Source organism: Dactylosporangium sp. NPDC050588 (genome assembly GCF_040654975.1).
Lineage (GTDB): Bacteria > Actinomycetota > Actinomycetes > Mycobacteriales > Micromonosporaceae > Dactylosporangium > Dactylosporangium maewongense.
The window spans coordinates 1-54,107 of sequence record NZ_JBFAJA010000093.1 but is presented as its reverse complement, the minus strand read 5'-3'; the positions used below and the strand labels follow the sequence as shown (position 1 = coordinate 54,107).

Below are 54,107 nucleotides of genomic sequence, written 5' to 3'. Positions count from 1 at the left end.
TTTTTTTTTTTTGTTTTTTTTGATTTGCTGGTGTTGTGGGTTTGGGGGGGGGGGGGGGGGGGGCGGCTGGGGGGGGGGGGGGGGGCCCGCCCCCCCCCCCCCCCACCTTGGTCACTTGACGAGGAGCTCGGCGATCTGGACGGCGTTCAGCGCCGCGCCCTTGCGCAGGTTGTCGTTGGAGACGAACAGCGCCAGGCCGTGCTCGACGGTCTCGTCGACCCGGATCCGGCCGACGAAGCTGGGGTCGGCGCCGGCGGCCTGCAGCGGCGTCGGCACGTCGGTCAGGACCACGCCGGGCGCGGCCGAGAGCAGCTCGATCGCCCGCTCGACCGAGACGGCCCGCTCGAACCGGGCGTTGAGCTGCAGCGAGTGGCCGGTGAACACGGGCACGCGCACGCACGTGCCGGACACCTTCAGGCCGGGGATCTCGAGGATCTTGCGGCTCTCGTTGCGGAGCTTCTGCTCCTCGTCGGTCTCGAACGAGCCGTCGTCGACGATCGAGCCCGCGAGCGGCAGCACGTTGTAGGCGATCGGCCGGGAGAACTGCTTCGGCGCCGGGAACTCGACGGCCGAGCCGTCGAACGCGAGCGCGGCGGCGCCGTCGGCGACCTTGCGGACCTGCTCGTCAAGCTCGGCGACGCCGCTGAGCCCGGCGCCGGACACCGCCTGGTAGGTGGCGGCGACGAGCGCGACCAGGCCGGCCTCCTCGTGCAGGGGGCGCAGCACCGGCATCGCGGCCATGGTGGTGCAGTTGGGGTTGGCGATGATGCCCTTCGGGCGGTTCGCGATCGCGTGCGGGTTGACCTCCGCGACGACCAGCGGCACGTCCGGGTCCATCCGCCAGGCGGAGGAGTTGTCGACGACGACGGCACCGGCGGCGGCCACCTTCGGCGCCAGCTCCTTCGACGTGCCCTTGCCCGCGGAGAACAGCACGATGTCCAGGCCGGAGTAGTCGGCGGTCGCCGCGTCCTCCACCGTGATCTGCTGGTCCTGCCAGTCGATCGGCCGGCCCGCGGAGCGGGCGGACGCGAACAGGCGCAACTGGTCTACCGGAAACTGACGCTCGGCCAGGATGTGGCGCATGACGCTGCCGACCTGACCCGTGGCTCCGACGATGCCGATCCTCATGGGCGTCGAGGCTACCGCGTCGCCGGGCCGGGTTCGATGCGATTTGGCGCACTGTCGGGGCCCTTACCAGCGGTTTTCCCGGTTTCTTGCGGCTTGCCGACAGCTGCGGCGAACGGCTTGCTGCAAGGGGCGGCAAATTTGCTGGAAATTAGTCCGTGTCGGGCAGGCCGATCGAGAACGCCTCTTCCAGGTCGTGCTGCGAATACGCGCGGAACGCGATGTGCGTGTCGGTGTCGATCACGCCCGCCACCTTCGAGATGCCGCCGGCGATGACCTCGGCGATCTCCTCGTACTGCCGCACCCGGACCATCGCGATCAGGTCGACGTTGCCGGCGACCGAGTACACCTCGCTGACCCCGGGAAGGTTGGCGATGTTCTCGGCCACCTCGGGGATCGAGTCGGTCGCGCAGTCGATGAGGACGATCGCGGTGATCACCTGCGGTGCTCCTTCCAGCATGTGGACATCGTCATGCTAATCCGCCGCGACGGTGAGCTCCCGGCCGACCCGGACCGCGTCGCGCAGCGTTTCGCCCGCGCGGACCTCCCCGCCCGGCCACACCACCCCGCGGACCACCTGACCGGCGACGACGGCCCCCGCGCCGATCACCGCCTGCTCCACGCTCCCGGTCACCACGGCGCCCTCACCGATCAGGGTTTCATGGTGCACGGCGTGCAGATTCGCCGTCACGTAGTCCCGGGGCGTGCCCGTGTCCAGGTACGTCCCGCGGTACTCGACGACCTCCAGCCGCCCTTCCCGCTCCGCGGGCCGCCACGTGGTCCTCACCAGGTCCGACGGCACCGCCTCCAGCCGCTCCACCAGGTCCCACGGCAGCAGCGAGAACCCGGCGAACCGGTGCCTGCCGAACTCCTTCGGCGGTCCGGGCACGCCGAGCATCCGTACCGTCGAACCGTCCCAGCCTTCGAGCAGCTCCGCGATGTCGGCGGCCGGGCCGTCCGGACCACCCGCGCCGCCCGGCGCCAGGTACGCGTCGGCGTTGCCCACCAGGACGCCGCGGCCGCCGATCCAGTCCTTCAGCAGCGCGACGCCGCCCGCGGTACCGAACGGATCACCAGGCTCGACGGAGAGGTGCGCCCGGTCGCCGACGTGCGCGACGACCTGGTCCCCGAGATAGCAGGCGTTGACCGCCAGGTCGGCGGGGCCGACGATCCCGAGCGCGGCGACCCTGGCCATGGCCCGGTCGAGCAGCGCCACGTTGCCGACGGGACACAGGGCCTTCGGCAGGTGCTCGGTCAGCGGCCGCAGCCGGCGGCCCTCACCCGCGGCGAGGATCACCGCACAGATGCCGGTCACTTCGTCAGCACCTCGGGGTAGTCCTTGTACGGCCCGATCCCGTAGTGCGCGAGCAGCTGCGACGTCGACACGGTCAGCGGCGGCAGCGTGTCGAGCCGGTGCCAGGCGGCCTCGATGACCTCCGCGGCGTCGACGACCAGCTCGGCGGACGGCTCGACCTCCACCTCGAACACCATGTCGATCCACTGCCCGCGGGTGTGCACGAGGGCGTTCGGGTTCGCCGGCCGGAAGCGCTCCAGGGGCAGCTTGATCCCGGTCTCCTCGGCGAGCTCGCGCGCGGCGGTCTGCACGGGCCGCTCACCGCGGTCCATCAGCCCCGCCGGCAGCGACCAGCCCGCGCCCGGCGGCTGCCGCAGCAGCAGGATCCGGCTCGCCTCGGGGTCGCGCACCAGGATGACGGCGCCGACCGTGTACGTCGGCTGGAACGTCCGCACGATCCTGCGTTTCCAGCGGGACGGGAGACGGTAGAACGTCCGGTACGCCACCATGCGCAGTTGTTGTTTTACCGCCATCTCCGAAAGGCTAGCGGCCTACCGGGGCGAGTGGTCGACCAGGGCGATCAACTCCTCGACCACCTCGTCCGCGGTGCGGCTGTGGTCGGCGACGGCGACGAGCAGCGTCTCCAGGTCCGGGTACCCGAGCCGGGCCGACAGCCGCACCAGCGGCAGGTCGCTGGCCAGGCCGCGGCCCTGCCGGCGCAGCGCCAGACCGATCGCGAGCCGGCCGAGCCGCACCTTGTTGGCGACGGTGATCGCGGGCGCCTCGTGCGCCTCGAACCACCGGCTGATGTGCAGCCGGGCGTGGGGCGTCTTCACGAACTCCAGCCACTCCGGCGACGGCCCGCGCGCGGGGGCGTCGGCGTCGAAGTCGAACTCGTCGCGCTGCCCGGTCCGCGTGATGATCTCGACCGTGTCACCGTCGGCGAGCGGCGACGACACCGCGATCAGCCGGCCGTTGACCTTCGCGCCGATACATCGGTTGCCGACGTCCGCGCCGAGGATGTACGCGAGGTCGACCGGCGTGGCGTCCTGCGGCAGCAGCACCGGCCGGCCGCCGCCCTCGGCGAGCACCAGGATCTGGTCCTCGGCCAGGTCGCACCGCAGCGACGCGATGAACTGCGACGGGTCCGACGCCGCCGCCTCCCAGTCCAGCAGCCGCCGCAGCCAGTTCAGCTGCTCCGCCTTCGACGCGGGGCCGAAGCGGGCCGCCACGTGCGGATACCGGAAGTTGGCGACGATGCCGTACTCGGCGGCCTGGTGCATCTCCTCGGTGCGGATCAGCACCTCCAGGGACTGCCCCTCCGGGCCTAGCACCGTCGTGTGCAGCGACTTGTAGTTGTTGCCCTTCGGCGTGGCGATGAAGTCCTTGAACCGCCCCGGCACCGGCCGCCACTTGCCGTGCACCGCGCCGAGCGCGGCGTAGCAGTCCGTCTCGGGCCCGTCGACGATGATGACGACCCGCGGCATGTCGTGCGGGTCCTCGTAGTTGCCGTCGACGGTGTCCTTCCAGATCGAGTACAGGTGCCTCGGCCGCGGCGACACCTGCGCGTCGATGCCGAACTTCCGCAGGTCCGTGTTGACGGCCGCGATGACCCGTTCGAGGTAGCCGTCCCAGCCCTTGCGCTGCCGCACGTACTCGTCGATCAGCGCGTACCCGCCGGGGCTGACCGCCCGCAGCACCCAGTCCTCGAGCTCCCGCTTCAGCGCCTGGATGCCGAGCCGCTCGCACAGCGGGATCAGCACCTCCCGCGTCGCGGTCGCGATCCGCACCTGCGACTTGATCGACCGCGCGTCCAGCGTGCGCATGTTATGCAGCCGGTCCGCCAGCTTGATGACGAGCACCCGCACGTCCCGCCCGGCGGCGACGATCATCTTGCGGATCGTCTCGGCCTCGGCGTCCGCGCCGTAGAACATCTTGTCGAACTTCGTCACGCCGTCGACGAGCAGCGCCACCTCGCCGCCGAAGTCCCGCTCCAGCGCGCCCAGCGTGTAGTCCGTGTCCTCGACCGTGTCGTGCAGCAGCGACGCCACCAGCGTCGTCGTGTCCATCCCCAGGTCGGCGAGGATCTCCGTCACCTCGAGCGGGTGCGAGATGAACGGCTCGCCGCTCTTGCGCATCTGCCCGCGGTGCATCTGCTCGGCCGTCGCGTACGCCCGCCGCAGCAACGCCACGTCGCCCGTCGGGTGGATCGTCCGGTGCGACCGCAGCACGTTGGACATGGGGTCCTCGGCCGACTGCCACGGCAGCATCGCCCGCAGCCGCGACCCGATGATCGCCGAGTACGTCGACGTCGGGTCCCCGGGCACCGCCCCACCGACCAGCGCCGAATACGACGGCGGCGGCGGCACCGCCGGCGAGTCCTCGGTGGGCGGCGCGGTGAGCCTGGCCCGCGGCGCCGCGAACCGGTCGTCCACGGGCACCGCCCGCTTCACCGCCGCGTCCCTGCCACCCTTCCGGCCCGCCTTGTCCTTGGCCTTCCCGGCGGTCGTGTCGTCGCGTGTACCGGCGGCCGCGTCCGTCTGCCCGGCGGCACCGTTCGCTTCCGCGCCGGTGCTCCTGCCCGCGACGTCCCGCTCACTCCCGGCGCCCGCTGCCGTGTCCGACCCCGCCCGCTCACCGGCGGACCGTTCGTTGCGCGCCCGCCCACCGGCGGCACTCCCGGGATTACCCCGCGGCGCGGGCGGCCGCTCGTTGGCCGGCCAGTCCCTGCGCCCGTCACTCTGATCCTGCGCCGCCCGCTGCGGCCGCTGTCCCTGCCCCGCCCACTGTGTGGGTGTCTGCTGCTCGTCCCGTACGCCAGGGTTGTCGCGCCCGGATCCGCCCGCCGCTTCTTGCCCGGTCCATTGCGCAGGTGTCTGCTGTTCGCCAGGGTTGTCGAGCCTGGATTCGCCTGCCGTGCTCTGCCCGGGTGTCTGCTGCTCGCCCCATACGCCAACGCCACCGTCGTGCCCGGAGCCACCCGCTCCGTCCTGCCCCGCGTCCGTGGCGCCCTGCCCCCCGGCCGCTCCTTGCCAGCTCGTCCCATCCACCGGCACCCGCTGCCCGGGCGCCGCTTCGCTCACGGCCTCGCCCGGGGGCGCCACCACCGCAGCCTGACTCTCCACAGTCCCCACGTCCCGGCCTACCCGCGCGCCACGCTGCCAGGCCGCGTCCCGAGACCCCTCGCCCCGCGACCCCCAGCTCCGCCCCGCACCGTCCTGGGCGCCGACGTCCTGGGCCACCGAATCCTGGGCCTGCCCGGCCTCCGGCTCCTGCCCTTGCGTCGCACCGTCCCGGTGGCTCGCGTCCTGGCCGCCTTCACCTGGCGCCACCCGGCCGCGTCCCGCCTCGTCCTGCGGACCCTTGCTCTGGGCTTCCCGGTCCTGGGAGGCGCTGCCCTGCGCTGCCTTGTCGCGCGGATGCCCATCCTGCGAGGCGCTGCCTTGCGGCTGCCCGTCGTGCGAGACCCGATCCTGCGAGGCGCTGTCCTGCGACGCGCTGCCCTGCGGTGCCTTGTCGTGCGGGTGCCCGTCGTGCGAGGCGCTGCCCTTTGAAGCGCTGCCCTGCGAGGCGGTGCCGTGTGGTTGCCCGTGCTGAGCGGCCCGGTCCTGCGAGGCGCTGCCCTGCGGAGCGGTGTTCTGCGAGGCGCTGCCCTGCGGCTGCCCGTCGTGCGAAACCCGATCCTGCGAGGCGCTGTCCTGTGACGTGCTGCCCTGCGGTGCCTTGTCGTGCGAGTGCCCGTCGTGCGAGGCGCTGCCCTTTGAAGCGCTGCCCTGTGAAGCGGTGCCGTGTGGTTGCCCGTGCTGAAGGGCCCGGTCCTGCGAGGCGTCCTGAGGAGCGCTGTCCTGTGGGTGCCCGTCGTGCGAGACCCGATCCTGCGAGGCGTTGTCCTGTGACGTGCTGCCCTGCGGTGCCTTGTCGTGCGGGTGCCCGTCGTGCGAGGCGCTGCCCTTTGAAGCGCTGCCCTGCGAGGCGGTGCCGTGTGGTTGCCCGTGCTGAGCGGCCCGGTCCTGCGAGGCGCTGCCCTGCTGAGCGGCGTTCTGCGAGGCGGTGTCGTGCGGGGGCCTGTCGTGGGGGGCCCGGTCGTGCGACGTGCTGTCCTGTGGCGTGCTGTCTCGCGGCGTCCGGTCCTGTGGCGCCTTGTCCTGTGAGGCAGTGCCTTGCGGCGCCGTGGCCTCTGGGTGCTTGTCCTGCGGCGCGGTGTCCTGGGGGGACCTGGCCGGGGAGGGCGAGTCCCGGGGGTCGGCGGGGGTCCTGTCGACATACGTCCGCTCCACCCGCTGCCGATCCTGCCGCACCCTGTCCCTGGTGTTGCGCTCCGGGTGGCGGCCGGCCGGGTGGGCAGGGCGGCGCCGCTGCGGGGCCTCGGGCACGTTGATCGACGCGGTCGGCAGCCCACGCGGGCCGAGCAGCACCTCGCCCACCGCGTCCAGGAGCTGCTGGGCTTCCGCGGCGCCGGGTGTCGGCGGCGATGTCCCGCCGGTCGTGAACCCCGTCGCCAGCGGGTGCGCAAAACCCGTCGGCTCGTTGGGCTTGCCCCCGGGCGTCAGTGGGTCCAACATGAACTCGCTGTGCGCGGACGAGGACCCGGAGTTGGCTCCGCCGGCGCCGGTGACCGTGGAGGGGCCAGCATCCAGGGGCGCACCGGACTGATGCAGACCGGGCTCCATGCGGCACCTCCTCACCGACGGGCCGGGCGGGCCTGGGTTTGGGTAGGTTCCAGCCTAGTTTCCCTCGTGGCATCCGATCGGTCATTTGAGTATGTGCGATCGTCCGATGTGCTTAGCCTTCCAGGTCGATCCGGACCGTCGCGGCGGCCTCCGCGCGGGCGAGGAAGGGGCGCCACCGACCGGCCCCCGTGGCCGGAGATGACCAACCCATATCGGCCTTGACCAGGCGTGTCTCCTGCCGCTCGAGCCAGGCGAGGATCCGCTCGGTCTCCTCCGGCGACGCGCGTGGCGTCGGCCCGTGACCCGGCTGGACCGTCTCGGCTGTGGCGAGAACCACATCCAGCGTCGGCTGTGGATGCACCCGCGGGGGTGACACGCCGGCCGCGGCGAGTCGGCCGTGTCGCACCACGGCGAGCTCCCAGCCGCCCTTGGCGGAGGGCCGGGCGGCGATCAGCTCGGGCAGGCTGGTCAGCGAGGCGAGCCGCTGCATGCGGATCGCGGCGCGCAGGAACGTGATCAGCCGGGTGCGGATCGTGGCCGCGTCCTCGAAGCGCTCGGCGGTGGCGAGCGCCTCGATGCGGGCCATGAGCCCGCGGACGACGGGGCCCGGGTCGCCGGTCGTGGCGGTGCGGAACGGCTCGGCGGCCGCGGTCTCGTAGTCGCCGGGGGAGATGCGGTGCTCGCACGGCGCCGGGCAGCGGCCGAGCTCGGCGAGCGCGCACGCGGGCGTCTTCGTGCGCAGCGACAGCTTGTGGGTGCATTGGCGCAGCGGCAGCGCGTCATAGATGCCGGCGGCGGCGAGCTCGGCGCCGCGGCGGGACGCGAACGGCCCCAGGTATGCCGCGCCGTCGGGCTGCACGTCGCGCACGATCGACAGCCGGGGATAGGCCTCGGCGGTGAGCTTGAGCCACATCACCCGCTCGGGGAATTTGGAGCGGCGGTTGTACGGCGGCTTGTGCGCGGCGATCAGCCGCAGCTCTCTGACCTCGGCCTCCAGGGAGTGGGCGCAGACGATCGCCTCGACCCGCTGCGCCGCGTTGATCATCTCGTCGATGCGGGCGCGCTTCTCGGCGGCGGTGAAGTAGCTGCGGACCCGGGTCGCGATCGACGAGCTGGTGCCGATGTAGAGCGGGCGGTCCTTGTGCCCGCGGAACACATAGACCCCCGGCGCGTCGGGCAGGCCCTCGGCGAGGTGGCGCTTGCGCCGCTGGGACGGGCTGACCGCCTTCACGAACTCGATCGTGTCGCCGATGGTGTGCACCTTGTGGCTGCCCAGCCTGGCGATCAGCCCGTGCAGGACGTCGACGGTGGCGCGGGCGTCGTCGAGGGCGCGGTGGACCGGCTGGGTGCTCGCGTGGAAGTGCCGGGCGAGGGTGGACAGCTTGTTGTTGGGCACCTCGTCGGCGACCAGGGCCCGCCGGGCGATCGCGGCGGTGTCCAGCACGATCGGCTTCGGCCACGCGTAGCCGTGCTTGGCGCACGCCGCCTTGAGGAACCCGGTGTCATAGGGGGCGTTGTGCGCCACCATCACGGCGCCCGCGGCGAACTCCAAGAACGCCGGCAGCACCGTGTCGATCTTCGGCGCCTCGACCAGCATCGCCTCGGTGATGCCGGTCAGGACGGTGATGAACGCCGGCAGCCGCTCCTCGGGATTGACCAGCGTGGCGAACTCGCCCAGGACCTCCCCGCCGCGGACCTTGACCGCGCCGATCTCGGTGATGCCGCCGCCGTCGGGTGCGCCGCCGGTCGTCTCCAGGTCGACGACCACGAACGTCGACGCGAACAGCGTCGCCGCACGCGGGTCGTCGAACAGGGCATCGAGCGTTTCCTGGTGGTAGTCGGCCACGCGCGCACACTACGACCAGGGTGTGACAAAAAATCGCTCAGTGCGGCGGGAAGCGCAGCTCGAACCGGACGTCCGGCGAGCCGAGGGCCGCGTTAGTCCTGGCCACGGTCGCTCCGTGGGACCGCAGGATCTCCGCCACGGCCCGCGGGACCAGCTCGTCGGCCTCTCGCGTGCCGTCGAGGTCGGCCTGCCACTCCGGGGCGATCGAACCGCCCGCGTGGCTGATCTCCACCGTCGGGACCGGGGTGCCCAGCACCCGCACCGCGACCCGTCCGCCGGGCGGCGCGACCTTCAACGCCGAGAACACCACATAGTCCAGCGCGCGCGACAGTCGGCCGGGATCCGCCTGTACCGACGCCGCATCGGTCACTCCGAGGGTGATGGCCATGTTTCTGGCGTCCGCGATGGGGCGCAACTCGCGGATGCGGGCCTCGGTCAGGTAGGTGAGGTCGACCGACCTGGACTCGGGCGGGCCGTCGAGCGCGGCGGCGTCGACCAGGCGTCGCAGCTCGAGCAGCTCCGTGACCTGCCTGGCGAGCGCCCGCAACGCCCGCATCTGGTCCAGGTTCAGCCGGTGCGGCGCGTGGTCGACCACGCACAGGGTGCCCAGCGCCGCGCCTTCGCTGGTCAGCAGGGGGGCGCCGGCGTAGAAGCGGATGCCGTCCGCGGCTCTGACGAACGGGTTGTCGGCGAACCGCGCGTCCGCGGTGGCGTCCGGGACGACCATCAGGTCGCGGCCCATGATCGCGTGGGCGCAGAACGCCACCTCGCGGGGCGTCTCGGTGATGCCGTCGAGGCCGGTCTTCGCCTTGAACCACTGTCGCTGGGTGTCGACCAGGGTGACCAGGGAGATCGGGGCGCCGCAGACCTCCGACGCGATCCTGACGATGTCGTCGAAGTCCGTCTCCGGCGGGGTGTCGAGGACCGCCAGTCCCCGCAGGGTCGAGATCCGTTCCGCTTCGTTGTCGGGTACCGGCGGCTGCATGTCCGTGCCTCCTCGCTGGCGTACCCAATCGGGTGAAATAAGGATATGTCAGCTTTTAGCCTTTCGAGGGAAGCCGCCGGTCCTGGAGACCATCCGGGGCGAATCTGGTCGACAATGCGACACTGGAGTGATGCCCGCGCACGATGCTCCCGACGACCTCGACGACGAGGCCGCGGTGACGTCTGCGCCGGAGGACGTCGACCTGCCGGACTCCGACGGCGGTGCCGAGCCCGCGCTGCCCGAGATCATCCGCCAGCGGGTCATCTCCCTCGCGGCCGGCGCCATGACCGGCCTGCCCCTCGACGAGCTGCCGATGCCGCTGCGGCGGGTCGCGAAGTTCGCCCCCAACCGGCGCGCCCGCCTCGGCGGACCCGTCATCGCGATGCAGCTGTCCGGCGACCCGCTGCTGCGCCAGCGCCTCGCGACCAGGGTCGTCAACGACGCCGGTGACCTGGGCGCCTCGATCCTGGAAGGGGTCGCGCCGCCGGCCGCCGACCCCGTCGAGGTCGCCGCGCTGGCCTACCTCGCCCGCCCCGACGGCTGGCGTGACCTGGTCGAGCGGGCCACCGACACGGTCCGCACCGAGGCCGAGGACGCCGCCGCGTCCGAGCGCATCCGCGACGTCGAGCAGCGCCTCGCCCGCGCCGAGCACGACCGCGCCGTCGCCCGGGTCGAGGCCGACAAGCTCCGCGACGAGCTGGCCCGTCTCCGCGACGAGACCGCCGGCCTGCGCGAGGAGGTGCGCTCGCTGGGCAAGGCGCTGCGGGAGAGCCAGGCCAAGGAGCGCAAGGCGACCGACATGCTCGCCAGCGAGAAGGGCCGCGCCGCCCGGGCGACCGCCGACCACGACGCCGAGCTGCGCCGCGTGCGCGCCAAGCTCGCCGAGGCGGAGACCGTGGCCGGCGCCCAGCGGCAGAGCGCCAAGGACGCCCGCGCCGTCGACGACGCCCGCCTCTGGCTGCTGCTGGAGACGATCGGGCAGGCCGCCGTGGGGCTGCGCCGCGAGCTGGCCCTCGACCCCACCGACCGGCTGCCGGCCGACTTCGTCGCCGAGCACGACGCCGACCGCCCGGACAACGCGCCCGGCGCCGGAGCGGCCCGGGCGCTCGACGCCGACGACCCTGCCCGCCTCGACCAGCTGCTGAGCCTGCCGAAGGCGCACATGATCGTCGACGGGTACAACGTCACGAAGAAGGGCTATGGGGAGCTCTCCCTCGAACAGCAGCGCAACCGCCTGGTCGCCGGGGTCGGTGGTCTCGTCGCCCAGACCAGGGCGGAGGTCACCGTCGTCTTCGACGGCGCCGAGCGGGTCGTCGGGCTGCCGCCGGCGCCGCGCGGCGTGCGGGTGCTGTTCTCCAAGAAGGGCGAGACCGCCGACGAGCTGATCCGGCGCCTGGTCAGGGCCGAGCCGGCCGGCCGTCCGGTCGTGGTGATCTCCTCCGACAAGGAGGTCATCGACGGTGTACGCCGTCACGGTGCGTACCCACTGGGGAACGACACCCTCCTCCGCCGGCTATCCCGCTCCTGACCTGCGGAAACGCATTTTTGTCATACCCCCCGCTTACCGTGGAGCTACAGACGGTCAACGGAGGAGGAGCGATGCTCGTCGACTGCGAGACCTGTTCAGTGCGCGGCACCGCCTGCGGGGGTTGCGTGGTGACCCTGCTGCTCGACACGCCACCCGCCCTGCACCAGCTCGGCGAGGCCGAGGTCCGCGCCATCGAGGTGTTCGAGCGGGCCGGGTTCGAGGTCACCGTGCTCGACCCCACCCACGTCGAGCCGGCCGCACCGCGCCGGTCGAGACGGCACCGCGCCGCATAAGCTTGCGGAGTTTCCGACCAGGAGGTGCGGCGTGACCCCTCGGGCTTGGGCGGCGATCACCCTCGCGGCGCTGATCGTCGCGGTCGTGGTGGTCGCGGCGCTGCGGGTGCCCTGGTCGGCGCCGCCCGCGCCGCGAGCCGACCAGCTCGCCGCGCTCGACACGCTGCCCGCCGACACCGTCGCCAAGGGGCAGGCGTTCCACGCGGCGCTGCGCCCCGGGATGTATCTGTCCATCGGCCTCGGCCTGCTCGTCGCGCTCCTGCTCGGCCTGACCCCGGCCGGCGCGTGGATCGTCGAGCAGGTGTCCCGGCCGTTCAATGGCCACTGGCTCGCCCGGGCGCTGCTCGGCGGGCTCGCCGTCGTCTTCGTCGGTGAGGTGGCGGCGCTGCCCCTCGCCGCCTGGCGCCAGTCCATCCTCAGGCGCTATGGGCTGTCCACGCAGGACTGGTCCGCCTGGACGGTCGACATGCTCAAGGGCTATGCCGTCGGTGCGGTGATCGGCGCGGTCGTGCTCGTCGGCTTCTTCACCATCACGCACTTCGTGCCCCGCTGGTGGTGGGCGTGGGGAGCGGTCGGCGCCGCCCTGCTCACGGTGCTGCTGTCGTTCATCTTCCCGGTGCTGGTCGAGCCGGTCTTCAACAAGTTCACCCCCATGCCCGAGGGGGAGCAGCGGACCCGGCTCATGGCGCTCGCCGAGCGCGACGGCGTCCCCGTCCGCGACGTGCTGATCGCCGACGCGTCCCGCCGCACCCGGGCCGTCAACGCGTATGTGTCCGGTCTCGGCCCGACCCGCCGCATCGTCGTCTACGACACCCTGCTGGAGAAGGCGCCGCCGGAGGAGGTCGAGTCGGTCGTCGCGCACGAGCTCGGCCACGCCAAGGACGGCGACGTGCTCACCGGCACGCTGCTCGGCGCGTTCGGCGCGGCCGCCGCCGTCTGCGCGCTGTACCTGCTGGGCTCGTGGGGCGCCCTGCTGCGCCGCGCGGGCGTGGACTCGATCGGCGAGCCGCGCGCGGTCGCCCTGCTGATCGCCGTCGCGACCGTGGCGGGCCTGCTCGCCGGCCCGGCCCAGGCGTTCGTGTCGCGCCGCGTCGAGGCCCGCGCCGACCGGCACGCCCTGCAGCTCACCGCCGACCCGGCCGGCTTCGAGGCCATGCAGGGCCGGCTCTCCCTGGTCAACCTCGGCGACCCCGACCCCAACCCCGTCGAGCAGTTCCTGTTCGGCTCCCACCCGACCGCCGTGGAGCGCATGGCCGAGGCCCGCGCCTGGGCCCGAGGCGAGCGATGACCACTCCGCTCACCACCCTCGAAGTCCTGCCGGCCGCTGGCGGTGTTCGGCCCTTCGCCGCGGTGGGGCGCCGGGCGCATTTCCGTCTGGGTCGTGGTGGCTCGCTTGGCCGAGCTGCGCGTCTGGGTTTGAGGCGTCCGATGGTCGTTCCGCTCGTCGCCCACGACGTCCTGCCGGTCGCCGGTGGTGTCCGGCCCTTCGCCGGTGGTGTCCGGCCCTTCGCCGCGGTGGGGTGTCGTGAGCAGTCCTGTCCAGGTCGTGGTGCGGTGCATGGCCGCGCTGCGCGTCCGGGCATGAGGGAAGCGATGACCAGCCAGCGCTCCACGTGTGACGTTCTGCCGGGTGCCGGCGGGGCTCTGCGCTTCACGATGGCGGGGTGTCGTGCGGAATTCCGTCCAGGCCGCGGCACGGGGCGTGTGACGACCAGCCTGCTTGCCGGCCGTGACGTTGTGTCGGGGGTCCGGCGGTTCGGCGGGGTGGAGTGTCGTGCGCGGCTTCGGCCGGGGCGCTGTGCTGTGGGCGGTCGGGGCGTGCGGCGTGCGATGACCGTCTCGCTCGCCGGTCGTGACGACCTGCCGGGTCGTGGCAGCGGTCGGCGGTCCGGTGCGGCGGGGTGCGGAGCGTCGGAGCGACCATGCTGCTCGTGACCCAGGACGTTCCGGTGGGCCGTGGCGGAGTTCGGCGGCACAGCCTGGTGATGCCAGAGGTGACTCCGTGCGCCCGGCAACGGCCGGGTGGCCGGCGAAGGAGTGGGGCGGCGATGACCAAGGTGCTGACCGGCCGCGACCTGCTGCGCTGCGGCAGGGTTCGGCCGTCGGCCCTGGTGAAGCCGTCGGGCCTGGTGAAGCCGTCGGGCTCGGTGAAGCCGTCGGGTCCGGTGGAGTTGCCGTCGGGCCTGGTGAAGCCGTCGGGCTCGGTGAAGCCGTCGGGTCCGGTGGAGTTGCCGTCGGGCTCGGTGGAGTTGCCGTCGGGCTCGGTGGAGTTGCCGTCGGGCTCGGTGGCGTGGGGGAGTGTCCCGGCCGTTCCCGGGTGGTTGGCGGAGGGGCGGAGCTGCGATGCGCGCTCTGCCCGTCACCGCCGTGCACCGCGGCGTGCCGGCGGGGTCGGCGGCGGGGCCCGGAGGACCTGGTCGTCGCGCATGACGTGTGGTCGCACGGGGGTGTGGTGCGGCCGGGTGGTTGCTGGAAGGGTGGGGGCGCGATGACCACGCTGCTCGTGACGAATGACTTTCCGCCGCGGCCGGGTGGGATCCAGCAGTTCGTGCACAACCTTGCCGTGCGTCAGCCCGCGGGGTCGGTCGTCGTGTACTGCTCGACGTTCCGGGGGGCGGAGAAGTTCGACGCGGAGCAGCCGTTCGAGGTGGTGCGGGAGCGGACCGGCATGCTGCTGCCGACGGCCGGGGTCGCGCGGCGGGCCGCTGAGCTGGCGCGGGCGCACGGGTGCGACAGCGTGTGGTTCGGGGCGGCGGCGCCGCTCGGGCTGCTGGCCGGCGGGCTGCGGCGGCGGGCCGGGGTGGAGCGGGTCGTCGCGCTCACCCACGGGCACGAGGTCGGCTGGGCGGCGCTGCCCGGCGCGCGGAGCCTGCTGCGGCGCATCGGGCGGGGCGCGGACGTCGTCACGTACCTCGGCGAGTACACCCGCACCCGGCTCGCCAAGGCGCTGGACGGGCTCACGTCGTTGCAGCGGCTGGCGCCGGGTGTCGACGTCGACGCGTACTCGCCACAGGTCGACCGGCAGCTGATCCGCGCCCGTCACGGCCTCGCCGACCGGCCGGTGGTCGTGTGCGTGTCCCGGCTCGTGCCGCGCAAAGGGCAGGACGTGCTGATCCGGGCGCTGCCGCTCATCCGCCGCGCCGTTCCCGATGCTGCGCTGCTGGTGGTCAGCGGTGGGCCGTACCGGCCTGCGCTGGAGCGGCTCGCGCGTGAGGCGGGGGTCGAGCGGGACGTCGTGTTCACCGGGTCCGTGTCGTGGGCGGAGCTGCCGGCGTACTACGCCGCCGGTGACGTGTTCGCCATGCCGTGCCGGACCCGGCGCCGTGGCCTCGACGTCGAAGGGCTCGGCATCGTGTACCTCGAAGCCTCCGCCACCGGCCTGCCGGTCGTCGCGGGTGACTCCGGCGGCGCGCCCGACGCCGTCCGCGAGGGCGAGACCGGCTTCGTCGTCCCCGGCCGCGACGTCGCCGCCGTCGCCGACCGCGTCACGACCCTGCTGCGCGACCCGGCCCTCGCCGCGAAGATGGGCGCCGCGGGCCGCGCCTGGGTCGAGTCGGACTGGCGCTGGGAGACCCAGGCGGACCGGCTCCGCACCATGCTCACCACACCCGCGCCCGACTTACCCTGACCCGCTCCACAGCCGACGGCGATGACCACCGCCGGCGACAACCGGGGGAAGGACGGTGATGAACGAGGCACACGACAGCTCCTGCCAGGGCGACGGCGGGTAGACGGGATGCCGGCGGGGCCAAGGCGAGGCCCGGGTGCGGTGCGGTCCGGCGTGCGCCCGGCGGTGCCGTCATGCCGCCGCACGATCTGGCAACGGCCGTGCACCTGGTCGGATGAGATGCACCGCGAGACGGCCAAGCGGGCGTCGGTGACAGGCCGGCCGAGCGGCCGCGGTGCGTCGTGGGGCAACTGAGCGGGGCGCGGTGCGCTGCGGGGGCATTGAGCAGGCGTGATGTCGGCTGGGTGTGCTGCTGCCGTGCCGTTGGGTCGGCAGGCGCGACGAGTTGGTCGGGCGGAGGCAAGACGCCGCGGTCTGGACGGATCGCTCGGGTTCCGCGGGCATGAGGGCGGCCCGGTGCTGGTGGCGTGGTCGCGACGGCGGTGCGGTTGCAGGCGCAGTGGGTGGCTGCGCGTCGAACCGGGGCTCGATGGCGGTTCGCGGCCGAAGTCGAACGCCGTCGTGCGTCCGGATGGTGCGCGGCCCGAAGGTTGTAGGTCCTGCGGGCGCTGGGCTGTGGTGTCCGACCTGGTGTCGCCGTTTCGGGGGACCGGGCCTGGGCGATGGGCGGGGTGCTGGGCCGTGGTGTCCGGCCCGTGGCGGTCGTCCGCGGAGTGTGCTCGGGCGTGGGGTCGGCGATGCGACGGTGAGCGCCGTGACGTGGTCTGGTGAGGTGCTGGGCCTGTGGTGTTCGACCTGGTGTCGCCGTTTCGGGGGACCGGGCCTGGGCGATGGGCGGGGTGCTGGGCCGTGGTGTCCGGCCCGTGGCGGTCGTCCGCGGAGTGTGCTCAGGCGTGGCGTCGGCGATGCAAAGGTGAGCGCCGCGACGGGGTCTGGCGAGGTGCTGGGCTGTGGTGTCCGGCCGCGGCGGTCGAGTGCGGAGGTCGCTCAAGAGGGCGGCGGTCGGTCATTGAAGTCAACGCCGTAGAGCCGGCCGGGGTGCTGGATTGTGGTGTCCGGCCCGTGGCGGTTGTCTGCGGAGCCGGCGGTGGTGGTCCGTGAACGACGGTGAACGCCGTGGTGCGGTGGGGTGGTGGTGATGGCCGCGTGGGCGTCAGCTCGGAAAAGCGAGCGCGGGGTGGGCCGAAGGTGCGTGATGGTGGTCAATGGCGAAGTGGGGCCATCGGGGTTGAGAAACGACAGGCTGGCCGTTCTGGGGGTTGGGGGCAGATCGGCCAGCGCCTATCGAAAAGTCGAAATCCGGGGAAGTGGGTCAGAACTTCGGGGCGTCGGGGGCTTCGAGGAGGCCGAGCCGTAGGGCGGTCATGAGGGCCTGGGCGCGGTTGGCGGCGCCGAGCTTCTCGTACAGCTTCGATATGTGCGTCTTCGCGGTGGACTCGGAGACGAACAATTGCTTGGCGATGCCGGCGACGCTCATGCCGTCGGCGAGCAGGCGCAGCACCTGGCCCTCGCGGGGGGACAGCTGCGGGCCGCTGGGGGCCAGGCGCCGCTTCATCGCCTCGGCGAGGTCGGCGGCGGTGAACGCGGAAGGCGCCGACGCGGCGTGACGGGCCGCGGCGACCACCTCGTCGGCGGGGGCGGTCTTCGGCACGAACGCGGAGGCGCCGGCCTCGAGCGCGCCGAAGAGCTGGTCGTCGCCGGCGTACATGGTCAGGACCACGATGCCCATGGTGTTGCTGGTCTTGCGCAGGGCGCGGGTCGCCTCCAGGCCGCTGCCGTCGGGGAGGCGCAGGTCCATGATGACCACGTCGGGCTGCAGGGCGCCGGCCTGGCGGATCGCCTCGGCGGCCGTCGCGGCCTCGCCCACCACCTCGAACTGCCGGTCACGCTCGAAGGCGTGCCGCAGTCCTCGGCGGATGAGATCGTGGTCGTCGACGAGCAGAACTTTGGTACGTGTCGTCGGCGTCGCGGTAGTCGACATTCCCGGTGCTCTCTCCCTCTGGTGCCTTCACGCTACCGCGCACGCGGTGCGGTTCCGAGCACAACCGCCACTGTTGTCCCATTCGGCACGCGCGGTGTGATCTCCAACCGGCCTCGGATACGTTCCGCTCTCTCGGCCATGATCGCAAGACCATAGCGTCCGTCTGGGCGGTTCTCACCGATGCCGCTTCCATCGTCGGAGATTTCTACCTGTGCGAACGGTGGATCGACCGCGCACGTTACCCAAAGATTCTCCGCCCCGGCGTGTTTCCGCGCGTTCGTGATGGCTTCCTGGGCAATGCGCAGCAGTTCCGCCTCGACCGCGGCGGGCAGCCGGGCGGTGGTTTCGTCGAGCGAGAGGTGCACGCGGAGCCCGGCGGAGGCGCCGACGGTGCGGGCGTAGTCGGCGATCGCCGCGGTGAGGCCGCCGTACCGGTCGACCTCGCTGCGCAGCTCGAACAGCGACAGCCGCAGCTCGGTGATGACGCGGGTGACCTCGGCGCGCAGGATGCGCAGCTCCTCCTCGGCGGCGGCGGCGTCGGGCAGCGCGGCGACCGCGTTGTCGATGCCGTAGCCGACCATGACGAGCTCCTGGGCGACACCGTCGTGGATCTCGCGGGCGAGCCGCTGCCGCTCCTCGGTGGTGGCGAGGGACCGGACCTCGTCGAAGAGCAGCGCCGCCTCGAGGCGCAGCGCGGCCGCACCGGTCAGGCCGGTCACGCGGGCGAGGATCGCCGGCGGGTACGCCCCGGCGGTGTCACTCTCCAGGATGATGAGCCCGACGGTGCGGACGCCGGCGACGAGCGGCACGACCATCGAGGAGATGTCGCGGCTGGGCGCGACCGAGCGGGCCTGCGAGCGGCCAGACACGACCGGCTGCTGGGTCGCCCACGCGTCGGCGACGGAGCTCTCGGTGTCCAGCGCGGTCTCCCAGTCGAGGCGCTCCACGCCGGCCTGGGCGAGCACGACGAGCCGGCCGCCGCCGCTGCCGGACAGGACGGCGCCGCGGGACGACGGGACCATCGCCCGGACCTCGTCGAGGAGGTGCTCGGCGAGGCCGCCGGGGTCGAGGGTCGCGCCGGGCAGCTGCCGGGCGACGCTGCGCAGCTGGGTGAGCAGGCGGGTCGCCTCCACGTACGGCTGCGGCGTCTCGTCGGTGCGCCGGGCGAGGAACGCCCGCTGCAGGACCCCCGCCTGATACGCGCTGACCCCGGCGACGACCACCCAGGTCAGGCAGGCGGCGAGGTGCCGGCGGTCGTCGAGCACCCCGTCGACGGCGCCACCGGCCACGAGGAGCGCCACCGCGGCCGCGAGGTACCCGCCGGCGACGACCATCCCCGAGGCGAGGGCCGTGCCGACGACCGGCACCGGCAGGTACACGAGGAAGTCGGTGTCCACTCCGGAGGCGGCGAGCGCGACGACGAGCACCTCGGCGGCGCGCCCGAAGTGCGCGATCCGGTGCGCCGGCGGCGCGACCGTGGCGATCGCGACCGCGATCAGCAGCAGCGCGAGCCAGAGCAGCTCCTCGGCACGCGTGCCGTCGATGAACAGCAGCGCCGCGACGAGCGCGAGCATCAGGACACGAACCGCGATCACGGCGCCTCTGGGACGGTCGCCCAGCACCGTCAGCTCGGTCAACGAATGGTCCTCCCTACCGTAGGTGAATGCATCAGCGCTCGTAGATGGCGGCGATCTCGCCGGCGTACTCCTTCAGGACGACGTTCCGCTTCACCTTCAACGACGGAGTGAGCGTGCCGGTCGCCTCGGTGAAGTCCTGCGGCAGGATCCGGAACACCTTGATCGCCTCGGCCTTCGACACGGCGGCGTTGGCGTCGTCGATCGCGGTCTGGATCTCGGCGCGCAGCTCGGGGTCGTCGGCGAGCGCGGCCGCGTCGGCGCCGGCGGGCTTGCCGTGCGCGGAGGCCCAGGCCGGCAGCGCGTCGGGGTCGATGGTGACGAGGGCGGCGATGAACGGCTGCCGGTCGCCGACGACCATGCACTGGCTGACGAGCGGGTGCGCGCGGACCCGGTCCTCCAGGACGGCCGGGGCGACGTTCTTGCCGCCGGCGGTGACGATGAGCTCCTTCTTGCGGCCGGTGATGCGCAGGTACCCGTCGTCGTCGAGCTCGCCGATGTCGCCGGTGTGGAACCAGCCGTCCGCGTCGATCGCCTCCGCCGTCGCGGCGGGGTTGTTCCAGTACCCCTTGAAGACGATGTCGCCCTGGACGAGGATCTCGCCGTCGTCGTCGATGCGGATCGTGACGCCGGGCAGCGGGCGCCCGACGGTGCCCATGCGCGCGCCGGTGTCGCGGTTGGCGTTGGTGGCAGGGGAGGTCTCGGTCAGCCCGTACCCCTCGAAGATGGTGACGCCGATGCCGCGGTAGAAGTGCGCGAGCCGCTCGCCGAGGGGCGCGCCGCCGGAGATCGCCCGCGAGCACTGCCCGCCGAGCGCGGCCCGCAGCTTCCCGTACACGAGACGGTCGAACAACGCGTGCTGCGCGCGCAACAGCGGACCGGGCCGCTCCGCGGAGCTGAACGCGATCGCCACCCGCTCCGCCCGGTCGAAGATGGCACCCTTGCCATCGGCGTGGGCGCGCTGCTTCGCCGTGTTGTACACCTTCTCGAACACGCGCGGCACCGACAGCACGAACGTCGGCCGGAAGCTCTGCAGGGTCGCCGCCAGGTTCTTCGTGTCGGCGGTGTGGCCCATCGTGGCCCTGGCCTGCACGACGCCGATCTGGATCAGCCGGGCGAACGAGTGCGCCAGGGGCAGGAACAGCAGCGTCCGGGCGCCCTGGTGGAACAGCGACTGCAGCTCGGGGATCGCGTTGACGATGTCCGACAGCATGTTGCGGTGGGTGATCATGCAGCCCTTGGGCCGGCCGGTGGTCCCGCTGGTGTAGATGATCGTGGCGAGGTCGTCGGCCCTGGTGCCGGCCCGCCGCCGCTCGACGTCCTCGCGGGGCACGGCCGCGCCGTCGGCGCCGAGGACGTCGATCGCGCCGGGCGTGCCGGGCGCGCCGTCGATCTGCCACACGTGCTCGACCGCCGGCAGCCGGTCGCGGATCGCGGCGACCGTGTCGCGGTGCGTGTCGGTCTCGACGAAGCAGGCGACGGCGCCGGAGTCCTCGAGGATCCAGGCGACCTGCTCCGCGCTGGACGTCTCGTAGATCGGCACGGTGACCGCGCCGACCGACCAGATCGCGTAGTCGATGAGGGTCCACTCGTAGCGCGTCTTGCTCATCAGCGCGACCCGCTCACCGGGCTCGACGCCGGCGGCGAGCAGCCCCCGGGCGAGCGTCAGCACCTGGTCGTGGAACTGCGCGCAGGTGACATCCTGCCACCCGTCAGCTTGCTGGCGCTGGAACTGCACCGCGTCCGGCGCGGTGACCGCGTTGTCCCACACGGGGTCGGTCAGCGTGGCGTGGTCGCCGACAGTGACCGCTGAGGGCACGGTGAACTCGCGCACGTTCCGACTCCTTCGTTTCAACCCGTATTCGGGAACCTACCCTGCCGACGGATCGCCAGGCGCACCGCAGAGGTAGCCTGCCACGCATGGCCGACACTTCGACGCAGTCGATCGTCATTGACGCGCCCCCGGAGCGCATCGCCGAGGTCATCGCCGACTTCGCCCGATATCCCGAGTGGGTCGCCGCGGTGAAGTCGGTCGAGGTGGTCGAGGAGTACGAGGACGGCTACGCCAGTCAGGTGCGCTTCGCGCTGGACTCCGGCCCGGTGTCGGACGAGTACACGCTGCAGTACGAGTATGCCGAGGACCTGACCCGGATAGAGTGGAGCCTGGTCGCGCCGTCGAAGATGCAGAAGCAGCAGGACGGCTCCTACGACATCACCGCCAACGGCGACGGCACCTCCACGGTCACGTACTCCCTCGCCGTGGAGCTCGCGATCGGCATGCTCGGCATGTTCAAGCGCAAGGCCGAGAAGATGATCATGGACACGGCACTCAAGGAGCTCAAGCGGCGGGTCGAGGGGGCGGCATGACCCGGGATCCGCGCGAGGAGGCCGAACGCCTCGTCGCGACCGCCCTCGCCGCGCTGTCGGTCGCCGCGAACAGCACCGCCGGCTTCGCCACCGGCTCCGCCGAGTGCTGCGTCTGCCCCGTCTGCAAGGCGATCGCCGCCGCTCGTGACCCGGATCCGGAGTTCGCCGAGCGGCTCGCCAGCGGTGTCGGCGACCTGGCCGTCGGCCTGGCCGGCGTCCTGCGCACCTTCGGCAGCCGCGACGCGGGGTTCGGCCCTGGCGGCCGCGGCGCCACGTCCGGCCCCGGCGGTGACGACGCGGGGTCCAGCCCCGGCGACCGTGGAGACGATGCCGACGGGTCGGCGGGCCACACCGGTACATCAGCCGGAAACGCACCAGGAGACGTGTGGCGGGACGCCACAGCGGAGACACCGAAGTCGCCGAAACCGATGGCCAAGAAGGCCGTCAAGCCCAAGATTGATCCCGAGGCATAGCGCCTGTGCGAGAGGAGACAGACGCGGTGGGATTGACCATCGGAGTCGACATCGGCGGAACCAAGGTCCTCGGCGGAGTCGTCGACTCGGCGGGTGACGTCCTCGCGCAGACCCGGCGCGACACGCCGGCGCAGGACTCGTCGCAGACGGCCGACCGGATCATCGAGGTGATCCAGGAGCTGGCCGCCGCGCACCCCGTCGACGCCGTCGGCATCGGCGCGGCCGGCTGGATCGACGCGACCCGCTCGACCGTCCAGTTCGCCCCCAACCTCGCCTGGCGCAACGAGCCGCTGCGCGAGAAGATCACCGCCGCGGTCGGCCTGCCCGTCGTCGTGGAGAACGACGGCAACGCCGCCACCTGGGCGGAGTTCCAGTTCGGCGCCGGCCACGACGCCGACAGCTCGATGGTCCTCTTCACCGTCGGCACCGGTATCGGCGGCGGCATCGTCATCAACGGCGGCCTCATCCGCGGCACCAACGGCATCGCCGCCGAGCTCGGCCACATGACGATGGTCCCCGGCGGCCACCCCTGCGGCTGCGGGCGCAACGGCTGCCTCGAGCAGTACGCCAGCGGCAACGCCCTCGTCCGCTTCGCCAAGGCCGACGCCCGCGAACGCCCGGAGCTCGCCGAACAGCTCCTCGCCCTGGTCGGCGGCGACGTCGACGCCATCCGGGGCCACTTCGTGACGCAGGCCGCCCGCCTCGGCGACACCGTCGCGACCGGCGCCTTCGAGCAGATCGGCCGCTGGCTCGGCGTCGCCCTCGCCGACATCGTGCAGATCCTCGACCCGCAGGTCATCGTCGTCGGCGGCGGTGTCATCGACGCCGGCGACCTGCTCATGAAGCCCGCCCGGGCCAGCTACGAGGAGCAGCTCGCCCAGCGCGGCCGGCTCCCCGTCGCCGAGGTCCGCCCCGCCCTCATGGGCAACCTCGCGGGAGTGGTCGGAGCCGCCGACCTGGCGCGCGTATGAGCAAACTCAGGGTCCTCTCCTACAACCTGCACAGCCTGCGGGACGACCGCCGCGCCCTCTCGCAGGTCGTGCGGGAGATCGCGCCCGACGTGGCGATCCTGCAGGAGGCGCCCCGCCGCTTCCGGTGGCGGCAGAAGTCGGCGGCCCTCGCCCGCGACTTCGAGCTCGTCATCGGCGGCGGCGGCCTGCCGTCCCTGGGCAACCTCGTCCTGCTCAACCTGCGCGTCCGCCCGATCGACGCCTTCGACATCCGCTACCCGCTGACCCCCGGCCGGCACATGCGCGGCGCCGCGTTCGTCCGCTGCCGCGTCGGGCGGTCGGCGTTCGCGGTCGCCGGCTCCCACCTGTCCACCGACGCCACCGAACGCCCCGGCCAGGCCACGCTGCTCAAACAGCACCTGTCCGAGCTGGCCGAGCCGGTCGTCTTCGCCGCCGACCTCAACGAGAACTCCGGCGGCGCCGCCTGGCGCACCCTCGCCGACGGCCTCGTCGACAGCGCCGGCGCCGACGCCCGCTACACGTACCCGTGCTCCGCCCCACGCGAACGCCTCGACGTCGTCTTCGTCGACCCCCGCATCACCGTCCTGTCCTACGAGGTCGTCGACACCCCCGCCGCCCGCCAGGCCAGCGACCACTTCCCGGTCGTCGTCGAGCTCGACCTGCCCGAGTAGCCCGCCCCTTCCCGCCTTTCCGCCGCGACCTGCGGCCGCGACAACCCGCCGCGCCGTTTCATGATCCGGAAGACTTCTTGTCGCTATGACGGCAATAACTCTTCCGGATCATGGGGGACGGGTTCGGGGGTGTGACGTGCGGGACTGGACAAACCAGCGCCGAGCGGACGAGGATCTGCCCGCGACAAGGCGTGCGCGGCGACCGGGGCGCACGGTGCAGTGGGACGCGGTGCAGTGGGGAGACGACGCGGGTGACGAGCTTCGACGAACTGGCCGGCGGCGCGACCCACTGGCGCGACGGCGAACCCGTCTACGACCGCGGCGACACCGTCTGCGTCATCGGCGCCGGCGGCACCGGCCTCACCGCGATCAAGAACCTCCGCGAGGCGGGCTTCGGCGTCGACTGCTACGAGCGCGAGACCGGCGTCGGCGGCGGGTGGAACTGGCGGCACGACCGCAGCCCCGTGTACTCCAGCACGCACCTGATCTCGTCGAAGCCGTTCACGCAGTTCCCCGACTTCCCGATGCCCGACGACTGGCCCGACTACCCGCACCACTCGCAGCTGCTCGCCTACTTCGAGCGGTACGCCGACCACTTCTCGCTGCGGGAGCACATCTGGTTCGGCACCGAGGTCGCCCGGGTCGAACCCGCCGACGACCCGGCCGGCGGCCCGCCGCGGTGGGACGTCACCGTGCGCGGCTCGCGGGGCGGGGCGCCGCGCACCATGCGCTACGCCGCCGTCGTGGTCGCCAACGGGCACAACTGGTCGCCGAAGATGCCCGAGTATGAGGGGCTCGAGGACTTCCGCGGCAAGGTCATCCACGCCAGTCAGTACAAGGACGCCTCCCAGCTGCGCGGGCGCAAGGTGCTGGTCGTCGGCGCCGGCAACACCGGCTGCGACATCGCGGTCGAGGCGGCCCAGCAGGCGGCGAAGTGCTGGCACTCGACCCGCCGCGGCTACTGGTACGCGCCGAAGTACGCCCTCGGCAAACCCGCCGACCAGGTCAACGACCGGATCCTCGCGATGCGGCTGCCGTTCCGGCTGCGCCAGTGGCTGCTGCAACGCACGATCAACATGACCGTCGGCGACCTGACCCGCTTCGGCCTGCCGAAACCCGACCACGGCCTGCTCGAGATGCACCCGCTCGTCAACAGCCAGCTGCCGTACTACCTCGGACACGGCGGGATCACGCCGCTGTCCGACGTCAAGCGCTTCGACCGCACGGACGTCGTCCTCACCGACGGCCGCACGATCGACCCCGACCTGGTGGTCTTCGCCACGGGGTACCGGCCGAGCTTCGACTTCCTCGCCCCGGAGCTGCTCTCGACGGACTCGGCCGGCCGCCCGCGACTGGCGCTGCAGATGCTGTCGCGCACCCACCCGACCCTCGCCGTCGCCGGCCTGCTGCAGCCCGACTCGGGGGTGTTCACGCTGTCGCACTGGCAGGCGGTGTTCATCGCCCAGTGGCTGCGCGTCCTCGACGCGTCGCCGACCCGCGCGCAGGCCCTGTGGGCGAAGCTGCGCCAGGACGGCGACCGGCGCTTCACCGCCGGCAAGGTCACCGACTCGACCCGGCACTGGTTCGAGGTGAGCCACTTCGTGTACCTGCAGGAGCTGGAGAAGTCCCTGCACGAGCTGGAGGCGGTCCGTTGACCACCCGTGCCCCGTCCGCCACGACCCGCGTCATGCGCTCCGACGAGTGGTCGTCGCCGCCGAAGCCGGTGCGGCGCGAGGTGCTCACCGAGCAGCCCACCTCGTCTTCGTCTTTGGCTTCCTCTTCGTCTTTGGCTTCGGCTTCCGATGACCGCCCGCCGGTGCTGTTCGTTCCCGGGTACGGCCACGGCGCCTGGGCCTTCGCCCAGCACTGGCTGGAGCACACCGCCGGCCGGGGCTTCCCCGCCGCCGCGATGAGCCTGCGCGGCCACGGCGGCAGCGGCCCCGACCCCGACGCCCGCCTGCGCGACTACGTCCACGACGTCACCCAGGTCGCCGCCGGCCTGCCGAAGCAGGCGATCCTCGTCGGTCACGGCACCGGCGCCCTCGTCGTGGCGATGGCGCTCGCCCGGTACCCGGCCCGCGCCGGCGTCCTCGTCGCCCCCGTCTTCGGCGGCCTGGCCACCGCGCTCGGCCTGCTGCGCCGCAACCCCGCCGGCACGCTCCCCGGCCTCTTCGGCGGCCACGTCAGCCTGCGCTCCACGCAGCTGTTCAGCCGCTCGCTGCCGGCCTCGGCGGCCCAGTCGTTCGCCGCCCGCCTCCAGCGCGTCCCCGCCGGCGCGCAGCGTCAGCTCATCCGCCGCCAGGAGCCCGAACCCCCGGTCGGCGCCCCGCCGGTCCTCGTCGCCGGCAGCCCCGACGACCGCGTGGTCTCCGCGTCGGCGCTGGAGTGGGTCGCCCGCAGGTACGGCGGCTCCCCGCTCCTCTTCCCAGGCATGGGCCACGACCTGATGCTCGACGCCCGCTGGCAGGAACCCATCGACGCCATCCTCGACTGGCTGGAGAAACCCGCCTGACCGCTTCACGCTTCACGCTGTATCGGCGTGCGCGCGGAGCGTGACTTCCGCAAGGTCGATTAGATCGATTGATGTACGGTGTGGAAGTAGGCCCGTCACCGGCACCGAGCCCGTCCTCGCCGCGACGTGCCGCGCCCTGCGACGTGCAACTCCCGAGGCCCGCCGCATTCCCGGCCGACGAAGCGCCCGCACGCCGCGCCCGCGCCCGCACGCCGCGCCCGCGCCCGCACGCCGCGCCCGCACGCCGCGCCCGCGCCCGCACGCCGCGCCGCTGCGGCAAGCCACCGGGCGGCGGCAGCAGGGCCCGCCGCAGCGCGCCGTTGCCGGCGGTGGTCAGACTCGGCCTCCCGTTGTAAAGGCGGCCTGACGCGGGCGCTGTTGTCGGGGCGTGGACGAGGGCCTGACGCGGGCGCTGTTGTCGGGGCGTGGGCGAGGGCCTGGCGCGGCGTGTCGTAGTCGGCAGTGGGTCGACGCGGGGCGTTGTCGTCTGGGTCGTCGTCGCTGGGGTGCAGGCGAGGGCTTGGCGCGGCGTGCCGACGGCGGGCCGGATGCGGGGGCCGTGGTGGAGGCCTTCGTCGCAGCAGGCCGGTGGCGGTGCGCGCGTTCAGGGTCGGCGCCGACCCCGCCACGGCACCGGGTTCAGGGTTGGCGCCGACCCCCGCCACGGCACCGGCCTGGGCGGGATCACCGCGGTTGCCGGGATGCGGACGAAGGGCGGGCGCGGCGGCGCCGCTGCCGGTGGTGGCCAGACGCAGCCTCCCGTTGTTGGGGGCGGCCAGACGCGGCGCTGTCGTCAGGGGTCGCCCTCCGCTGCCCCGGTCGAGCCCACCCCTCGGATCGCGGCGCCCATCCGCGCCGCCACCGACGTCCCGGAGCGATCCGCCAGTCGTCGCCGGGGCGCAGACGAGGGCCTGGCGCGGCGTGCTGCTGTCGGCGGTGGGCCGGACGCGGACCCGTGGTCGGGAGCGTCGTCCTGGTCGTTGGCGAAGGGCGGGCGCGGGGGTGCCGGTTCCAGGGGTGGGTCAGACTCGGGCGCCGTTGTCGGGGTCGTCGTCCTCGTCGTCGCCGGGGCGTAGGCGCAGGATCAGGGTGACGAAGCCGCTCAGCAGCAGGGCGAAGCCCAGGAACAGGGTGGACTGGGGGCCGAAGACCGGCAGGAGGTCGGGCCAGATCAGCAGGACCAGGCCGCCGATCAGGGCCAGGACCGCCAGGACGGTCGACGGGGCGATCCGTGGCAGCGGGGGAGGGGGAGGCGGGGTGTAGCCGGCGTCGTCCTCGTCGTCGGGCAGGTCGGCGCCGAAGGAGTCGAGGCTGTCCAGGAGGGAGCGGTCGACGGCGTCGGAGGCGCGGCGCAGCGGGGTGCGGGGGGCCGGCTCGGTGTCCATGTCGGCGGCGGCGGAGCCCGACGAGTCGAGGTCCTCGGCGGCGGGCCAGGGGGCGCTGGTCGGATCGACGGTGGTGTGGAAGCCGGCGATGATGCTGGCGAACGTCTCGTCGTCCGACTTGCGGCTCGTCTTGGCCTCCGAGGATGACTGGGATGACGGGGATGACTGGGGTGACTGGGGTGAGGGCGCCGTGGCGGGCTGGGGGGTCTCGGCGGGTGGGGTGTGCTGCTCGGGCACGGCGGTAAGCTGGGTGAAATAGTCGCGCGCCGTGGCGAGGTGGTCACGATCAGCGTAGAGCCGGTCGGTGGGTCTGGCGGGCAGGGTCGTGGTGCGCGTCACCGGGTGCAGGTCGGTGGCGGGCTGCAGATAGGCGGCGATGCCGCCGGCCGCCAGCACGTCCAGCAGATGCTCGCCGACCCGCGGGTCGACGTCTCCGACCACCGCGTATTCCTGCGCTACCAGGCCGTTGTCGCGCCGGCCGCGCCGCGCCCCACCCCCTGGCACCGCCTGCCCCTCCCCGCGGCCGACACCGCGACGACCGGGTCCGCCGCGAAAAAACCGCTGACCGAAATCCTGACACGTGCACGGGCGGTTCCGGGAGTGCGTTGTGGTGTGCCGAACTGGTTCGTAGGCTCTTTGCGACGGTCATCACCGATTGTCTGGCAGATCTTGGAAGGTTGAGCGGTGCTCTACTGGTTCCTCAAGTACATCGTCCTCGGGCCTGTGCTGAAGCTCATCTTCCGTCCCAGGGTGGAGGGGCTGGAGCACGTCCCCGCTGAGGGGCCCGTGATCATCGCCAGCAACCACCTGTCGTTCGCGGACTCGATCTTCATGCCGCTGAGCGTCAAACGGCGGGTCACGTTTCCGGCCAAAGCCGAGTATTTCACCGGCAAAGGCATCAAGGGCCGCCTGATCAAGCTGTTCTTCGCCGGCACTGGGCAGGTGCCGATCGACCGTTCCGGCGGGAAGGCGGCGCGGGCCGCGCTGGAGGTCGGCCTCAAGATCCTGCGGGAGGGCGGCATCTTCGGCATCTACCCGGAGGGCACCCGCTCGCCGGACGGCCGGCTCTACCGGGGCAAGACCGGGGTGGCCCGGCTGGCGCTGGAGTCCGGTGCCGTGGTCGTGCCGGTGGCGATGATGAACATGGACAAGGTTCAGCCGATCGGGCAGATCCTGCCGAACCTGAAGCGCGTGCACATCCGCTTCGGGCCGGCGCTGGACTTCTCCCGGTACGCGGGGATGGCCGGCGACCGGTTCATCGAGCGCGCCGTCACCGACGAGATCATGTATGAGCTGATGACCCTCTCCGGTCGCGAGTACATCGACATGTACGCGCAGAAGGTCAAGAGCACCCCGGAGCCGCAGAAGCAGCCCGTGGCGGCGTAAGGCCAGAGGCCGCCTACAACGGCGTAGGCGGCAGCTCGGCGAGCGTCAGCAGCATCGGCGCGCCGGCCTGGGTGGCGAAGGCGACCAGCTCGCTGCGCCACGGCTCGAGGCGCTCGGCGGCGGCCGGCCCGAGCCGCCCGAGCGCCTGCACGGCCCAGGTGAGCGACAGCATGCGGGCGGAGGCGTTGGGGATCTCGCCGTACAGCTCCGCGGCGGCGAGGTGCATGTCGGCGGCCCGGGCGAAGTCCCCGTCGACGAACGCGATCGCCCCGGTGATCGTCCGCAGCGCCGCCTCGACCCACGGCGTGCGGTGCGGCACGTCGGCGAGCATGTCGCGGATCGCCATCATCGCGACCCGGCCGGCGAGGACGGCGGCGTGGGCGGTCGCGTCGATCCACTCACCGCTGGCGATCGCCCGCACCTCCCGCCAGGTCTTGGCGAGCTCGACGATCAGCGCCTCGGCGTCCCGTGAGTGGCCCTGCAGCGCCCGGCAGAGGGCGCCGTGGCCGAGGACGGTCCACTGCAGGCGGTAGAAGCCGCTGCGCCGGCCTGCGGCGACGAGGTCCTCGATCTCGTCGGCGTTGATGAACGGCTCGCCGCGCAGGATCTTCATCCACGCGTGCGCGCCGCGGACCTGCAGGTCCCATTCGGAGGCGGGGGCGCGTTCGGCGACGCCGATGAGGGTGGCCCAGTCGCCGGTGAAGTACGCGACCTGCGCGACGTTGGAGTAGCCGGTGGCGAGGGTGTGGCTGCCCGGCACGGTGTTGCGGGTGCTCTCGTACATCGCCGCGGACGCGGTCCAGTCGCCGTCCTCCAGCAGCGCCCACGCGACGTTGCGCATCGCCCGGTGCTCCGACAGCAGCCGCCGCTCCCGGCACACCTCGAGCGCGGCCTGCAGCTCGACCAGGCCGGACCGGTCGCCGGCCTGGAAGAGCGCGGTGCCGATGGTGATCCGGGCGCTGGTCGCGACCTCGATGAGGCCGAGCCGGTCGGCGATCTCCGCGGCGGCGCTGGCCGCGGCGACGGCGGGCTCGACCTCGAAGTTGGACATGTGCAGGCGGCCGAGCTCGGCGTACGCGTCGGCCTTCTCCGGCGCGTCCGGCAGCTCGTCGAACAGCTCCACGGCCCGGTCCAGGCACGACAGGGCACCGAGCCGGTCGGCGCGCAGCCACGCGGCCTGCCCGCGGATCGTCCAGGCCCGGGCGGCGCTGGCCTGCTCACCGGCCGCGTAGAGCCGCTCGGCGAGGCTCGCCAGCTGGTCCGTGCCCGCCATGGCCACGCCGGCGCTTCCGGTGCCGCCGGATCCGCCCGTACGGGCCGCGCCCGCCGGACCGGAGCCGGCGGCGCCGAGGAAGGACTCCGGATCGGCGTAGAAGGCGATCTCCGTGGCCAGGAGCTCGATCCGCAGCCGCTCGCCCTGGTCGGTGCTGTCGTCGCAGAGGGCGAGGGCCTTGCCGGTGTGGGCGGCGGCGGCTTCGAGGGCGTGCAGCGCGTACGCGCGGCGGGCCGCCCGGTGCAGCGCGTCCCGCGCCGGCACGCTGTACCGGGGCGCGTCGAGGCCGAGCGAACCGGCGATCTCGTAGGCGGTGTACCGGTGGTTGGCGACGACCTCGGCGAGGTCGGTGTCGCGGTCGGCGGCGACGCTGTCGAGCCAGGCGGCGGTCAGCTCGTGCCGGGCGACCCGCTCGGTGCGGGGGAGCCGCTGGTAGCAGACGTCGCGGACGAGGACGTGGCCGAAGCGGTACTCCGTCTGCCCCTCCATCGTCGAGGCGGCCTGCTCGTGGATGAGGTCGCGCTGCTCGAGGCGGCGCAGGGAGCGTTCGATGCCGTCGGCGGGGCGGCTCATCGCGGCGGCGACCGCGCCGGGCCAGAAGTTCATGCCGACGACCGCGGCGGCCTGCAGCACCGCCCGGTCGGCGGCCTCGAGGAGGTCGACCCGGTTGGCGATGACCGCGTGGACGCTGTCGGGCATCGGCAGCACCCGGCTGAGGGTGTCGGAGGTGCGGACGTTGCCCTGCTCGGCGAGCATGCGGGTGTACTCGAGCGCGTACAGCGGGTTACCGTCGGCGAGCTCGACGAGTGAGTTGAGCGAGTGGCCGGGGAACGCGGCCTGCCCGAGCAGGTGCGCGTACATGGTGGCGATCTCGGCGTCGCGCAGCGGTGGCAGCGTGATGGTGACCGAGCCGGCGATGGCACCGGCCCAGCTGGCGTTGCGCTCCAGGAACTCCGGGCGGGCCGTCGACAGCAGGAGCAGGGGCACGTCCCGTACCGACGCGCCCAGACGCTCCACGAACCGCACCATCGACTCGTCGGCCCAGTGCAGGTCCTCGAAGACCAGGACGGTCGGCCGGTGCGCGGCCAGCGCGACCACGAAACGCCGCCAGGCGGACTCGGTCTCGTCGGGGGCGAGCTTCGGCCCGGGCAGGCCGACGAGCGGGCTGAGCGCGTCGGCGAGCCGCTCGGCCTCCGACGGGGTGACGATCACGCTGAGCGCCGTGTCGAGCCGCTCGCGGGCGGTCTCGGCGCTGTCGGTGTCGAGGATGCCGGCCTGCGCCTTGACGATGTCGGCGAGCGCGGCGTAGGTCACGTTCTCCCCGAACGGGGGGCAGCGGCCGGTGCGCCACGCGACGGGCGCGTCGAAGAGCCGCTCGGCGTGCAGGAACAGCTCGTGCACGAGCCGGCTCTTGCCGATCCCGGCGTGCCCGATGACGGTGACCAGCTGCGGGGTGCGCTCGCGCAGGCCCCGGTGCAGGGCGTTGACCAGCAGGCTGAGCTCGTGGGTGCGGTTGACCAGGGGCGTGGAGCCGGCCTCCCGGTCGGGGTGGTTGCGCCGCAGCGGCGCGAGGGCCAGCCACACCTCGGTCGGGGTGGAGCGGCCACGCAGCGTGGCGGGGGGCTGCGCCTCGTAGCGGATCGACGACTTGGTCAGCGCATACGTGCTGCCGCAGACGAGGACCCCGCCGGGCGGGGCGAGGGACTGCAGCCGGGAGGCGGTGTTGACGACGTCGCCGGCGACGATCGCCTGGCCGCCGTCGCGGGCCGCGGCCACGTCGACGAGGGCCTCGCCGGTCGCGACCCCGACGCGGAAGCGCAGCGCCCGCTCGCCGTCGCCGGTGCTGGCATACCGCGCGAGCACCCGCTGCAGCTCCAGCCCGGCGCGCACGCAGCGCACGGCGTCGGTCTCGGTGGCCACGGGCGCGCCGAAGAGCGCCATGACGGCGTCGCCGATGTACTTCTCGACGACCCCGCCGTACTGACCGATGACCTCGCGGGCGGTGGAGAAGAAGCCCTTCTGCAGCTCGCGGACCAGCTCGGGGTCGGCGCGCTCGACATAGGGCGTGAAGTCGATCAGGTCGACGAACAGGACGCTGATCCGCCGGCGGTCCTCGCTGCGGGTGGCGGGGATCGGCACCGTGGCCCGGCCGATGTGGCCACCGCCACGGTCGGCGCGGCTCGCCGGGCCGCCGCCCGCGCCGGTGGCGGCGCGTGGGGTGCCGCAGCCGGTGCAGAACGACGCGTCCGGGCTCAGCGATCGGCCGCATGTCGCGCAGGCAGGACTCAGCTCGGCGCCGCATCCACCGCAGAACCGGTCACCATCGCCTGACTGGCGGCCGCAGCGTGCGCACTGACTGGAAATCGCCGACACTCCCTGATTCGGATCCCCGCACATCCTCACACGCCGGGGACCCGATCGACCACCGCGTTGCGGCACGCAACGCGGTGGTGCGACAGGCAGGTCAGCGGTCGGTCATCCCGGCGCGGCGGCGCAGGGCGCTGAGGTCGGTCACGACGATCCGCCGGCCCTCGGTGCGCAGCCAGCCGCGGCTGGCGAACGACCCGATGGCCTGGTTGACGCTCTGCCGCGAGCCACCGGCCATCTCCGCCAGCTGGCTCTGGTTGAGCTCGATGGTCACCATCGGCGCGTTGGTCTCGCCGGCGAGCCGGACGAGGGTCTTGGCGACGCGGCCGGGCAGGTCGAGGAAGACGTGGTCGGCGTTCTGCTCGGTGAGGCGCCGGATGAGCGCGCCGAGCGAGCGCATGACCGCGTCCAGGATGCGCGGGTTGGCGTGGACGAGCTCGATGAACGCGTGCCGGGACAGCGCCAGGGCCTGGCAGTCCTCGATCGCCTCTGCGGACGCGGACCGGGCCGCGCCGTCCAGCAGCGACACCTCGCCGAGCGTGTCGGGGGGGCGGACGACCGACAGGACCGCGCGCTCGCCGGTCGGCGCGGTCCGGAACACCATCACGGCACCGCGCTTGAGCACGATGAGTGACTCGCCCGGATCGTTTTCGACGAACAGCAGCTGGCCCTTGCGGTATGTCCGTGGCACCGCCGCCTGGATGACCCGCTGACGCACATCGGGATCCAAGCCACTGAACATATCCACACCGGTCAGTGCGTCGCCGGGATCTGGCAGCCGACCCTCCACGGTCAAACCCCTCCCGGTGCAACGTTGATCGGTCCCATGATCACCGTAGGTGATCACGAGCACAGTACGGAACTTCTACCAGATCATGACGCGCGTGTCGGAGTCTGTACATCCCCCGCATCGGCTCACCGACAGCCCGCGCATGAGCCCGCAGGCAGGCTAGTGCCAGCACGCGAACCGCTGGGGGGCGGGGTTGGTGTCAGATGCCCGGGGAGCCGGTGGTGCGAGCACCGCTTCCCGGGCATCTGCCTGTTCACCGGGCATGGACGCCGTTGTTGGCGCATAATGCGCAGCGTGGCCCCCGCTGCCGACCAGGTGCACACGACACTGCGCAGGAGTTGGCAGTGCGACCCCGGCCCGTGCATTCCTCTCGGTGAAGACGCCTGGCGGGTCGAGATCGACAACGGCCAATTCGAACCGAATCCGCGTGATGCGGCCCAGTTCGTGGTGAAATGGGCTCCGGTGGCCACGCGGCGCGGCTTCGAGGCCGGCCTGTGCGCCGCCGAGCACCTCGACGCGTCGGGCGTCTGCGCCGGGCGCCCGGTCCGGGCCGCCGACGGCGCGCTCACCACCGCGCTCCCCACGCGCGCGGGTGACGGCGTCATCGCCCTGATGCGCCTGGTCCCCGGCCGCCCGCTGCACGCCGACGACCCGCTCGACCAGTCGTGGTGGGGCGGCGCGCTCGGCGCCGCGCACCGCAGCCTGCGCCGGTTCGTGCACCCCGACCTGGCGAAGTTCCAGGTCGCGGCGGTGCCGGCGGCGGCGCCCCACCTGGCGATGGAGCCGTGGCTCGGCCCGGCCGTGACCGAGGCCGCTGCCGTGGTGCGCCGCATCATGGTCACCGACCAGCTCACCTACGGGGTCCGGCACGGCGCGCCGGACGCCGCCCGCTTCCGCCTCGACTCCAGCACCGGCCGGGTCGGACTGGTCGGCTGGGCCGCCGCCGGCACCGGTCCGCTGCTGTACGACCTCGCCCACGCCGTCCTCTGCGCGGGCGGCACCGAGGCGGAGGCCCTGGTCGAGGCGTACGTCAGGGCCGGGCCGGTCCCGGCCGACGAGTGCGTCGCGGTCCTGCCCGCGATGCTCGCGCTGCGCACCGCCGCCCGCGCCGCCGCCGTCGCCGAGAGGATCCACACCGGCGGCGGCACACCCCGCGACCACGCCGAGCTGACCAGGATGGCCGCGCTGCTGCTGTGAGCCGACCTTGCGGCCCTACCCTGCCGCCGCACCGCCGGGCGGCGACGGGGCAGGATGGGAGCGGTGTCGGCATATCGCTACTTCTACGACTGTGAGTTCATCGAGGACGGTCGCCTGATCGACCTGGTCTCCATCGGGGTGGTGGACGAGCACGGCCGCGAGTACTACGCGGTCTCCACGGAGTTCGACGGGTCGCGGGCCGTGCCGTGGGTGCGCCGCAACGTCCTGGACAAGCTGCCGTCGCCGGCCGACAAGGCATGGCGCTCCCGCGAGCGGATCCGCGACGAGCTGCTCGAGTTCCTCATCGAGCCGCTGCGCGCCGGCGAGGCCGACGAGCTGGAGCTGTGGGCCTGGTACGCCGCCTACGACCACGTCGCCCTCGCCCAGCTGTGGGGGCCGATGCCGACGCTGCCCCGGGAGATCCCCCGCTTCACCAAGGACCTGCGCCAGCTGTGGGACGAGACGGGCCGGCCGCCCCTGCCGGCGGCGGAGGGACGGCACGACGCGCTCGTCGACGCCAGGCACAACCTCGCCAGGTGGCAGGTCATGCACCCGGCGTGAACGTGTCCCGGCTCGCGCCCGGCGGCCCCCGCACCCCCTCGTGAACGCGTCCCGGTCGCGCCCTGCGCCCCCCGTGTGAAGCGTCCCGGCCGCGCCCGGCCGGCCGCACACCCCGGGTGGGCGCGGCCCGGCCCGCGTCCGGGGCTCATGCACCCTGCGGGAGCACGTCCTCGTCGCGCCGGGCGGGTCCTGCGTCCGGCGTGACGGGCCGCCGCGTCAGCGGGATCCGTAACGCGAGATACAGGGGCAGGCCGATCGGCGAGAGCAGGATCGTCAGCACCAGCAGCGGCGCCATGATCAGCGGGTGGACCCGCCGCTCCCGGCTGTCCAGGTAGATCCAGCGGCCGACGAGCAGGTCCCAGGCGAGGACCTGTGCCCACACGGCGGCGACCACGTCGTCGTCGGCGAACAGCGACCGCACGCCGGCCAGGTCGGGGTTGAGCATCTCCGCGGCGAACTCCGGCAGCACCGGCCCGATCGCGAACGCCCACACGACCAGCGCCGGCAGGGCGATGAACACCGACCCGGCGATCCGCTCCGACCAGCGCCACCCCGGCGCGAAGATCATCAGCACCCAGAACGGCGCGACGACCAGGAACGCGAGCTGGAACAGGGTGTCAGCCATCAGTGGACCTCGCTCAGCATCCGTGCCTCGGCGGCGGTGGGCTCCACGGTACGGGGGCCGCCCAGCGCCCACATCGTGCCCGCGACGGTGGCCAGAAGTACGACGCCCGCGGCGGCGAGGGTCAGCGCGTCGGGGTCCACGATCGACTGGCCGCGCAGCGCCTGCCAGACGACCAGGCCGGTGAGGGCGGCGTACGCGAGGCCGGCGACCGTCACGAGGCGGGCCCGGACCAGGTCGGGGCGCAGCCGCGCGAAGCGCCGCGAGGCGAGCGCCAGCAGGAACCCGAGCAGCGGCAGCGCCTGCAGGGCGTGCATGCCGATGAAGTGCCCGGCGCGCAGGTCGCCGCCGGTGGTGCTCCAGCCGACCAGGGGCAGGCCGGGGCCGCCGTCGGCCACGCCGACGCTGTGCGCGCCGACGATCGTGGGCGACTCGCCCGCCGGCAGGTCGAGCTGCGCCTTCGTCGGCATGGTCATGAGGAAGCCGACCATCATGCCGGCGAGGCCGACGATCAGCCCGAAGCGGACCGCCAGGGCGTTCGCCCGGTCCGGCAGCCGCTGGATCAGCAGCAGGACCGCGAGGATCAGCGTGCACACCCAGGCGATCGCGATCGTGGCGCCCATGACGCTGTACAGCGTCGAATCGAACGGCGTCTGGTTGTTGAAGTGGCTCTGCCGGCCCCGCGCCGCCTGCCCGACGATGATCACGATCTCGGTGGTGAGGGCGGCGACGGACACGGTGCCCAGCCACCAGCCGAGGCGCTGCCGCCGGTCCAGCAGCGACAGCATCCAGGCGATGGTGACGGAGTAGACGGCGATGGAGACCGAGAACTTGAACGGCTTCAGCCAGAGCGGCGCGCCGACCAGCTCGCGGTCGTCGAGGAGGACGCCCGCGCCGGTCAGGACCGCGAGGACGGTCAGCGCCGCGGCGCTGACGACGAGGGGGCGGTGCAGCTGTGCGAGTCGCATCAGAAGCTCCCAGCAGAATGGATAGTCGAACTATCGATAGCGTCGCTTTCCACTATTGGAGAGTTACACTATCCGTGTCAACCCTGAGAGGACCCTGATGCGCATCGCTGAGCTGAGCCAGAAGACCGGCGTGCCCGTGCCGACGATCAAGTACTACCTACGGGAGGGGCTGCTCCCGGCCGGCGAGCTGACCAGCCCCAACCAGGCCAGGTATGACGATCGACACGTTCAGCGGCTGCGGCTGGTGCGGGTCCTGCTCGACATCGGGCGGTTGCCGATCGCCACCATCCGCGACCTGCTCACCGAGCTCGACCAGCCCGACCCCGACGTGCACGAGGTGCTCGGCCGGGCCCTGCCGGCCTCCGTCGGCACCCGCGAGACCAGCGACCCGGCGATGCTGGCCGCGGCGCACGAACGGGTGAGAACCTTGATCAAGGAGCGCGGCTGGCTGCTGTCGGACAACGCCCGCACCCGGCAGGCCGCGGCCGAGGTCGTCGCCGCGTTTCAGCAGGTCGGGGCCGATGTCGAGCACCTGCTGGAGCAGTACGCGGACCTCGCCGAGCGGATCGCCGTGCACGACCTGCGCTTCGTCGCCCAGGCGGAGGGCAACGAGGGCAAGCTGCACGCCGCCGTCGTCGGCTCGATCCTCGGGGATTCCCTGCTCGCCGCCCTGCGGCGGATGGCGCAGGAGCACGAGTCGGCCAAGATGTTCGGCATCAGAGACGACAGCTGTGACGACAGCTGTTAGGACGGATGTGCCGACTGGTGCGACGTCGGCATCTTCAGGAGGAGCGACTACAGTGCGCTGTGAATCGGCAGCGTCGCCAACGAGTGGGACCCTCCGGCTCGGTCGTGCCCGTCAGGGCGGTCGAGCAGCACCGCAACCAGGAAGGCAAGATCTAGCATGCGTATCGGCGTACTGACCGGGGGCGGCGACTGCCCCGGCCTCAACGCGGTCATCCGGGCCGTGGTCCGCAAGGGCATCGCCACCTACGGTCACGAGTTCGTGGGCTTCCGCGACGGCTGGCGTGGCCCCCTTGAGGGCAACACCCGTGAGCTGGGCATCGCTCAGGTCCGTGGCATCCTGCCGCGCGGCGGCACCATCCTCGGCTCCTCCCGGACCAACCCGTTCAAGATCGACGGCGGCGTTGAGAAGATCAAGTCGAACCTGGCCGACCTCGGCATCGACGCGCTCGTCGCGATCGGCGGCGAGGACACCCTCGGCGTCGCGGCGAAGCTGACCGACCTGGGCGTCAACGTCGTCGGCGTGCCGAAGACGATCGACAACGACCTCGGCGCGACCGACTACACGTTCGGCTTCGACACCGCGGTCAACATCGCGATGGAGGCGATCGACCGGCTGCACACCACCGCCGAGTCGCACCACCGCACCCTCGTCGTCGAGGTCATGGGCCGCCACGCCGGCTGGATCGCGCTGCACGCCGGCCTCGCCGGTGGCGCCAACGTCATCCTCCTGCCGGAGCGGCAGTTCGACGTCGACCAGGTCGCCGGCTACGTCGAGAAGCGCTTCCAGACGCAGTACTCGCCGATCGTCGTCGTCGCCGAGGGCGCCCAGCCGCTCGACGGCCAGATGGTGCTGCACAACCAGGAGCTCGACGCGTTCGGCCACGTCCGCCTCGGCGGCATCGGCCAGTGGCTCGCCGAGCAGCTGGAGGCGAAGACCGGCAAGGAGGCCCGCACCGTCGTGCTCGGCCACATCCAGCGCGGTGGCACGCCGACCGCGTTCGACCGGGTCCTCGCCACCCGCTTCGGCCTGGGCGCGATCGACGCCGTCCACGAGGGCGACTTCGGCAAGATGGTGGCGCTGCAGTCCACCGACATCGTCCGCGTGCCCCTCGCCGACGCGACCCGTGAGCTCAAGACCGTCCCGGTCGAGCGCTACACCGAGGCCGAGGTCTTCTTCGGCTCCTGAGCCCGTCGCGGGCCCGGTCGTCATGACCGGGCCCGCGCCATGTCCGTCTTCGATCTCTCGTCGAGAACTCTCGCCGAACTCTCGCCGAACGTTCGTCGAACTGAGGAGTACTGAGGAGTGGGGTACGTGCGGACCATCGCCGTTCTCGGCGCGGGCAAGCTCGGTGAGGTGCTGCTGTCCGGGTTGCTGCGGGCCGGCTGGCCCGCCGAGCGGCTCCTGGCCACCGCCCGCCGGCCCGAACGGGCCAAGGAGCTGCAGGAGCGCTACGGCATCCAGGTCGTGGACAGCGTCACCGCGCTGCAGACCGCCGACGTGCTGACCGTCGCGGTGAAGCCGCAGGACGCCGGCGCGCTGCTGGCGGAGCTCGGCCCCAAGCTGCCCCCGGGCAAGCTCGTCGTGTCGCTCTGCGCCGGCCTGCCCACCTCGTTCTTCGCCAGGCACCTGCCCGACGGCACCCCGGTCGTGCGCGTGATGACCAACACGCCCGCCCTCGTCGACGAGGCGATGACCGCGATCTCGGCCGGCCCGCACGCCACCGCCGAGCACCTCGCGCTCACCGAGGAGATGTTCCGCCCCCTCGGCCGCACCATCCGCGTCCCCGAGTCGCAGCAGGACGCCGTCACCGCCCTGTCCGGCTCCGGCCCCGCGTACTTCTACTTCCTCGTCGAGGCGATGACCGACGCCGGCATCCTCCTCGGCCTGCCGCGCCAGGTCGCGCACGACCTCATCGTGCAGACCGCGATCGGCTCGGCGGTGATGCTGCGCGAGTCGGGCGAGCACCCCGTCAAGCTCCGCGAGGCCGTGACCTCCCCGGCCGGCACCACCATCAACGCCATCCGTGAGCTGGAGAACCATGGCGTACGGGCCGCGTTCCTCGCCGCCCTCGAAGCCGCCCGCGACCGCGCCCGGGAGCTCGCCGCGCAGAGCGGCTGAAAGCGGCCCGCGACCGCGCCCGCGAGCTCGCCGCGCAGAGCGGCTGAAAGCGGCCCGCGACCGCGCCCGTGGGCTCGCCGCGCAGAGCGGCTGAAAGCCCGCCCGGGAGATCGCCGCGCGGAGTGGTTGAATCTGCCGGTGACCGTCACCTGTACGTGCTGCGGCACGGAGCTCGGCGACGTGCCGAGCATGTGGTCGTTCTCCGCCCCCGACACCTGGGGCGTCCCGGGCGTCGGGGGAGCGTCGTTCCTGGAGGAGGAGCTCTGCTTCGTGGAGCTGCCCGACCTCGATGAACAGCACTTCTTCCTCCGGGCCCTGATCGAGGTCCCGGTCCGCGGCGGCAGCTCCCCATCGGAGCCGGGCGCGCTCACGTACAGCGTCTGGGTCAGCCTCAGCCCGGCCGGCTTCGCCCGCGCCGTCGAGCAGTGGGAGGACCCCGACCGAGCCGCCGAGCCGCCGTTCTTCGGCCAGCTCGCCAACCGCATCCCCGGCCACCCCGAGACGCTCCGGCTGCGGGTGCGGGTCCACACCCGCCCGCCCGGCCTGCGGCCCCTCGTCGAGATCCGCAACCACGACCACCCCCTCGCGGTGTGGCAGCGCGACGGCATCCCCGCGCACGAGCTGCCGGCGGTCGCGGCCGCCTGCGGCGGCTGACAGTTCGTTCATTCAGGCATTCACCCGTATCAGGGGCGATCCCGTGCCCGTACCGTTACATGCAGTGAAGCTGATGTATGCCGCGACCGGGTGGCCCCCCTCCGGTCGCGCGCCCCGCGCTCGGTGCACTTCCCCAGCCGACGAGCGCGGCGTGAAGCCCGCCGTCGGCCGCAGACGTGGTCGACGGCGGCTTTGCGGCATGATAACCGGGTGCGATTCGAAACCAGCCGCGCGCTCGACGCGATCGAGCGGAGACTGAGCGTCGACCCCCTCGCAGCCGGCGGGGTCATCGACCTGGTGGAGGCTGCCCGCAGCGTCGACCTCGACGGCGGCCGGCCGGCCGCCCTGCTGCGCCTCGGCTTGTTCGTCGACGCCCTGAGCCGGCAGCTCGGCGACGGCGGCGTCGGCCTGTACGCCGTGGCCGAACGCGGCGCCATGTCCGACACCGACTTCACGTCCAACGAGCGCATGGTCCTGCGCCGCTGGTCCGACGACGGGCTGATCGAGATGCTGCCGCCGGGCGCCCGGCCGGCCGCCAGAGCGCGGGAGGTCGCCGCGCTGACCGGCCTGCCGCTGATCAGCCGCACGCCGCTGCCCGGCCACCCCGGCCCGGTGTACCTCACCACCGGCGCGTCCGGCGGGATGGAGCTCACCCTCGCCCCGTCCACGGGGTCGTCGCCGCGGCCGCATCCCGTGCTCAGCCGGTACTGGCGCTGCGGCGCCACCGACTGCCCGACCTTCGGCCGCCAGCCCGCGGCCGGCGCCGGCCAGCCACCTCCGGCCCTGCCGAGCGGCGCCCCCGTCTGCCCGCGCCACGGCGAGCGCCTCATCGACGCGGGTCCCCGCCCCGTCACCATGACCATGGCGGTCCGTATCGACGGCGCCGTCCGCGCCCGCTTCCCCCTCACCTCCGCCCGCCCCGTCGTCGTCGGCCGCGCCCCCGACGAGCCCGGCGGCATCACCATCGGCAACTGGCTCACCGACGAGTCCACCCGCCGGGTCAGCCGTAACCACGTCCGCCTGGAGCTCCGCGACGGCATGGTCCTCGTCACCGACGTCAGCACCAACGGCGCCGGCCTGCTCGCCCGCACCGGCTCCTCGGTCCCGCCCCGCGAGGTCGACCTCCACCGCGGCGAGCCCAAGGCGATGGGGGAGTGGGACGAGGTCGAGCTGTACCCGGAGGTCACCGTCGGCCGCGCCGACCGCCCGCCGGCCTCCGTCGCCAAGGGCGGCGCCCCCAACTCGGTCATGGCCGACGCCCCCACCATCGCCCTCCGCCTGCCCAAGCAGTAGCCACCCGGACGGCCCGCCCGGAGAAGTCCAGGCGTGGCGGGCGCGGCGCGGGAGATGTGAGCGGGCGGTGTGAAGCGGGCGCGGCGCCCGGGTTGGGAGCGGATCGGGTCGACTAGAGCATGCCGCGGTGGGCAGGTGCGTCGGATGGACAACGACCACGCGCAGGGCCCGGCCGACGCACCGCTCACCCTGCTCGAGTACGGGGACTACCAGTGCCCGTCCACGGGCCGGGCGTTCGGCGTCGTGGAGCGCCTCCAGCTGCACTTCGCCGAGCGGCTGCGCTTCGTGTTCCGGCACTTCCCGCTGGTCGACCAGCACCCGCGGGCGATGCCGGCGGCGCTGCTCGCGGAGGCGGCCGCCGACGCCGGGTCGTTCTGGGGCATGCACGCGCTGCTCCTGTCGCACCAGAACAGCCTCGAGGACCCCGACCTGTCCCGGTACGCGGAGCAGTTCGGCCTCCCCGGCACCGGCGGCACCCGTGTGCACTACGAACGCGTCGACGCCGACCTGGCCGCCGGGCGCGCCGCGGGGGTGACCCGGACGCCGGCGTTCTTCGTCAACGGCGTCCCGCACGAGGGCGGGTTCGACTTCGGTTCGCTGGTCGCGGCGATCGAGCGGGCGGCCGTACAGGCGACCGAAAAGGCCGTCGAGAAGGGGTAAACGGGTGATATCCGGGTGAACAGCGTCGATTGCCGGAAGAGTTACGGGTTGTCCTCCCTAGGATCTTTGAGAATAAACACAGCCAATTTTGAGCTGAACCAAGGTTGCCGCTAAGACCGTCAGGGCAACCTGTAGGGGATGCGGAACCGGTACGTAGACCTCCTGCGAGCCGTCGCGATCGTCCGGGTGGTGACCTATCACACACTCGGCTTCGCGTGGCTGACCGTCGCGTTCCCGGCCATGGGCCTGATGTTCGCGCTCGGCGGCTCCCTCATGGCCGCCTCCCTCGACCGATCCGAAGGCTTCGGGCTGAAGGCGATCGGTCGCCGCATGCGCCGCATCGTCGTGCCGTTCTGGGTGCTCGGCGCGTTCGCAGTCGTCCTCATGTCGTTCATGGGCGGGCTCGAACACACGTGGCGCCTGGTGCTGTGGTTCGTGCCCCTCGACGATCCGCCCACGTCGGAGAAGGGCGGCGTCTGGTTCAGCCAGATCTGGTACGTCCGGTCCTACCTCTGGTTCATCATCGCGTCGCCGGTACTGCTGTGGCTGTACCGCAAGGCGCCCATCCCGGCGGTGCTCGCACCGTTCGGCGTCCTGGTCGCGCTGTGGGAGACCGGGCACGGCAGCGGCGGCATGGTCCGCGACTTCTTCATGTACGCGCCGATGTGGATGCTCGGGTTCGCCCACCACGACGGCACCCTCCAGCGGATCTCGAAGAAGATCCTCTGGCCGGCGTGCCTGGTCATGGGCGGCATCGGCCTGTTCATGCTCTACACCAACCCCGGCCCGCGCGGGTACGACATGAACGACCTCCCGGTCGCCGACGTGCTGTGGTCGACCGCGTTCCTGCTGGTGATGCTGAACGCCGCGCCGGCCGCGCTGAGCCTGGGCGCCGCCGAGCCGGCCGTCGAGGCGATCAACCGGCGGGCGCTGACCATCTACCTGTGGCACGAGGCGGTCATCACCGCCGTCCGGCTCGCGGCGGTCGCCGCCGGCGTGTCGCTGCTCGGCCCGTACGGCGGGCTGCTCCAGATCGTGCTCGTGTTCGCCCTGGTCACGCTCGTGGTCCTGGGGCTCGGCTGGGTCGAGGACCTCGCCGCCAGGCGCAAACCGAAGCTCATCCCGCTGCCCAGCCGGGCCCCGGCCGGCCGGCTGGAGGACCAGCGGCAACCGGTACCCGCGTAGGCCATCCGCCGGGTGGCGAACCGGACGAACCAGAAATTGCAAGGCGACACGCCGACACTGGTCTTTGCTGGAACTTGCTGGAACCAGCTACCGTGCCGTTCGTGTCCGAACCGATCACCATCGAGATGCTCGAGCGGCGGATCGACCGGTTGCGTGGCGAGCTGCGAAGGGCCGCCACCACCGGTGACCGGATGCAGGCCCGTGCCCTGCGGGCCGAGCTGCGCCAGGCGGAGCACGCCTGGGACGACGCCCTCGCCGACCTGGAGGACCAGGCCAGGCCGGCGCCGCAGCCGGTGCACAAGCCGATGCTGTCGATCCGGGAACAGGTGCATCACGCGCTGACCCTGCTCACGGTGCCGGCGGCGCCGAAGCTCATCATCGCCGTCCACGACGCCTTCTTCCCGGGCGAACTCGTCGCGGCGCGCCTCACCAGCCTGCGGCGCGACGAGGAACGCTCGTTCCGCGTCCAGCCGTTCGGCCGGCCGTACTACCTCTGCCCGGCGCTGACCGCGGACCTGCTGTCACCGGCGCGCGGGCTCCTCGCGCTGTCCACCTGGCCCCTCGAAACCCGGGTGGTCGGGCCGCTCAGCGCCCGCGTCGACTTCCTCATCGGCGCGATCAAGGTCGCCCAGCGGGTGGCGCAGCTGCCCGAGGACGCCCACGACGCCCGACGGCTGCTGTGGCGGTTCGCCGCCAGCATCCCCGGCGCGGGTGGCGCCGGGATCACCCCTGGGTCGGTCGCCGAACTGGCCCAGGCGGAGCTGGACGTGCACCTGGACGCCGACACCGCGGACCGCGCCGCGGCGGCAATCAGAGCACAGGAACGCCTGGACGGATCCGAGGCGCTGTTCGGCGCCCGGTTGCAGCGTCTCCGTCGTACCGCGAGCAAAGCATGAAACCGCGAACTGCTTCCCCGAAAGAAGACCGCTCATGGACCCACTGGTCGACCGGTTGGACCGCATCCGTGGCACGGTGGCGCCGCGCAACCACAACGCGCGGACCATCGCGGCGCTCACCAGCAACCCGGGGTGCGGCCGCCGTGGACTGATGGACGCCGCCGGGGTCAACAAGGGCGCCGTCGCCGGGCAGCTCGGCTTCCCCGCCGGCTTCGGCCAGTCCAGGTTCGCGATCGCCCGCGGCAACGCGTTCGAGGCGCAGGTGAAGGCCGACGGCGCCGCCGAGCTGCTGCAGCTGCTCCGCGAGCGGCTCGGCCTGGCGATCCCCGAGGTCGCCTACGACGACCTGTCCAACGTCGGCGGCAACGCCAGCCGCGAGGTCCGGTATGCGCGGACGAAGGCGCTGCTCGCGCGGGCCGCCGCCGACCGCGACGACGCCGGGACGCTGTTCGACCACCCGATGCTGCGGCTGGAGATCGCCGGCTACTACGCGTACCTCGAGCCGGACCTCATCGCGTTCCGGGCCGGCGGGAAGTTCCACGTGGTCGAGATCAAGTCGTTCGCGGTCATCGACGGCCAGGCCGACCCGGGGAAGACCGCCGCCGCGGCGACCCAGTCCGCGGTGTACGTGATGGCCATGCGCGAGCTGCTCGCCGAGCTCGGCCACCCGGAGGACACGGTGTCGCACAACGTCGTCCTCGTCTGCCCGGAGAACTTCGCGAACCGGCCGACCGCCACCCTCGTCGACGTGCGCAAGCAGCTGACCGTGCTGCGGCGCCAGCTGTCCCGGCTGACCCGCCTGGAGGCGATCCTCGACGCGCTGCCGGCCGGGCTCACCTTCGACCTCGCTTACGACAGCGAGCAGCAGGCCACCCGCCCCGCCGACGAGCTGCGCAAGGCCGTCAGCACGATCGACGCCCGGTACAGCCCCGACTGCCTCGGCACGTGCGAGATGGCGTTCTTCTGCCGCGACGAGGCGGCCGGGTCGACGTCCGCGCTGGGCCGCTCGGTCCGCGACGACCTCGGCGGGGTGGAGAGCATCGGCACGGTCCTCGGCCTGGCCCGCGGGACGCTGACGCCGGGCGCCGGCCAGGAGGAGATCGCCGGCCTGCTGCGCTTCGCGCACAAGCTGCGCACCGAGTGCCTCGACGGCATCGGCTGACCCCCGTGAGCGAGCCTTGCGAGCGAACCATGTTGCAGCGCGCCGTTGCTCACGGCGCCGGCGCCGTGGGCGACCTTCCCGAGCCGCGCGAGCTGTGTGAGCCGGCGACGTGAGCATCCTTACGGCCCTCGCCAGGGCGGAGGCGGTCGAGTCCGGCAAGGCGCAGCCGCTGACCACGGTCCGGCACACGCACATCGCCGCGAACCCCCTCGTCCTCGTGCCGCTCAGCCTCGCCGGCGAGGCGGCCGCGCCCCTCGCCGCGATCGTCGGCACCGACCCGGCCGAGCCGCGGGTGCTCGTCGTCGCCAACCCCCGCGACCGCACCCAGCGCTTCGACTTCGTCGCCGAACTCGCCCGCGTCGTGCTGTCCTACGTGGACGGCTGCGCGCGCAGCGTCGACTCGGCCGCGTCCGGCACGAAGCTGCGGTACGCCGAGGCCCCGCAGGTCATCGTCCCCAACCGGGGCGGGATCGAGTTCGTGCGCCTGCTGGGCCGCTCGACCAGGTTCCGCCGGCCGTTCGGGCCGTACCCCGTGCACCGGACCGTGCCGATCCTCGGGCAGTGGCTGACGTTCCTGCGGGAACGCGCCGACCACCCCGGCTCGTCGATGCTCCTGGCCATGACCGAGGTCCTCGGCAACCACTGGGCGACCGGGCAGAGCGGCCTGGAGGACGCCAACCTCGCCGCCCTCCTCGGCTGGATCGACCCGCCCGGCGGCCTGGACGGCGCCGCCGCAGCCGCGCTCGCCGAGGACCCGCTGCGCTCACCGCCGGCCGGGCCGAGCACTGACCCGACGTTCGACAACGAGATCCTCGCGCCGGCGCTCGCCGCCGTCGCCCGGTCCGACGGCGACGACTTCGCCCGGGAGCGGGCCCTCGCGGCGCTGACCGCGGCCGTCGCCGACCAGATGCAGCCCACGTGGGACCTCACCTGGCAGGCCGTCCGGCTCCTGCGGGGCCGGCCCGCCGGCGCGTCCGTCGAGACCCGCTGGGCCATGGACCGCGACGTCTTCACCATGTACCACATGGGCCTCGCCGACGGGACCGCGCTGCCGCAGCCCCGGCGGGACAGCGCGGTCGCCGCTGCCGGCCGCCTCGACCGGCTCGAACGCGAGCAGGCCCGGTTCGACGCGCAGCGGGCCCTCGACGACCCGCTCGTCATGGCCGAGTTCCGGCTGTCCGGGGAGGCCTTCACCGGTACCGTCGTCGCTGCGTCACCGAACCGGGTCGACACGTCGGGCAAGAAGGCGGCGCTGCGCCCGCACATCACCGTCCAGACGGACGACCCGGTGCGGCTCGAACCGGGCGCGCTGCTGGTCTCCCCGGCGCGCCTCGCCCAGCAGGCGATGGTCGTGGAGGTGTCCAGCGTGGACGTCACCCTGGAGCTGTCGAAGGGCATGGGCCGCTCCACGAAGCAGCCGGCGCCGGGGTCGGTGCCGGCGGTGGGGGAGCGCGTCACGTACGGGCCGGTCACCGACGCGTACCAGCCGCCGGGCCGCTTCCCGAGCCGCGACGACACCCCGTGGACGCACGGCGGCCCGCCACCGGCGGTCGAGTACGGCCCCAGCGAGAACGACGCCGTGGAGGACTGGTCGTGAATCTGGTCGTGCGTGTTGTGAGGTGCTCGTCGTGACCGACGTGATCGCCCGGATCCTCGACGACTTCGGCTCGGCCGCCGGGCGTGGCGTCGTGGTCGACTCCCCGCCCGGTGCCGGGAAGTCGACGCTGGTGGTGCGCGCCGCTCGTACATTGGCGGAATCCGGCGAACGGCTGATGGTGGTCGCCCAGACCAACGAGCAGGTCGACGACCTCATCGACCGGCTCGCCACCGCCGCGCCGACCCTCGCCATCGGCCGGCTGTCCGCGTCGACCTACGTCCCCGCCCAGCGCGTCATCAGGCACGGCACCGTCACCGTCAGCGGCGCCGTCAGCGACATGAACGCCAGCGCCGTCACCATCGGCACCGCCGCGAAGTGGGCCACCGTCACCGACGGCAGCTGGGAGCGGGCGATCGTCGACGAGGCGTACCAGATGCGCTCCGACATGCTGTTACGCGTCGCCGGCCGCTTCTCCCGCGCGCTCTTCGTCGGCGACCCCGGCCAGCTGGACCCCTTCTCCGTCGTCGCCGTGGAACGCTGGGCGGGCCTGTCCTGGGACCCGATGCAGAGCGCGGTCGCGGTCCTGCTGCGGCACAACCCCGACCTGCCCGTCCACCGCCTGCCCGTGTCGTGGCGCCTCCCGCCGTCGGCCGCGTCGGTGGTGTCCTCGGCGTTCTACCCGTTCACGCCGTTCGAGGCGGGCACGAAACCGCTGGACCGCCGCCTGGAGTTCGCCGCCCGTGCCCTCGGGGGCGACCACGGTCTCGATGCGACCCTGGAGACCGCCCGCCGGACCGGCTGGGCGCTGCACGAACTCCCGGCCCGGCACACGGTGCGCACCGACCGGGAGGCGGTCGCCGCGATCGCCGCGCTGGTGAACCGGCTGCTGCAGCGCGGCCCCGTCGCCTACTCCGAGCACGCCCCGGACGGCCGCCCCGTCACCGTCGACCGGATCGCCGTCGGCGCCGCCCACCGCGACCAGGTCGCCGCGATCCGCCAGGCCCTGGCCGGCACCGCCGCCACCGACGTCACGGTCGACACCGCGAACCGCCTCCAGGGCCGCGAGTACGACGTCACCGTCATCCTGCACCCCCTCTCCGGCCGCCGCGACGCGAGCGCCTTCCACCTGGAGGCCGGCCGCCTGTGCGTGCTCGCCTCCCGCCACCGCCACGCCTGCGTCGTCGTCGCCCGGGCCGGCATCGCCGAGCTCCTCGACACCCACCCGTCCGCCGAGCCCGTCCACCTGAACGTCCCTGTCCGCTTCCCCGACGGCTGGGAGGCAAACCAGGCCATGCTCGCCCACCTGCAGGCCAGCCACTGACGACGTCGGGGGTCAGATGTAGACGGTGGTGAGCAGGCGTTTTGCTTCGTACATGGCGGTGTCGGCGCGGTGCAGGACGTGCTGGGGTTCCTCGGCGAGGTGGAAGCGGGTGCCGCCGACGCTGGCGCGGGCGGTGACCGGCGAGGAGCCGCGCACGGCGATCGGTTCGGTGAAGGCGGCCCGGATCCGCTCCGCCAGGTCCGGTACGCCGGAGGCGCCCAGCGTGCCGTGGGTGAGCACGACGAACTCGTCGCCGCCGAGGCGGGCCACCAGGTCGCCGGTGCGGACGCAGGCGCCGAGGCGGCCGGCGACGGCGGTGAGCAGCTCGTCGCCGGCGGCGTGGCCGAGGTTGTCGTTGACGGACTTGAAGCCGTCGAGGTCGATGAAGAGCACGGCGCCCTCGCCGGCGCTGAGGGCGGCGTCGAGCGCGGACATGAACGCGCGGCGGTTCGCCAGGCCGGTGAGGGCGTCGACGTGGGCCAGGCGCCAGGTCTCGTCGAGCAGCTCGCAGGTGCGCAGGACCGTGGCGGCCTGGTCGGCGACGCCGGCCATCCGGTTGGTGATCTCGCGGGCCCGGGCGGTGCCCTGCGGGGTGTCGTAGGCGGCGACGAGGATGCCGTACGGGTGGTCCGGCAGCGCGATGTCCACGATGATCATCATGTCGTGGCCGAAGGTGTCGAGCATCGCGCGGATGAACGGCTCGTCGCTGGTGCTGTCGTAGACGCGGGGCTGGCCGGTGCCGTCGCGGAAGCGGTCGAAGAGGGCGGTGTCCTGCGGGGACACGGTGAGGTTGCGCGCCTTGCGGAGCCGGCCGTCGCCGGCGCCCGCGTTGGCGACCATGCGGAGCTTGCCGCGCTGGTGCAGCAGTACCGTGGCGGAGTCGGCACCCATGACGGACTTGACGGCGTCGGCGGTGAACTCGGCGACCTCGGTCGAGGTCCGGGCCAGGGTGAGCTGGCGGGCGAGCGACAGGAGGCTCTCCGCGGTCCGCTGCCGCTCGGCCGCCGTCTCCAGCGCCGACAGCGCGTCGAGGGCGACGGCCGCGAGGTTCGCGTAGGCGTCGAGCATGCGGCGCTCGGCGTCGAAGAAGTCCTCGCAGTACGCGACGAGGTAGCCGTAGTAGCGGTTGGGTGAGGCGATGTCGGCGACGATCGTGCCGGCGAAGCTGGTCGGCGGCGCGTCGGTGAGCACGGCGATCTCGGCGTCGGTGAGCCCGTAGCCGTGCACCTGCCGCGGCTGGTCCGGCGCGGGGGAGGCGACCAGCAGGAACGCCTGGGCGTTCACCGCGTAGCCGGCGCGGTCGGCGACGAGCGCGAGGGCCCGCTCCGGCTGCTCGGCGGCGACCAGCTCGGCGACCGTGCGCTGCAGCAGCTCCATCCTGCCGGCGAGGATGTCGTCGGCGGCGTCGTCGCGGTGGCGGCCCCGCCACAGCCAGGAGAACAGCCGGCGCTGCCGCCAGCGGACGGTGTAGACGCATGCCTCGGCGCCGCGGACCTGGCACACGTCGTGGGTGACGGTGGCGGCGGGCAGGCCGAAGAGCGCCGGCAGCTGGGTGAGCAGCCCGCGGGTGTAGTCGCAGTCGTAGCGGCTGGGCTGGTAGCCGTTGCGCAGCCGGTACTGGACGCTGGCCGTGCCGTGCCCGGTGGAGAGCGTGGACATGTCGGCGGCGGCGTTGAACTTGGCGCTGGTGGTCGCGATGAGCCGGATGAGCTGGGTGGGGCCGCCGAGCAGCAGCAGGCCGAGCCGTAGCGGGGTGTTGACGGAGTACGACAGGATGCTCTGCCCCACGCGTAGCCCGACGGACTCGTCGCCGAGGGCCTGCGCGGCCGCCGCGAAGACGTTGATCTTCGTCTCGTAGGACCACCAGCGGCGGGCGTCGTCGTACGCCTCGGGCGGCTCGTGTTCGCCGGCGAGGTTGAGCACGTGCGTGACCGCGGTGTCGCCGCCCCTGGCGCGCACGTACCGCAGGATGGCGCGCAGGGTGACACCGGCCGTCTCGCGGATCTGTTCCATGGCGCCTCCGGTGCTCGACATCGGCGCGGTGCGGGTGCGGCTGAGGCGTTCCCCGCGAGGACTGGGTAAGACTGCTCACATGGATGGCGAGCGGCCGGCGAACGAGCGTGACGAGCGGCCGGCGAACGTGCATGGCGGGCGGGTGGAGGACGTGGACGGCGGGCGGGACGAGCCGCTGATCGTGGTCGACGGCGCCAACGTCGTCGGATCCGTGCCCGACGGCTGGTGGCGGGACCGGCGTGGGGCGGCCACCCGGCTCCGGGACGCTCTGGCCGCGAGGGACGCCGCCGCGCTGCCCCCGCCGCTGCTCGGCGCGGTGACCCTGGTGGTGGAGGGCGCCGCCCGCGGCGTGCCGCCGGTCGCGGGCGTGCACGTGGAAGACGCGCCGCGGTCCGGTGACGACCACATCGTCGCGCTCGTCGCCGACAATGTCGGTCATCGGCCGGTCGTGGTGGTCACCGCCGACCGGGAGCTCCGCGAACGGGTGCGCGAGCTCGGTGCGGGTATTGTCAGCCCTGGCGAGTTGCGCGCCTCGATCCCATATGGTGGACGACGAGATTCTATCTAGTGGATAGGATTTGTCGTCAACATGTGCGCACCTCGGCATGGTTCCGGTGATCGCCGACGACCGGGTAGTCTCAACATGCGGGAAGAGATTGACCCATCGCCGTGCGGTGACCAGGCTGGACTCGTAGACGTGTCGTGAATGGCCGGTGAATGTCGGCCGAAAACATCAGACGAATTGTCATCGATCAATTCTGTGCGGCAGGTTACAGCTCTGTCGCTATGGGTGACGATGCTGGTAAGGTCGGTCCCATGTGCCTTGAGGTACACCTTGACCCGGCGTGGGTCTCGCGACGTGCACACCATTTCGACGGCCTTTGTCGAGTGACGGTTCGTTGATTCGGCGTCATTGCAAAGGCTTTTCGAGAGGAATTGAAAATGGCCATTTCGGTCGTCGGTGCGCCAGAGGTGGCGCCCTCGGTGGTCACCATCACCGTGCACATCACCCTCAACGGCGGTGACGAGCTCCCACCGGAGGCGTCCCGCCTGATCAGCGACCTCGAGGCGCTCGCCGCCAGCCAGGCCAAGCAGCAGATCCAGCGCACCCAGCAGCCCCAGCCCCCGTTGCAGCGCGCCGCCGCGCCGGCGCACACCCTGCAGCACGGGCCGTCCCAGCACACCGGCCGCAACCTGCGGCTGGTCGAGACCCCCGACACCGTCGTCGGCGGCGTCGACGCCGCGAAGGTCAAGCGGATCGGCGCGGCCGCACCCGACGCCCCGTCGCTCTTCCTGTGCACCGGGTCCCGGCTCGTCCTGCGCGACGGCGCGCCCGTGCCGCTGACCCGCCGCGAATACGACCTGTTCCTGTTCCTGTGCGAGCACCCGCGTCGCGTGTTCAGCCGGGCGCAGCTGCTGCGCCAGGTCTGGGGCTACGACATGGTCGGCACCGAGCGCACCGTCGACGTCCACGTGCGGCGCCTGCGGGTCAAGCTCGGTGAGGCCGCACGGATCATCGCCACCGTGCGCGGCGTCGGCTATCGTCTCGACGATGACGCCGCCGTCCAGGTTGTCGTTCGCGAGGACTGACCCCCGCGTCCCCGCCCCGCTCGTGAGCACCGCGGCGGGGACCCTGCTCCTGGCCGACCTGCTCCGGGTCTGGCTCCCGTCGATCATCACGATCTTCGGGCAGGCCGCCTCGACACCGGCCGAGCTCATGGGCGCGTTCGCGCTGCTGTGGTTCCTGGTCCCGTTCGCGGTGGTGCCCTTCACCGCCCGGTGGGGCGCCGGGAGGCACGCGGCGAAGGTCGCGCTCGCCGGGGGCGCCGGGCTCGCCGCCGCCCGGTTCGCGCTGCTGTTCGTCCACGGTGGACAGGCGCAGCTGTACGTCGCCTCGATCGGCCTGCTCGCCGGGCTGTCGTGGCTCGCGGCGACCGCCGTGCGGGGCGGACCGGCGGCCGTCGGCGTCCCGGTCGGGCTCGCCGCCGCCGCGCTGCAGCACGCGGCGTTGCGCACCGTCGACCTGACGTGGCAGTCACGGTGGTGGGCCGCGCCGCTCGTCGCCGCCGAGTGCCTGGTGTTCATCTGGTACCAGCGGCGCACGGCACCCGGTAGGACGTCCGCCGCCGCCTGGTTCCTCGTGGGGCCGGCGATGCTCCTCGCCGGCATGTTCGCGCTGTCACCGGCGATCGCGACCGTCGCCCTGTCCTACCGCTTCGACCCGGTCGCCACCACACCCCCGCCCGCGGTGCCGGAGCTGCTGCTCGGCCTGGCCGTGGTGGGTTTCCTCGCCGGGGCGACCGGCCCGCTCAGGGGCCGCTTCGAGCGGGTCGCGGCCGCGCTGACGATCGTCGCGGCGGCGGTCGTCTTCGGCTTGTCACACGGCCCGGGCGGCCTGTTCGTCGCCCTGCTGCTCGGCTGCGGCGCGCTCGGCTGGGCGTTCCGCGCCGCGGCCGCCGACACGCCACCCGAGCCCGACCCCGGCCGGGGCGCGCGGTCCGGGTACGCCGCCCTCGCCGGGATGCTCGTGTTCGCGGTCGCCGCCGTCGCCTACTACGCCGCCTACGACCTCGGCTACCCCAACCAGTGGGTGCCGGTCGCGGTCGCGCTCGCCCCCGCCTGGATCCTGCTGCGCTCCGGCACCGGCGCGCCCGCGACCGGCGTGCGGTGGCGGGCGGGTCTCACGGCCGTCGCGGTGTGCCTGCTCGTGCCGCTGCTCGGGGCCACCACGACCCCGCCCGTCGAGCGGGTCGATACGGCCGGCGCGGATCGGGGGCTGCGGCTGGTGGCGTACAACATCCGCATGGGCTTCGGGCTCGACGGCACCTTCCGGCCGGCGGCGACGGCCCGCGCGATCGCCGCGTCGGACCCCGACGTCGTGGTCCTGTCCGAGGTGGACCGGGCGTGGGTGCTCAACGGCGGCCACGACGACCTGCGGGCCCTCGCGACACGGCTGGGGATGCGGTACTGGTTCGCCCCGGCCGCCGACGCCGTCTGGGGCGACGCGGTGCTGACGAACCTGCCGGTCGCCGCCGCCGAGACGGTGCGGCTGTCGGCGGTCGGCGCGCCGACGGGCGCCCAGGCCCTCGGCGTCGTCGTGCGGTTCGGCGGCCGGGAGATCGCGGTCGTGTCGACGCACATCCAGCCGCCGCCGGACGCCGAACCCCTCGTCCAGGTCGGCGAGATCGCCGCGTTCGCGACCCGGTTCGGCGGCGACCGGCCGACGTTCATCGCCGGTGACCTCAACATCGAGCCCGGTGACGCGGCGATGCGCGCGTTCGCCGACGCCGGCTACGCGGACGGGTTCGCGGCGTTCCGGCCGGTGCGCACGTTCCCCGCCGACAAGCCCGTGAAGGAGATCGACCACGTCCTCGTCCGAGGGCTGACCTGCGCCGAGGTCAGCGTCGGCACGGCAGTGACGTCCGACCATGCGCCGATCGTCACGACATTGCGGTGATTGAGCACCGCGGTGGATGGGCAACCTGCTCTCAGAGAGAGAAAGGGGCAGCGATGAGCGTCACACATGCGAACGGGAGCAAGATCGGTGGCCCGGCAACCAACACTGCCATCGATACTCGCGACGACCTTGGCAACACGGTCGACACGATGTCCGCCAAGACCAAGCAGCGCGCGGCCGAACTGGCCGAGCAGGGCAAGGACGTGGCACGCCGTCGGCCCGTTCCACTGGTGACCGCCGCCGCGGCCGGGGTCGCCACCGTGGTCGTCGCGGTGGTCACGGTCATGCGGAGCCGCCGGAAGCAGACCCCGCGTCAGCGGGCCATGAAGGCTGCGACCAACGCGTGGCGGAGCACCAGCAAGAGCGTGCGGAAACGGGTCAAGCGGTAACCTCCTCTCCCGCAGTCGCGCCCCCCCCCCCCCCGGGGGGGGGGGGCCCGCGTTGTTTCGGGCCGGGTTTTAACGTTGGCGGCAGAG

43 protein-coding genes and 1 pseudogene are annotated in these 54,107 nt (G+C 72.8%); 28 read left to right on the top strand and 16 right to left on the bottom strand.

Annotated elements, in window-relative coordinates; all coding sequences use genetic code 11:
- Window positions 1-111: 111 nt before the first annotated feature.
- From AB0I21_RS46595 to AB0I21_RS46565, 7 genes and pseudogenes are all read right to left on the bottom strand, one after another.
- Entirely contained in the window at window positions 112-1,128 is a 1,017-nt protein-coding gene (locus AB0I21_RS46595) for an aspartate-semialdehyde dehydrogenase (protein WP_344506267.1), read from the bottom strand.
- A gap of 148 nt (window positions 1,129-1,276) precedes the next feature.
- A complete protein-coding gene (locus tag AB0I21_RS46590) occupies window positions 1,277-1,564 on the bottom strand; it encodes an Lrp/AsnC ligand binding domain-containing protein (RefSeq protein ID WP_344506344.1) in 288 nt (95 codons plus the stop codon).
- A 36-nt stretch (window positions 1,565-1,600) separates the two neighbouring features.
- Window positions 1,601-2,440, bottom strand: coding sequence for a sugar phosphate nucleotidyltransferase (locus AB0I21_RS46585; protein ID WP_360570752.1), 840 nt, complete (start codon window positions 2,438-2,440; stop codon window positions 1,601-1,603).
- Entirely contained in the window at window positions 2,437-2,952 is a 516-nt protein-coding gene (locus AB0I21_RS46580; RefSeq protein WP_360570750.1) for an NUDIX hydrolase, read from the bottom strand. The genes AB0I21_RS46585 and AB0I21_RS46580 overlap by 4 nt, the downstream gene beginning before the upstream one ends.
- A gap of 18 nt (window positions 2,953-2,970) precedes the next feature.
- A pseudogene (locus AB0I21_RS46575) lies at window positions 2,971-4,701 on the bottom strand (HD domain-containing protein); the annotation flags it as partial.
- A gap of 2,500 nt (window positions 4,702-7,201) precedes the next feature.
- A complete protein-coding gene (locus AB0I21_RS46570) occupies window positions 7,202-8,935 on the bottom strand; it encodes a DEDD exonuclease domain-containing protein (RefSeq protein WP_360570748.1) in 1,734 nt (577 codons plus the stop codon).
- Window positions 8,936-8,972: 37 nt separating this feature from the next.
- On the bottom strand, window positions 8,973-9,920 hold the full coding sequence (locus AB0I21_RS46565; RefSeq protein WP_344506271.1) for a GAF domain-containing protein: 948 nt from the start codon (window positions 9,918-9,920) through the stop codon (window positions 8,973-8,975).
- Between the two features lie 130 nt (window positions 9,921-10,050).
- Here AB0I21_RS46565 and AB0I21_RS46560 point away from each other — a divergent pair, with 130 nt between their 5' ends.
- From AB0I21_RS46560 to AB0I21_RS46545, 4 genes are all read left to right on the top strand, one after another.
- On the top strand, window positions 10,051-11,448 hold the full coding sequence (locus AB0I21_RS46560; protein ID WP_360570745.1) for an NYN domain-containing protein: 1,398 nt from the start codon (window positions 10,051-10,053) through the stop codon (window positions 11,446-11,448).
- A 71-nt stretch (window positions 11,449-11,519) separates the two neighbouring features.
- The gene (locus AB0I21_RS46555) at window positions 11,520-11,741 is read left to right on the top strand and encodes a hypothetical protein (RefSeq protein WP_360570743.1); all 222 of its coding nucleotides are present in this window, start codon (window positions 11,520-11,522) and stop codon (window positions 11,739-11,741) included.
- A 31-nt stretch (window positions 11,742-11,772) separates the two neighbouring features.
- Entirely contained in the window at window positions 11,773-13,029 is a 1,257-nt protein-coding gene (locus tag AB0I21_RS46550; RefSeq protein WP_360570741.1) for a M48 family metallopeptidase, read from the top strand.
- A 1,200-nt stretch (window positions 13,030-14,229) separates the two neighbouring features.
- Window positions 14,230-15,369, top strand: a complete 1,140-nt coding sequence (locus AB0I21_RS46545) for a glycosyltransferase family 4 protein (protein WP_360570739.1) — start codon at window positions 14,230-14,232, stop codon at window positions 15,367-15,369.
- Window positions 15,370-16,681: 1,312 nt separating this feature from the next.
- On the opposite strand, the gene AB0I21_RS46540 is transcribed toward AB0I21_RS46545, so the two are convergent.
- From AB0I21_RS46540 to AB0I21_RS46530, 3 genes are all read right to left on the bottom strand, one after another.
- Window positions 16,682-17,350 (bottom strand): response regulator transcription factor, encoded by a 669-nt coding sequence (locus AB0I21_RS46540; protein ID WP_033362529.1) that lies wholly within the window; start codon window positions 17,348-17,350, stop codon window positions 16,682-16,684.
- Window positions 17,351-17,382: 32 nt separating this feature from the next.
- Window positions 17,383-18,924: a GAF domain-containing protein gene (locus tag AB0I21_RS46535; RefSeq protein ID WP_360570758.1), complete on the bottom strand. Its 1,542-nt coding sequence runs from the start codon at window positions 18,922-18,924 to the stop codon at window positions 17,383-17,385.
- Between the two features lie 94 nt (window positions 18,925-19,018).
- Window positions 19,019-20,818: a long-chain fatty acid--CoA ligase gene (locus AB0I21_RS46530; protein ID WP_360570737.1), complete on the bottom strand. Its 1,800-nt coding sequence runs from the start codon at window positions 20,816-20,818 to the stop codon at window positions 19,019-19,021.
- 86 nt (window positions 20,819-20,904) lie between these two features.
- On the opposite strand from AB0I21_RS46530, the gene AB0I21_RS46525 reads away from it, so the two are divergent.
- From AB0I21_RS46525 to AB0I21_RS46500, 6 genes are all read left to right on the top strand, one after another.
- The gene (locus AB0I21_RS46525; RefSeq protein ID WP_360570735.1) at window positions 20,905-21,351 is read left to right on the top strand and encodes an SRPBCC family protein; all 447 of its coding nucleotides are present in this window, start codon (window positions 20,905-20,907) and stop codon (window positions 21,349-21,351) included.
- Entirely contained in the window at window positions 21,348-21,824 is a 477-nt protein-coding gene (locus AB0I21_RS46520; protein WP_360570733.1) for a hypothetical protein, read from the top strand. The genes AB0I21_RS46525 and AB0I21_RS46520 overlap by 4 nt, the downstream gene beginning before the upstream one ends.
- 26 nt (window positions 21,825-21,850) lie before the next feature.
- Window positions 21,851-22,795 (top strand): ROK family glucokinase, encoded by a 945-nt coding sequence (locus tag AB0I21_RS46515; protein WP_360570731.1) that lies wholly within the window; start codon window positions 21,851-21,853, stop codon window positions 22,793-22,795.
- Complete coding sequence (locus AB0I21_RS46510; RefSeq protein ID WP_360570729.1) at window positions 22,792-23,466, top strand: endonuclease/exonuclease/phosphatase family protein; 675 nt, start codon at window positions 22,792-22,794, stop codon at window positions 23,464-23,466. The genes AB0I21_RS46515 and AB0I21_RS46510 overlap by 4 nt, the downstream gene beginning before the upstream one ends.
- 251 nt (window positions 23,467-23,717) lie before the next feature.
- Complete coding sequence (locus AB0I21_RS46505; RefSeq protein WP_360570727.1) at window positions 23,718-25,121, top strand: NAD(P)-binding domain-containing protein; 1,404 nt, start codon at window positions 23,718-23,720, stop codon at window positions 25,119-25,121.
- A gap of 32 nt (window positions 25,122-25,153) precedes the next feature.
- Window positions 25,154-25,978 carry an alpha/beta hydrolase gene (locus AB0I21_RS46500; protein WP_360570756.1) on the top strand — a complete coding sequence of 275 codons (825 nt, stop codon included), beginning with the start codon at window positions 25,154-25,156 and terminating at the stop codon, window positions 25,976-25,978.
- 1,022 nt (window positions 25,979-27,000) lie between these two features.
- On the opposite strand, the gene AB0I21_RS46495 is transcribed toward AB0I21_RS46500, so the two are convergent.
- A complete protein-coding gene (locus AB0I21_RS46495; protein ID WP_360570725.1) occupies window positions 27,001-27,867 on the bottom strand; it encodes a DUF308 domain-containing protein in 867 nt (288 codons plus the stop codon).
- A 180-nt stretch (window positions 27,868-28,047) separates the two neighbouring features.
- Here AB0I21_RS46495 and AB0I21_RS46490 point away from each other — a divergent pair, with 180 nt between their 5' ends.
- A complete protein-coding gene (locus AB0I21_RS46490) occupies window positions 28,048-28,749 on the top strand; it encodes a lysophospholipid acyltransferase family protein (protein ID WP_360570723.1) in 702 nt (233 codons plus the stop codon).
- Window positions 28,750-28,762: 13 nt separating this feature from the next.
- On the opposite strand, the gene AB0I21_RS46485 is transcribed toward AB0I21_RS46490, so the two are convergent.
- The gene (locus AB0I21_RS46485) at window positions 28,763-32,419 is read right to left on the bottom strand and encodes an adenylate/guanylate cyclase domain-containing protein (protein WP_360570721.1); all 3,657 of its coding nucleotides are present in this window, start codon (window positions 32,417-32,419) and stop codon (window positions 28,763-28,765) included.
- Between the two features lie 67 nt (window positions 32,420-32,486).
- Entirely contained in the window at window positions 32,487-33,179 is a 693-nt protein-coding gene (locus tag AB0I21_RS46480) for a Crp/Fnr family transcriptional regulator (RefSeq protein ID WP_344506284.1), read from the bottom strand.
- Between the two features lie 36 nt (window positions 33,180-33,215).
- Here AB0I21_RS46480 and AB0I21_RS46475 point away from each other — a divergent pair, with 36 nt between their 5' ends.
- A complete protein-coding gene (locus AB0I21_RS46475; protein WP_360570719.1) occupies window positions 33,216-34,376 on the top strand; it encodes a phosphotransferase in 1,161 nt (386 codons plus the stop codon).
- A gap of 63 nt (window positions 34,377-34,439) precedes the next feature.
- Window positions 34,440-34,937: a polyadenylate-specific 3'-exoribonuclease AS gene (locus AB0I21_RS46470; RefSeq protein WP_360570717.1), complete on the top strand. Its 498-nt coding sequence runs from the start codon at window positions 34,440-34,442 to the stop codon at window positions 34,935-34,937.
- A gap of 145 nt (window positions 34,938-35,082) precedes the next feature.
- Here AB0I21_RS46470 and AB0I21_RS46465 read toward each other — a convergent pair whose 3' ends face one another.
- Window positions 35,083-35,562, bottom strand: a complete 480-nt coding sequence (locus AB0I21_RS46465) for an ABA4-like family protein (RefSeq protein ID WP_360570715.1) — start codon at window positions 35,560-35,562, stop codon at window positions 35,083-35,085.
- Window positions 35,562-36,527 carry a hypothetical protein gene (locus tag AB0I21_RS46460; protein ID WP_360570714.1) on the bottom strand — a complete coding sequence of 322 codons (966 nt, stop codon included), beginning with the start codon at window positions 36,525-36,527 and terminating at the stop codon, window positions 35,562-35,564. Before AB0I21_RS46460 ends, AB0I21_RS46465 begins: the two co-directional genes overlap by 1 nt.
- A 97-nt stretch (window positions 36,528-36,624) precedes the next feature.
- On the opposite strand from AB0I21_RS46460, the gene AB0I21_RS46455 reads away from it, so the two are divergent.
- The 11 genes from AB0I21_RS46455 (at window position 36,625) to AB0I21_RS46405 (ending at window position 48,161) form a co-directional block, all read left to right on the top strand.
- On the top strand, window positions 36,625-37,275 hold the full coding sequence (locus AB0I21_RS46455; RefSeq protein WP_360570712.1) for a MerR family transcriptional regulator: 651 nt from the start codon (window positions 36,625-36,627) through the stop codon (window positions 37,273-37,275).
- Between the two features lie 156 nt (window positions 37,276-37,431).
- Window positions 37,432-38,460 (top strand): 6-phosphofructokinase, encoded by a 1,029-nt coding sequence (locus AB0I21_RS46450; protein ID WP_360570710.1) that lies wholly within the window; start codon window positions 37,432-37,434, stop codon window positions 38,458-38,460.
- Window positions 38,461-38,586: 126 nt separating this feature from the next.
- Complete coding sequence (gene proC / locus AB0I21_RS46445) at window positions 38,587-39,393, top strand: pyrroline-5-carboxylate reductase (RefSeq protein ID WP_360570708.1); 807 nt, start codon at window positions 38,587-38,589, stop codon at window positions 39,391-39,393.
- A 138-nt stretch (window positions 39,394-39,531) separates the two neighbouring features.
- Window positions 39,532-40,047: a DUF2199 domain-containing protein gene (locus AB0I21_RS46440; protein WP_360570706.1), complete on the top strand. Its 516-nt coding sequence runs from the start codon at window positions 39,532-39,534 to the stop codon at window positions 40,045-40,047.
- 210 nt (window positions 40,048-40,257) lie between these two features.
- The gene (locus AB0I21_RS46435) at window positions 40,258-41,340 is read left to right on the top strand and encodes an FHA domain-containing protein (RefSeq protein ID WP_360570704.1); all 1,083 of its coding nucleotides are present in this window, start codon (window positions 40,258-40,260) and stop codon (window positions 41,338-41,340) included.
- 144 nt (window positions 41,341-41,484) lie between these two features.
- Complete coding sequence (locus AB0I21_RS46430) at window positions 41,485-42,000, top strand: thioredoxin domain-containing protein (RefSeq protein ID WP_360570702.1); 516 nt, start codon at window positions 41,485-41,487, stop codon at window positions 41,998-42,000.
- Window positions 42,001-42,138: 138 nt separating this feature from the next.
- The gene (locus tag AB0I21_RS46425; RefSeq protein WP_360570700.1) at window positions 42,139-43,185 is read left to right on the top strand and encodes an acyltransferase; all 1,047 of its coding nucleotides are present in this window, start codon (window positions 42,139-42,141) and stop codon (window positions 43,183-43,185) included.
- Between the two features lie 101 nt (window positions 43,186-43,286).
- Window positions 43,287-44,081: a hypothetical protein gene (locus tag AB0I21_RS46420; protein WP_360570698.1), complete on the top strand. Its 795-nt coding sequence runs from the start codon at window positions 43,287-43,289 to the stop codon at window positions 44,079-44,081.
- A gap of 34 nt (window positions 44,082-44,115) precedes the next feature.
- The gene (locus AB0I21_RS46415; protein ID WP_360570697.1) at window positions 44,116-45,243 is read left to right on the top strand and encodes a hypothetical protein; all 1,128 of its coding nucleotides are present in this window, start codon (window positions 44,116-44,118) and stop codon (window positions 45,241-45,243) included.
- 109 nt (window positions 45,244-45,352) lie between these two features.
- Complete coding sequence (locus AB0I21_RS46410; protein ID WP_360570695.1) at window positions 45,353-46,840, top strand: hypothetical protein; 1,488 nt, start codon at window positions 45,353-45,355, stop codon at window positions 46,838-46,840.
- Window positions 46,841-46,871: 31 nt separating this feature from the next.
- Complete coding sequence (locus AB0I21_RS46405) at window positions 46,872-48,161, top strand: AAA domain-containing protein (RefSeq protein WP_360570693.1); 1,290 nt, start codon at window positions 46,872-46,874, stop codon at window positions 48,159-48,161.
- Between the two features lie 12 nt (window positions 48,162-48,173).
- Here the strand turns inward: AB0I21_RS46405 and AB0I21_RS46400 are convergent, their stop codons facing one another.
- Window positions 48,174-50,174, bottom strand: coding sequence for a GGDEF domain-containing protein (locus tag AB0I21_RS46400; RefSeq protein ID WP_360570691.1), 2,001 nt, complete (start codon window positions 50,172-50,174; stop codon window positions 48,174-48,176).
- A gap of 151 nt (window positions 50,175-50,325) precedes the next feature.
- On the opposite strand from AB0I21_RS46400, the gene AB0I21_RS46395 reads away from it, so the two are divergent.
- The 4 genes from AB0I21_RS46395 to AB0I21_RS46380 all read left to right on the top strand — a co-directional run bounded on the left by AB0I21_RS46395 (window position 50,326) and on the right by AB0I21_RS46380 (window position 54,020).
- Complete coding sequence (locus AB0I21_RS46395; protein WP_360570754.1) at window positions 50,326-50,742, top strand: hypothetical protein; 417 nt, start codon at window positions 50,326-50,328, stop codon at window positions 50,740-50,742.
- A 374-nt stretch (window positions 50,743-51,116) separates the two neighbouring features.
- A complete protein-coding gene (locus AB0I21_RS46390; protein ID WP_360570689.1) occupies window positions 51,117-51,764 on the top strand; it encodes a winged helix-turn-helix domain-containing protein in 648 nt (215 codons plus the stop codon).
- The gene (locus AB0I21_RS46385) at window positions 51,727-53,631 is read left to right on the top strand and encodes an endonuclease/exonuclease/phosphatase family protein (protein ID WP_360570687.1); all 1,905 of its coding nucleotides are present in this window, start codon (window positions 51,727-51,729) and stop codon (window positions 53,629-53,631) included. Before AB0I21_RS46390 ends, AB0I21_RS46385 begins: the two co-directional genes overlap by 38 nt.
- Before the next feature lie 53 nt (window positions 53,632-53,684).
- Complete coding sequence (locus AB0I21_RS46380; RefSeq protein WP_360570685.1) at window positions 53,685-54,020, top strand: hypothetical protein; 336 nt, start codon at window positions 53,685-53,687, stop codon at window positions 54,018-54,020.
- The last annotated feature ends 87 nt before the right edge of the window (window positions 54,021-54,107 follow it).

Bases quoted from the DNA above. Each gene is read 5' to 3' on its own strand.
- AB0I21_RS46450 (WP_360570710.1), top strand. From the start codon at position 37,432: ATGCGTATCGGCGTACTGACCGGGGGCGGCGACTGCCCCGGCCTCAAC.
- AB0I21_RS46560 (WP_360570745.1), top strand. From the start codon at position 10,051: ATGCCCGCGCACGATGCTCCCGACGACCTCGACGACGAGGCCGCGGTG.
- AB0I21_RS46500 (WP_360570756.1), top strand. From the start codon at position 25,154: ATGCGCTCCGACGAGTGGTCGTCGCCGCCGAAGCCGGTGCGGCGCGAG.
- AB0I21_RS46415 (WP_360570697.1), top strand. From the start codon at position 44,116: ATGGACCCACTGGTCGACCGGTTGGACCGCATCCGTGGCACGGTGGCG.
- AB0I21_RS46545 (WP_360570739.1), top strand. From the start codon at position 14,230: ATGACCACGCTGCTCGTGACGAATGACTTTCCGCCGCGGCCGGGTGGG.
- AB0I21_RS46460 (WP_360570714.1), bottom strand. From the start codon at position 36,527: ATGCGACTCGCACAGCTGCACCGCCCCCTCGTCGTCAGCGCCGCGGCG.
- AB0I21_RS46520 (WP_360570733.1), top strand. From the start codon at position 21,348: ATGACCCGGGATCCGCGCGAGGAGGCCGAACGCCTCGTCGCGACCGCC.
- AB0I21_RS46380 (WP_360570685.1), top strand. From the start codon at position 53,685: ATGAGCGTCACACATGCGAACGGGAGCAAGATCGGTGGCCCGGCAACC.
- AB0I21_RS46425 (WP_360570700.1), top strand. From the start codon at position 42,139: ATGCGGAACCGGTACGTAGACCTCCTGCGAGCCGTCGCGATCGTCCGG.
- AB0I21_RS46465 (WP_360570715.1), bottom strand. From the start codon at position 35,562: ATGGCTGACACCCTGTTCCAGCTCGCGTTCCTGGTCGTCGCGCCGTTC.
- AB0I21_RS46510 (WP_360570729.1), top strand. From the start codon at position 22,792: ATGAGCAAACTCAGGGTCCTCTCCTACAACCTGCACAGCCTGCGGGAC.
- AB0I21_RS46430 (WP_360570702.1), top strand. From the start codon at position 41,485: ATGGACAACGACCACGCGCAGGGCCCGGCCGACGCACCGCTCACCCTG.
- AB0I21_RS46390 (WP_360570689.1), top strand. From the start codon at position 51,117: ATGGCCATTTCGGTCGTCGGTGCGCCAGAGGTGGCGCCCTCGGTGGTC.
- AB0I21_RS46475 (WP_360570719.1), top strand. From the start codon at position 33,216: ATGATCACCGTAGGTGATCACGAGCACAGTACGGAACTTCTACCAGAT.
- AB0I21_RS46580 (WP_360570750.1), bottom strand. From the start codon at position 2,952: ATGGCGGTAAAACAACAACTGCGCATGGTGGCGTACCGGACGTTCTAC.
- AB0I21_RS46400 (WP_360570691.1), bottom strand. From the start codon at position 50,174: ATGGAACAGATCCGCGAGACGGCCGGTGTCACCCTGCGCGCCATCCTG.
- AB0I21_RS46595 (WP_344506267.1), bottom strand. From the start codon at position 1,128: ATGAGGATCGGCATCGTCGGAGCCACGGGTCAGGTCGGCAGCGTCATG.
- AB0I21_RS46535 (WP_360570758.1), bottom strand. From the start codon at position 18,924: ATGCTCGCGCTCGTCGCGGCGCTGCTGTTCATCGACGGCACGCGTGCC.
- AB0I21_RS46565 (WP_344506271.1), bottom strand. From the start codon at position 9,920: ATGCAGCCGCCGGTACCCGACAACGAAGCGGAACGGATCTCGACCCTG.
- AB0I21_RS46385 (WP_360570687.1), top strand. From the start codon at position 51,727: ATGACGCCGCCGTCCAGGTTGTCGTTCGCGAGGACTGACCCCCGCGTC.
- AB0I21_RS46540 (WP_033362529.1), bottom strand. From the start codon at position 17,350: ATGTCGACTACCGCGACGCCGACGACACGTACCAAAGTTCTGCTCGTC.
- AB0I21_RS46455 (WP_360570712.1), top strand. From the start codon at position 36,625: ATGCGCATCGCTGAGCTGAGCCAGAAGACCGGCGTGCCCGTGCCGACG.
- AB0I21_RS46485 (WP_360570721.1), bottom strand. From the start codon at position 32,419: ATGTGCGGGGATCCGAATCAGGGAGTGTCGGCGATTTCCAGTCAGTGC.
- AB0I21_RS46555 (WP_360570743.1), top strand. From the start codon at position 11,520: ATGCTCGTCGACTGCGAGACCTGTTCAGTGCGCGGCACCGCCTGCGGG.
- AB0I21_RS46525 (WP_360570735.1), top strand. From the start codon at position 20,905: ATGGCCGACACTTCGACGCAGTCGATCGTCATTGACGCGCCCCCGGAG.